At 63.8% G+C, this 40,491-nt stretch carries 31 protein-coding genes and 3 pseudogenes; 13 read left to right on the top strand and 21 right to left on the bottom strand.

Annotation, left to right across the window (positions count from 1 at the left end):
- The first annotated feature begins 496 nt into the window (after window positions 1-496).
- Window positions 497-959: pseudogene (locus tag ABEA43_RS68560) on the top strand (IS30 family transposase).
- Window positions 960-1,295: 336 nt separating this feature from the next.
- On the opposite strand, the gene ABEA43_RS64845 reads toward ABEA43_RS68560, so the two are convergent.
- The 10 genes and pseudogenes from ABEA43_RS64845 to ABEA43_RS64805 all read right to left on the bottom strand — a co-directional run bounded on the left by ABEA43_RS64845 (window position 1,296) and on the right by ABEA43_RS64805 (window position 9,672).
- Window positions 1,296-2,255, bottom strand: coding sequence for an NAD-dependent epimerase/dehydratase family protein (locus ABEA43_RS64845; RefSeq protein ID WP_345579918.1), 960 nt, complete (start codon window positions 2,253-2,255; stop codon window positions 1,296-1,298).
- A gap of 240 nt (window positions 2,256-2,495) precedes the next feature.
- Complete coding sequence (locus tag ABEA43_RS64840; protein WP_345579915.1) at window positions 2,496-3,653, bottom strand: glycosyltransferase family protein; 1,158 nt, start codon at window positions 3,651-3,653, stop codon at window positions 2,496-2,498.
- A 145-nt stretch (window positions 3,654-3,798) separates the two neighbouring features.
- Window positions 3,799-4,938 carry a radical SAM protein gene (locus tag ABEA43_RS64835; protein ID WP_345579912.1) on the bottom strand — a complete coding sequence of 380 codons (1,140 nt, stop codon included), beginning with the start codon at window positions 4,936-4,938 and terminating at the stop codon, window positions 3,799-3,801.
- Window positions 4,939-5,905: 967 nt separating this feature from the next.
- Window positions 5,906-6,088, bottom strand: a complete 183-nt coding sequence (locus ABEA43_RS64830) for a group II intron maturase-specific domain-containing protein (RefSeq protein WP_345579909.1) — start codon at window positions 6,086-6,088, stop codon at window positions 5,906-5,908.
- Window positions 6,089-6,177: 89 nt separating this feature from the next.
- A pseudogene (locus tag ABEA43_RS68555) lies at window positions 6,178-6,393 on the bottom strand (reverse transcriptase domain-containing protein); the annotation flags it as partial.
- A 155-nt stretch (window positions 6,394-6,548) separates the two neighbouring features.
- On the bottom strand, window positions 6,549-6,836 hold the full coding sequence (locus ABEA43_RS64825) for a tyrosine-type recombinase/integrase (protein ID WP_345579906.1): 288 nt from the start codon (window positions 6,834-6,836) through the stop codon (window positions 6,549-6,551).
- Window positions 6,800-7,147 (bottom strand): tyrosine-type recombinase/integrase, encoded by a 348-nt coding sequence (locus ABEA43_RS64820; RefSeq protein WP_345579903.1) that lies wholly within the window; start codon window positions 7,145-7,147, stop codon window positions 6,800-6,802. The genes ABEA43_RS64825 and ABEA43_RS64820 overlap by 37 nt, the downstream gene beginning before the upstream one ends.
- A gap of 20 nt (window positions 7,148-7,167) precedes the next feature.
- On the bottom strand, window positions 7,168-7,776 hold the full coding sequence (locus ABEA43_RS64815) for a site-specific integrase (RefSeq protein WP_345579900.1): 609 nt from the start codon (window positions 7,774-7,776) through the stop codon (window positions 7,168-7,170).
- 415 nt (window positions 7,777-8,191) lie between these two features.
- Window positions 8,192-8,497: a tyrosine-type recombinase/integrase gene (locus tag ABEA43_RS64810; RefSeq protein ID WP_345579897.1), complete on the bottom strand. Its 306-nt coding sequence runs from the start codon at window positions 8,495-8,497 to the stop codon at window positions 8,192-8,194.
- 680 nt (window positions 8,498-9,177) lie between these two features.
- On the bottom strand, window positions 9,178-9,672 hold the full coding sequence (locus tag ABEA43_RS64805) for a hypothetical protein (protein ID WP_345579894.1): 495 nt from the start codon (window positions 9,670-9,672) through the stop codon (window positions 9,178-9,180).
- Between the two features lie 29 nt (window positions 9,673-9,701).
- Here ABEA43_RS64805 and ABEA43_RS64800 point away from each other — a divergent pair, with 29 nt between their 5' ends.
- The 6 genes from ABEA43_RS64800 (at window position 9,702) to ABEA43_RS64775 (ending at window position 14,624) form a co-directional block, all read left to right on the top strand.
- On the top strand, window positions 9,702-10,835 hold the full coding sequence (locus tag ABEA43_RS64800; protein WP_345579891.1) for a RuBisCO large subunit C-terminal-like domain-containing protein: 1,134 nt from the start codon (window positions 9,702-9,704) through the stop codon (window positions 10,833-10,835).
- Window positions 10,832-11,167 (top strand): hypothetical protein, encoded by a 336-nt coding sequence (locus ABEA43_RS64795; protein ID WP_345579887.1) that lies wholly within the window; start codon window positions 10,832-10,834, stop codon window positions 11,165-11,167. The genes ABEA43_RS64800 and ABEA43_RS64795 overlap by 4 nt, the downstream gene beginning before the upstream one ends.
- Window positions 11,164-11,874 (top strand): glycosyltransferase family protein, encoded by a 711-nt coding sequence (locus ABEA43_RS64790; RefSeq protein ID WP_345579884.1) that lies wholly within the window; start codon window positions 11,164-11,166, stop codon window positions 11,872-11,874. Before ABEA43_RS64795 ends, ABEA43_RS64790 begins: the two co-directional genes overlap by 4 nt.
- The gene (locus ABEA43_RS64785) at window positions 11,864-12,781 is read left to right on the top strand and encodes a glycosyltransferase family 2 protein (RefSeq protein ID WP_345579881.1); all 918 of its coding nucleotides are present in this window, start codon (window positions 11,864-11,866) and stop codon (window positions 12,779-12,781) included. The genes ABEA43_RS64790 and ABEA43_RS64785 overlap by 11 nt, the downstream gene beginning before the upstream one ends.
- 221 nt (window positions 12,782-13,002) lie before the next feature.
- The gene (locus ABEA43_RS64780; RefSeq protein WP_345579878.1) at window positions 13,003-13,920 is read left to right on the top strand and encodes an NAD(P)-dependent oxidoreductase; all 918 of its coding nucleotides are present in this window, start codon (window positions 13,003-13,005) and stop codon (window positions 13,918-13,920) included.
- Between the two features lie 32 nt (window positions 13,921-13,952).
- Window positions 13,953-14,624 carry a nucleoside/nucleotide kinase family protein gene (locus ABEA43_RS64775; protein ID WP_345579875.1) on the top strand — a complete coding sequence of 224 codons (672 nt, stop codon included), beginning with the start codon at window positions 13,953-13,955 and terminating at the stop codon, window positions 14,622-14,624.
- 206 nt (window positions 14,625-14,830) lie between these two features.
- Here the strand turns inward: ABEA43_RS64775 and ABEA43_RS68550 are convergent.
- From ABEA43_RS68550 to ABEA43_RS64745, 7 genes and pseudogenes are all read right to left on the bottom strand, one after another.
- A pseudogene (locus ABEA43_RS68550) lies at window positions 14,831-15,040 on the bottom strand (integrase core domain-containing protein); the annotation flags it as partial.
- A 321-nt stretch (window positions 15,041-15,361) separates the two neighbouring features.
- A complete protein-coding gene (locus ABEA43_RS64770; protein WP_345579872.1) occupies window positions 15,362-16,423 on the bottom strand; it encodes an integrase core domain-containing protein in 1,062 nt (353 codons plus the stop codon).
- A gap of 291 nt (window positions 16,424-16,714) precedes the next feature.
- Window positions 16,715-17,245, bottom strand: coding sequence for a hypothetical protein (locus ABEA43_RS64765; RefSeq protein ID WP_345579869.1), 531 nt, complete (start codon window positions 17,243-17,245; stop codon window positions 16,715-16,717).
- Window positions 17,246-17,285: 40 nt separating this feature from the next.
- Window positions 17,286-19,613: a tyrosine-type recombinase/integrase gene (locus tag ABEA43_RS64760; protein ID WP_345579866.1), complete on the bottom strand. Its 2,328-nt coding sequence runs from the start codon at window positions 19,611-19,613 to the stop codon at window positions 17,286-17,288.
- Window positions 19,610-20,662: a tyrosine-type recombinase/integrase gene (locus ABEA43_RS64755; RefSeq protein WP_345579863.1), complete on the bottom strand. Its 1,053-nt coding sequence runs from the start codon at window positions 20,660-20,662 to the stop codon at window positions 19,610-19,612. The genes ABEA43_RS64760 and ABEA43_RS64755 overlap by 4 nt, the downstream gene beginning before the upstream one ends.
- A complete protein-coding gene (locus tag ABEA43_RS64750) occupies window positions 20,586-21,377 on the bottom strand; it encodes a hypothetical protein (protein WP_345579860.1) in 792 nt (263 codons plus the stop codon). The genes ABEA43_RS64755 and ABEA43_RS64750 overlap by 77 nt, the downstream gene beginning before the upstream one ends.
- On the bottom strand, window positions 21,378-22,199 hold the full coding sequence (locus tag ABEA43_RS64745) for an ISL3 family transposase (protein ID WP_345579921.1): 822 nt from the start codon (window positions 22,197-22,199) through the stop codon (window positions 21,378-21,380). It abuts the gene before it with no gap.
- 564 nt (window positions 22,200-22,763) lie between these two features.
- Between ABEA43_RS64745 and ABEA43_RS64740 the strand changes: the two genes are divergently transcribed.
- Window positions 22,764-23,345 (top strand): hypothetical protein, encoded by a 582-nt coding sequence (locus ABEA43_RS64740; protein WP_345579857.1) that lies wholly within the window; start codon window positions 22,764-22,766, stop codon window positions 23,343-23,345.
- Between the two features lie 258 nt (window positions 23,346-23,603).
- Here the strand turns inward: ABEA43_RS64740 and ABEA43_RS64735 are convergent, their stop codons facing one another.
- Complete coding sequence (locus ABEA43_RS64735; RefSeq protein WP_345579854.1) at window positions 23,604-24,068, bottom strand: helix-turn-helix domain-containing protein; 465 nt, start codon at window positions 24,066-24,068, stop codon at window positions 23,604-23,606.
- A 259-nt stretch (window positions 24,069-24,327) separates the two neighbouring features.
- Between ABEA43_RS64735 and ABEA43_RS64730 the strand changes: the two genes are divergently transcribed.
- The 3 genes from ABEA43_RS64730 (at window position 24,328) to ABEA43_RS64720 (ending at window position 33,748) form a co-directional block, all read left to right on the top strand.
- The gene (locus ABEA43_RS64730) at window positions 24,328-27,282 is read left to right on the top strand and encodes an ATP-binding protein (RefSeq protein ID WP_345579851.1); all 2,955 of its coding nucleotides are present in this window, start codon (window positions 24,328-24,330) and stop codon (window positions 27,280-27,282) included.
- A gap of 80 nt (window positions 27,283-27,362) precedes the next feature.
- Window positions 27,363-27,542: a hypothetical protein gene (locus ABEA43_RS64725; protein WP_345579848.1), complete on the top strand. Its 180-nt coding sequence runs from the start codon at window positions 27,363-27,365 to the stop codon at window positions 27,540-27,542.
- A gap of 17 nt (window positions 27,543-27,559) precedes the next feature.
- The gene (locus tag ABEA43_RS64720) at window positions 27,560-33,748 is read left to right on the top strand and encodes a S8 family serine peptidase (protein WP_345579845.1); all 6,189 of its coding nucleotides are present in this window, start codon (window positions 27,560-27,562) and stop codon (window positions 33,746-33,748) included.
- Window positions 33,749-33,874: 126 nt separating this feature from the next.
- Here ABEA43_RS64720 and ABEA43_RS64715 read toward each other — a convergent pair whose 3' ends face one another.
- Together ABEA43_RS64715 and ABEA43_RS64710 are read right to left on the bottom strand one after the other, a co-directional pair.
- A complete protein-coding gene (locus tag ABEA43_RS64715) occupies window positions 33,875-34,699 on the bottom strand; it encodes an integrase core domain-containing protein (protein WP_345579842.1) in 825 nt (274 codons plus the stop codon).
- On the bottom strand, window positions 34,699-34,974 hold the full coding sequence (locus tag ABEA43_RS64710; RefSeq protein WP_345579839.1) for a hypothetical protein: 276 nt from the start codon (window positions 34,972-34,974) through the stop codon (window positions 34,699-34,701). The genes ABEA43_RS64715 and ABEA43_RS64710 overlap by 1 nt, the downstream gene beginning before the upstream one ends.
- Before the next feature lie 692 nt (window positions 34,975-35,666).
- Between ABEA43_RS64710 and ABEA43_RS64705 the strand changes: the two genes are divergently transcribed.
- Window positions 35,667-36,836, top strand: a complete 1,170-nt coding sequence (locus ABEA43_RS64705) for a hypothetical protein (RefSeq protein WP_345579836.1) — start codon at window positions 35,667-35,669, stop codon at window positions 36,834-36,836.
- 309 nt (window positions 36,837-37,145) lie between these two features.
- The gene (locus ABEA43_RS64700; protein WP_345579833.1) at window positions 37,146-37,493 is read left to right on the top strand and encodes an integrase core domain-containing protein; all 348 of its coding nucleotides are present in this window, start codon (window positions 37,146-37,148) and stop codon (window positions 37,491-37,493) included.
- 181 nt (window positions 37,494-37,674) lie between these two features.
- Here ABEA43_RS64700 and ABEA43_RS64695 read toward each other — a convergent pair whose 3' ends face one another.
- Window positions 37,675-39,555, bottom strand: coding sequence for an alginate lyase family protein (locus ABEA43_RS64695; protein WP_345579830.1), 1,881 nt, complete (start codon window positions 39,553-39,555; stop codon window positions 37,675-37,677).
- Between the last annotated feature and the right edge of the window lie 936 nt (window positions 39,556-40,491).

The following is a 40,491-nucleotide window of genomic DNA, read 5'->3' as shown; positions in this document are numbered from 1 at the left end:
GGTTGTGATGGATCTGGTTGTGGTGATCAATCCATCTACCAGGGGTTTCTTACGTCGTCAGGCGAAGACCGGACTCGCGATCATGCTGTGACCAGCAGCCCGCCGCCAGGGGGATGAAAGAGCTTCAGTGCTCCAACCACCGGAAAGTACGGTCTGCAAGGCGACTACGTCGTAGGCGACCAGGAGAGAGCCCAATGATCAGCGCGACTCACCACTGTCCGGCCGCGCTCCGCTTGGCGGTGTGCCCCAGCGTAGGCTGGCCATGCTCGCTAGCGGTAGTTGGTTGAATCAAGGTGGGCGGTAGAGGTGTATGCCTTGGCCTGCGTGAACGGCGTCGAGAAGGGCTTGTAGCTCAGAGGGTGGGGGCGCTTGCGACCATGCTTTCCACCAGCTGTGAGCGCGATGGCGAGGGTCAGCCAGCTGCGGGCGTTGCGCAGGGTGTGGGGCCAGCACGTCACGCCATGTGATCGCTTCACAAGAAGTGGATCAGAACCGTATGTCGTGGCCGCTGTCACACCTCGAAGGCGACCTCATCATCGGAGCCAAGAACAGCCAGGTCGCCACGTTGGTCGACCGCAAATCCCGCTACCTGACCATGGTCGCGCTACCCAGCCGTCACACCACGACGGTCATCCCCGCCCTGCAGCAGGCATTCGCACGGATGGATGCTCGCCTACGCAGCACCCTGACCTGGGACCGCGGTATGGAACTCGCCGGCCACCAGCTGCTGACCGAAGCCACCGGCATCGACGTCTTCTTCGCCGCACCGCGCAGCCCATGGCAGCGAGGCACAAACGAGAAACACCAACAAACTGATCCGGCAATACCTACCGAAAGGCACCGATCTGAGCCTGTACAGCCAAGCCGACCTCGACACCCTGGCCGCCCGACTGAACAACCGCCCCCGCAAGTGCCTCGGCTACCGAACCCCGGCCCAATGTGTTGCCTTGACTCTTTAAATCTAAGGCCGGCAGACATCCCAGTCACCGCAACCCAGACCATCGGCACCACCCACACCCAGCTGGCCCCACACCCTGCGCAACGTCCGCAGCTGGCTGACCCCCGCCTTCGCGCTCACACGCTGGTGGAAAGCATGGTCGCAAACGCCCCCGCCCTCTGAATTACAAGCCCTTCTCGACGCCGTTCACGCAGGCCAAGGCATACACCTCTACCGCCCACCTTGATTCAACGGACTACCAGTTCTTGCGTACTCGGTCTTACAACATGAGAACGCTCCGGCCCTGGCGCGTCATGCCCGCATGCGCCTACCAGCCGAGAACGCATCGGCCCTGCTCTCAATCCAGGGCATACAAGGACGTTTTTGCCACATCACCCGATCTCTTGCTGCTAGATGCAAACCAGTCGATCGTTCGGCTAAGCCCGTCATCAATGCCGACCGTCGGCACCCAGTCGAGCTCTGCTGCAGCGCGGCAGATGTCAGGCCGACGCCTCTCGGGATCATCTTCAGGTCGTGGTATGAATTGCAGGGGCGAGCTGCTTCGCATGAGCTTCTTCACTGTTACAGCCAATGTTTTGACCGATATCTCAGAAGGATTTCCGAGGTTTATCGGCCCGCTTGCTGACGAATAAGCAGCTAGGCAAATGCCTTCAATAAGATCATCTACATAACAAAGCGATCGAGTTTGTCGACCGTCGCCAGCAATGGTGAGCGGAATTCCCGCACTCGCTTGAGATATGAATGCAGGAACAACCCGTCCGTCGTCCGCTCGCATGCGTGGACCGTATGTATTGAAGATGCGCACAATTATGGTGTCGGTTCCAAATTTTCTCCGATAAGCCTGGGTCAGCGCCTCGGCGTAGCGTTTTCCTTCATCATATACACTCCGAGGTCCAATGCTATTCACATTGCCAAAATATGACTCAGACTGGGGATGAATTAATGGATCACCGTAAATTTCTGATGTGGATGCCAGCAAAAAGCGCGCTCGCTTCTCGGTGGCGAGTTGGAGTGCGTTTAGCGTGCCTGCGGATCCAGCTAGCAGAGTTTCCACGGGGAGTCTCAGATAATCCTGTGGACTCGCGGGAGATGCAAGATGAAACACGATATCGATGGGACCACTAAGTGGCAAGGGCTCTACTATATCATGCCGGATAAATTCAATCCCCGGCGTTTGCCGAATTTCTGCGAGATTCTGATGGCTGCTCGTCGAAAGATTATCGATGCAGCTAACCTCATGGCCTTCCTTGGCAAGGCGCCGACAAAGATGAGTGCCAAGAAAGCCCGCCCCACCCAATACTACGATTCGCTTAGTGATGACTTCGTCGCCTTTCTATAGCGATATTCGGACCCAAGTGGAACGATCCTCCGTCCTGCCGGCATTGCAGAATAGTTGCTTAGGAAGTTGCTGCTGGGGGTAGTTAGGGAATACATGCGCTCGACGGCTTGTCCAGATAGACTAGCTCGAAGCATGCAGCTATGTAGTAAATCAAGATTTCTGAAAAGTGGTTACCATAGGCTCATAGATGGTCGACTATCACCCTCCGGCCTCAAATGTGTGCTCAGTCTTATGGTGTTGCGGACGCGCGATGGCACGGTTTATCAAGGACAGCCAGCCAGCAGCACCGAAACCCGTAACAGCAAATGGGTATAGCGCGATGCGCTGTAGGCGACGTGCGAGGTGCCCCTCACCCAGAATCGCCTCGGCTGTCACGAGTTCCGCGAGGACAATCACCGATAACACGCGAAAAAGCGTGCGAAGAGGGCCGCTCTTGCCAACAGCCGAGTACACGACCACAGGAACTGCGAATACAGCCGACAGCCATTCGGCAGACTCAGCCAAAGCTCCGAGGATCAATACTACTCGAGGGGGGCCCGGAGGTACCAGCGGGTCTCGTGCATAGGTCACGGCCCGGGCAGGACCGAGAAACCAGCGCTCCATCTGAAAGAATTGCTGAATAGTCCTGTCTGGAACGTCGGAACGGTCGAAACAGGAGATAGGCACGACTGGTTCGCCTCGTGCGGCGAGTACGAAGCTCCAATGCATATCCTCAACAGGGCGTCGAGCCGGGAGCGGGACCTGGAGGAGGAACGGCAGTCGGACGCACAGGCCGTGGCCGGTTACCTTTCCGTATGTCCAGCGCGCGAGCAATGAGCGCAGCCGCCCAGCGTCGGGACGACGCGCTAACAGCCTGGGTAGCTCCATCGACAGGACAAACCGGTTGGCACGAAGCGCCCCGGCGTCAGCAATGCGCTCATCGAACGTTTGCGGGGTCATCCGCATCTCGAAGCGGGCCGATTGGTGGAACACGTTGACCCACCGGTACTTGGCCGCTGCGGAACGAAAGGCATGTAGCGAGCCCGCTTCCGGCCGCGAGTCGACATCGTAAACAACTACGAGGCAATCGTCGGCCGGCCTTTGCTGTCGCGCCGCCACCGACGCTGCGAAGTTGACCTGGTCGCTCTTATGAGCTGCCGCATCCGAAAGGTGTATATGCACGACGTAGCCCTGTGCGGCTGCCCTCGCCGCCAAACGCACTGTATCACGCGCAGACCCGGGTTGGTTGATCGTGAACTCACGGTCGGAGGTCACAAAATAGAGCTCGGCCTGCGCCCGCGCAACGAATTCCTTAAAATAGTGGAGACTATCGTCGAAGACATCGGATTCATCTAGCAGTGGCACTATGACCACCATAGGGACCGGCGGGATCGCGGGCCTATCGATCGCTTGGCGGATATAGGCGCGGGCCCGAAGCTGATTTCCCAGAGCCACTGCGCGACGCGCTGCCTGTACTACGAGCAGTGTCACGAGTACTCGGCTTGGGATCTGCCGACCGCTGCTACCGTCTCTTCGGACTGAACTCAACGCTTACTCCAGCACGGTTTTCGATTTTCTCTGCGAATTGTGTCAGAGGCAACGGGGAGGCTAGCGCTTCGTCAATTGGGGGCGGCGGTGTCGATGGTTCTGACGCGATGACGGGCTGCTCGGCGATAAAGTGTGTCGGGTTGAAGATATCCGGACCATTGTAGGGTTGCAATTCTCCGTCCCCGAACCGATCAAGGTACTGTTCGCTTACGCCGTCACAGATGGCGCGAAGCGAGCACCCCTCACACGGCTTTGCATGTACATAACCGTGGCGAATGCGCTGTCGCTCGGAAGCCTCGAGATACCAGTCCTGGTCTGGTCGCCCGGCAAAGCCGGTGTCGTACCAGCTATTATAGTCCCACTCATGGGTGTCATATGGTAGCTGAAACTGGGTGAAGATATGCTGCTCGTAACCACGCATTGTACACAACGGCATGTAGCGTACGTTGGCTTCGACCTCACCGGCAGTGAGGATGTCGATCGCCTCTTTCAAAGCGACTGCCGCTTCTGAGTGTTGCACCTGGAAAGGCGGCGCTTCCCCTCCCCACTCGAAGTGTGGATTGAAGGTCAGGAAGTTCACTGCGCGCGCACCGGTTTGCACCGCGAGCTCAGCGACAACCGGCAGCTCAGCAAGCGTGTCGCGGACGACCGTAGTGTTGAACCGGAAAGGCACGCCAAGGCTGCGGAGATTGTCGAGCCCCTGTTGCTGCTTGGCTGAGTTATCTCGGCCGCGACGATGGATTTTGTGGAGCGTATCCCCGACAGCATGTACCGATACGAGGAAGTCATGGACGCCAGCATCGCGCAGAGCCGTGGCGAACTCTATATCAGCTAGGCGCATTCCATGCGTGACGAGCGTCGGTTTTAGGCCAATACTGGCTGAGTAGCGGACGACCTCTAGAACATCGGGGTGGTAACTGGGCTCACCCCCCATAAAGTCGACGTACTCGTTGAGATAGTAGTTGCGAAACTTCATCAACGCCAGCTTGATATCATCGAGTGGTACCCAGCGCTTAAGCGCGGAAGGCACCAGTTCGTCATAACAGAAGTTGCAGCGCATGTCGCACTTCAGGCCTAGCCAAAGTACTCCTCGCTGCGTCAGAGGAACAGTCATTGCTTGCCTCCCGGTGAAAGCGTTTCCCATTAGGAGGCAAGCATACGGCAACTATCTATGTCAATGCCCGAGCAATCCTCGACGCCCCGGGGAGGCCTATAACCTGGAGACCGAAACAGGAAGGGTCTGGTCGTGGTAGCAGTTACGCAGCAGCGCTTTGATCTGGGTAGTTACAAGTGGGGTGCGGTGCGTGCGTGCTGTGAAGGCGTCCGGTGATCCTGTCGCCCAGGTGGCGCGGAATTTGGAGGTCAGTCCGTGCACGCTGGAGTTGTGGTTCAATTGGATTGACTGAAGGATTAGCCTTGATCTTTCGTGATCAAGGATTGGTCGGCCGAGTGGTCCGGCCGAGCGTTGATTGCGGGTGGTGGTCAGCGCGCCAGCCCGGCTGTCGGAACACGACCCGCCCTGGTCGCCAACCCACTACCGGGCCAGCTTCGCTGTCCCAGGACAGTTCTGACCGCACCCGGCCGCCGCGCGAGCGGATGTCACTAGCCTCGGCGAACGTCCTGCCTCTTGAACGCTCCCAATGATCCTGATCCGGTGACTGCGGTCACCTCTCGCGAACGCCGGAACACCCCTAGCTGCCTTGGGTGCAGTCGAATCACAAACGAAACCAGGGCTACTTGTTCAAGTGTATCTTCCGGACAGTTGAACATGTGCTTCCACCGCGGTCCTCGCCGACCAAAGGGCTGATGTTTCTTTCGTCATTGAGATGGGAGCCAACTCGGCCGGCCAGGAAGTTGGTTGCTGGGCTATGGGCGCGGCGAGCCCGCGGGGTGGTGCGGAGGATTCTCACCTCCGGGCTCCTACAGAACGGAGCGTGACGATCTCTCTTCACTCCACTCGCCTCATCCAGTCCGTCAGAACTCGGTCATGTAGGCCCAGTGTGCGAACAGGGTCGGCTGCCGTTGCAGGAGCCCTGTCCACCACCGTTGGGCCTTCTTGAATGACCGCAGCCGTTTGAACTTCAATCGCGCCCAGCGCACCAAGTAGGTGTTGATGCGCTGCGGAAGACATTCAGCGCGGTCCAGTAGAACTTGCCATAGTAATTCATACAGCCGCGAAGGACCGGATCCATCCAGCGGGCCAGTTCTCCCAGATCGCTGGTGGTGCGCAGATGGATCCGCCAGGATTGCAGCTCGGCGCCCATCTTCTTGAGGGCGTCCTTGCTGATCGCGACGCCGAGAAGATCGCCGTCCTGTCCCGGGTCGGAGCTTTCCTGGCACGGAAGGTGTAGCCCAGGAACGTGAACGCCGTCTCCTCATGATCGAGACAGCGGTTACGGTCCTTGCAGTACACGATCTTCGTCTTGGCCGGGTGGAGTTCCAGCCCGACCTGTGCCATAGGCGCCTCCAGCGCGGCCAGCACTTCTCGTGCCCGCCGCTTGGTCGCGCAGTGCACCACCGCGTCGTCGGCGAACCGCTCGAACTCTACGGCCGGGAACTCGCGTTCCAGTCAGGAGTCGAACGCGTAGTGCATGAACAGGTTCGCCAGAACGGGGGGAAATCGCCGAACCCTATGCGCAGTGCTGGATTATGCGCAGTGCGGCCCGTTTGCGGCTGGTGAGGGCCGGGGGCTAGCGAGCACTGCGCATAATTTCCGGTGACGGGTCAAAGGTTTGTGAGCCAGTCGAGGAGGCTGGCGTCGTGGTTCCATTCGGGCAGGTCGCTGGTGACGATGCCCTGGTAGGCGGCTTCGAGGGCCTTGCGTTTCGCCTCGGTCGAGGCTCTGGCGTAAATCTCGGTGGTGGACAGGTCGACATGGCCGAGGATGTCGCGGATGTAGGGCAGCGGCACGCCTGCCTCGTAAAGGTGCATTGCCTTGCTGTGGCGCAGGGTGTGCGGGCTGATACTGGCTCCGGTCAGCAGCGGTGGGCCTGGTATTTGCGGATGATCCATGCGACGCCGCCGCGGCTGAGCCTGGCCCGGTGCTGGTTGAAGAACACCGGGTAGTCGTCGTGTCCGGACTCGTCGAGCCGGTGTTCTGCGAGGTAGGCGGCCAGCAGCGTGATGGTGCTGCCGTCCTGGGGAACGTGGCGGGTCTTGCGGCCCTTGCCAGTCAGCGACACCATGGCCGGGCGCTGGAGGCGGATGTCGCGGACGGCGAGGTCGGCGAGTTCCTGGACCCTGGCCCCGGTGTCGTAGAGCGTGGCGAACAGGGTCGCGTCACGCCGGCCCTGGCGGGTGGACCGATCGGGCAGGGCGAGCAAGAGCCGGGCTTGCTCGACGGTCAGGTGCCCGACGGCGGGACGGTGTCCTGCTTCTTGACGGTGATGGCGAGAATGTCCTGCCAGCAGGCCATCCGGGCCGGGTCCTCGGTCTGCATCCACGTGCAGAAGGAGCTGATCGCGGCCAGCCGCTGGTTGCGAGTCGAGACGCCGTAGGCGGTGTCGCTGATCGAACAGTGGCCCATGTAGGCCTGCAGGACCGGCAGCAGTGCGGCGGTGTCCTCGCCAGCGGCGAACCACCTCCGCAGGTTGTTGACCGCGAACGGGTGGTGCAGGTCGCGGACGCGGGGGCCGTGTCCCCGGCCGCCGTGGGAGATGCGGGCCTGCCAGAGGAACCGGCGGAAGTTCTTGTAGACGTTGCCCGTCGTCAACGGCCGGCCGTGCCGCCGGAAAAGAACCAGTCCCAGCCTGGCTGCCCGGCAACTTGCGCGCGGTAGCCAGCCATCCTTTCGCGCAGTGACCCGCAGACGGGCACCTGCCGGTCCTTGCCGCCCTTTGGCGTCGGGGATCTGCAGGATCCCGGCACCGGTGTCGACGTTGGCGGAGCGCAGCAGCCGGGCTTCGGAAGCGCGCAGGCCGCAGGCGCAGATCGTCCCGAACAGCACCGGCATGACCAGGTGCCGGAACGGGGCCTCGGAACTGTAGCGGCAGCGGTCCGTCTGGCCAACAGGGCTGCCAGTTCCCGGTCGGTGTAAATGTGCGGGACGTAACGGACTGGCCTGGGCCGCACGCCTGCGGGCAGGACGTATGCCTTGGTTCCCCGCCGGCCGAGCCACCGAGCAAGCTCCCTGACCGGCGCGGCCAAGCCCTGCAGGGTCGCCGACCTGACTCCCCGCCGACGGGCCGAGGCGATCCATGCCTCGGCCGAGGCCCGGGTGACCGTTCCCAGGCCGGGGAGCTCGACGCGGCAGAACGCCTCGAACCGGGCGAGCACCCGTTCCGTGGCGTCGTAGGCGTAGCCGACTGCGCGTTTTTCGGCGGCGAGCGCCGTGATCGCCCCGGCCAGGTTTAGGTTCGTGCTGTCGTTCACCGCGGCACCTGCTTTCCGGGCTCGTCCGGGTCCAGGGCGCACCTGGACAGCAGGCCCAGGGAAGACTTCAGGTAGACACCGGTCGAGGCCACCGACTGGTGGCCGAGAATGTCGGCGATCTGCTCGACCGGCGCACCCTCCTCCATCACGCGGGTCGCCAGCGTATGACGCAGCGAGTGCATGCCGTGGCGGCGCTTCTCGCTCAGGCGGACGTGAGCCACCCGGGCGTACTTGACCAGCATCTGGTGCAGGTGGTCCTGCTCGGAGAACGGGCCCACCGGGGCGGTGTGCCGCAGGAACACCTGTGGGCAGTCACTGGCCGGTCGTCTCGTCCCGCTCGCCGCGGCCGATCAACCCCAAGCGCCACCCGAGCTCCGAGCGGCGCTCAAGACCATCACCCGGCACGTCGACGACTACGCCGCCCAAGCCCGACTTCCCCGGGCGTCGTGAAACTTGACACAAATTTACAGAAGCCCGCGACCAAAGATCTTGGATGCTGGCCCAAACCGGCCTCGCGCACGACGCCAAAAACCCACTACCGACTCTACGAGTTCAACCTGTTGGGATTTATGTTGTATCGAATTGGCTGCCGTGGTTTACTCACATCTTGTCATGGAAGTGATCCTCTACTCCTCGCGACACCAGTGTTGTCGCCGTTGCGGCCAACTCCCATCCGATCTCAGTCCTTGAGCATGACTGCACAGCAAGGCAAGCTCCGCCTCCGAGCCGTTCATCAAAGCTGGGCGTATTGTTCAGACTTTTGACCAGCCTACTCAGCCCCGCAGGCTGGTCGGTGGAGTAATATTCGGCCCACAATTGCGTTTCGCCAAACGAGGGTTTTGGATGGGCGGCCGAGGCGCTTTCCGAATTCAATGAACCACAGATACACCTACGGCAGCAAGATGGCTGTGTTCCTGGCAAGGGAATTCTTCGAACCGAACCGCATTACGCCAGCGCAATCCATCAGACGTGCGATGCACATTCAGGGTTGAGGTGCTTCAGGCGCGCGGAATTGCGACGCAATCATATCGCGATAGACGGCTGGGTAGTCCGTGCAGACACCTGCCACTGAGTTCTGCCGCGCCAAGAAGCCCGCGATGGTTTCGTCCGCGCCAACCAGTTCAGGGCTGCAGACGATCGAACGTGTAACGGAGGGAGCACCATAATTCGTCCAGATCTCACCAGTCGAGCAGAGAGCGAACTGATCGTGTTCAAGGCAGAAGAACGGGACCTCAAGCGACGCCAACGCCGCTGCCGCCTCGATATTTTTCGCATGAGCGAGGATCGGCATAGAGCGCAGGTCATCCGGATTGCACTTCCACACAGGTCCATCGTGTCCCACCCACAACAGATCACCGACCGCCCATACATCGAGTTCCACCTCAAAGCCCAGGTCGATACAAGTGTCGACGGCTTCACGACGATTGTCACCGCTTCCAGGACCAGCAAAGTTTGCGCGATGCGCGACGATTCTCACTCGGTGGAGTCTAGCGCAGAGGTGTCTCGATGATCACTGCCCATTACGAGATCGACGCGAGCGACGTTGAGAAGGCTGCCATGGCTCTCGCCGTAGGGCAGTCAGTAGGCAATCCGGACATCCGCGCACTACGTGATTCCGACGAACTGCTCGCCCGCCACCAAGCCCGGGTCATCGATATCGAGGGCGGACGCGTCACTGTCGAGTTCCCTGGGACGAACTTCGGGGAGAGCGACGGCATCGCACACATCATGGCGGTGCTACTCGGTGGCCAAGTTGACATCGACCACATCGAGGGATGCCGCCTCGTCGACGTTGACTTCGGCGACGAAGCAGGACGGTTCAGCGGCCCAAGGTACGGCATCGAAGGCATCAGGCAGTTGACGGGTGCCATCGATCGACCGCTTATCGGCGGAATTGTGAAACCGAAACTCGGCCTATCCCCCCGCGAACTCGCGGACGTCTGTCGCGAGATGGCTGACGGCGGTGTTGACTTCATCAAGGAGGACGAGGTGCTCGGTGACCCTCCGTGGTGCCCGCTCGCCGACCGGGTACCCGCCGTTGTGACGGCACTCGATGGGATGCCGACGATCTATGCGCCGTGTGTCACGGGTGACGCGCTCGACGCGGTGAGGCGAGCCACGCTTGCATACGAGCTAGGCGCGTCGGCCATCCACGTAAACGTTTGGTCCGGCTTCGGCACGTTCCGTGCCATCCGCGAGCAGGTGGAACTTCCGCTGTTCTTTCAGAAGAGTGGTGACCGCGTCTGGACGACTGGTCACTTCGCCATGTCCGAGGTCGTGCTCTACAAGATCGTGCGCTTGATGGGATGTGATATGGCCCACGTCGGGATGTGGGGCGGCTACCTCAACGAGTCGATATCAGCCCTGGAGGTGAAGCTGGGCGTCATGCGTGGTTCATGGATCGGCCTCAACACCCTTCTGCCCAGCTTCTCGTGTGGGGCGCACCCAGGGCTGGTTCGTGATCTCGGTGAGCGTTTCGGCAACGACATCATGATTTCATCGGGTGGAGCGATCCATGGCCACCCGATGGGAACCACCGCCGGAGCTCGAGCTTTTCGCCAAGCGATCGATCCAGTCGGCACAACACCGGAACTTGACGTTGCCCTCGAACTGTGGGGTGGAATCGGGAGTCCACGATGAAGACGTTCCGTGAAGAAGACATGCTGGGCGGGTGGTTTGTCGGCGACTTCGTGCCATCGGCCTTCCGCACCGACACGGCCGAGGTATGCCTCAAGCGACATAAGAAGGACGAGCAGTGGCCGACGCACTACCACGCAGTTGCGGTGGAGATAAATCTGGTAGTCGAAGGCGAGTTGACTATCAATGAGCGAAGATTCGGGCCCGGTGATGGATTCGTGATCGAATGCGGCGAAGTTGCCGAGCCGAGGTTCCTCACCGATTGCTGCCTCGTTGTCGTAAAAGTGCCATCAGTGCCTGGGGACAAATACATTATAGACGGAGGACAGGCTTGAACATCCTGTTTCCCATGGCAGGATTCGGTATGCGCTACGCCTCAGCGGGCTATTCCCAGCCGAAACCACTCATCTCAACGGCGGGACGCCCGATGATCTCCGTCGTCCTTGACTGCTACCCGACCGAAGCAAATTTCATCTTTGTGATCCGCGAGGAACACATCGACCTCGGCCTGCAGGACGTTCTCCTTGCTGCCCGACCCGGCGCCACTGTGATCGCGACTCGCCAGCGCACTGCAGGCCCGGTCCAAACCGCGCTTCTCGCCCGCAAGTTCATCGACTCGTCGACCGAGTTACTTGTCGCCGACTGCGATTCCTACCTTGTGTGGCCATTCGAATGGATCTGGTCATGGATGCGACGTCGTGACGCCGACGGTGGAGTCACAGTCCGATACTCGTCGGACCCGGCATGTTCATACGCGGCCATCGACGCACAAGGTTGGGTGACCGAGACTCGGGAGAAAGATCCATTCACGCCCTTCTCGACGACAGGGCCGTATTGGTGGCGACGCGGATCGGATTTCGTGCGGATGGCGGAGGCGGTTGGATCTGACCAGGCGATTAATGGTGAGTACTACGTATCTCCGCTCTATAACTCGCTTATTGCCGAGGGTGGGCAGGTCCTCGCGTACTTTCTATCGGAGTTCTGGCCCCTCGGGGTGCCTGCAGACCACAACGCATTCGAGGCGGCCTTGAATGCCGTCTAAGAAAACCGATGGTGCACGCGTCACGGTTGTCATCTGCGTCCTTGATGACTGGCGCATCCTCCGAACGCTCTCATCACTCACAGAACAGACAGTCGACCCTAGTTTTTTCCGGGTCGTGGTCGTCTCGTCAGGACGCGAAGACTATGGCAGGGCAATCAAGTCCTTTCCTCTGAATGTAAAGCTTGTCACGACGGCTGCGCCGCGCCTTTCAATCAAGCGCAATCTCGGGTTGGCGGAGGTCACCACGAAATACTTCTTGACTATCGACGCGGACTGCTTTGCTCAGCCGGGATGGGTTGAGGCTATGACGACTTGCATTGCTGAAGGCCCCGATGACCTCGTCGGAGTTGGCGGGCGCGTCGCGAAGTATGCTGTCGACACCGTGACACAGAAGTACGGCATAACAGTAGACGACGGTCAGAGCACACTGGGGCGCCTGCCCGCGCTCCACCTCCCATATGTTGCCGGGGCCAATGCGGGTTTCAAGACCGCAGCTGTCCAGGCTGTTGGCGGCTACGACGAGCAGTACATTTGCGGGGAAGATGTTGACATTTGCTACAAGCTCGGGCTCCGCGGAGGAAAGCTTGCCATCGCAGAGAACGCGTGGATCTATCACGAGGATCGTCGCCGACTTGTCGACCATTACCGCCGTTTCCGTCATCTTGCTGTGGATCAAGCCTTGCTCTTTAAGAACTACCGAGGCGAGTCAGGGCGCTCGTGGTATCTCGATCCGTTCCCGTGGCGACGACTCTCCGACGGAGTGCGCTCCACGGCGGGCGGCCTTCCGCTTGCCATACGCGGCGACTGGTCCGGCGTGGCAACTGGCCTGGTGACTGCGGTGGAGGCGGCGGGCATCGTGGCTGGGCAGATCCGTGGCTCTCGCCGGCATCGTGTGGTGTATCTATGACGAGCGCTCAAGAGGCAATGTCAGCGCTTGGAGGTCGCTCCGAGCGGGTGAGCGACCTTCCTGTTCTCCGCCAGACTGCCGCAGGAGAGGGCAGCGGTTCATGCCGCCTGGTGCTTGTCGCTCATGCACTCGATACGTGCGTCCCATATGTTCGGCTACTAGCCGAACATATGGAAATTGTTCAGTTCATACCCGTACCATACAGCGCACAAGATACTGCGATGGCCCGGCTCGCCGATCTTCCTCTTACCGTTCCTGCCTCGATCGAATCTGTCGGCAGGATCGCTGTCGACGCGGCAGTGCGGGCAGCACGCACTAATGGTGCGCCTGTAGTCATTCAGGAGGTGGGTGGTTATTGCTCCGATCTGGCGTCCGAGCTTGTGCCACACGTGCGCGGCATCGTTGAGGATACCAAACAAGGTCAATGGCGCTACCAAGCACTCGAGCGGCTCCCCCTTCCAGTGTTCACCATTGCTGACAGCCCGCTAAAGGCTCTCGAAGATATTCAAGTGGGTCGAGCAATCGCGACTAGCCTTGAAGGGTTACTCAGAAGTCGTTTCTACTGCCTCCTATCCGAGCGGCGTGTGCTCGTGCTCGGCTACGGCGGCATCGGCGCGTCTCTGGCTGAACACCTTCGCCGAATAGGCGCCCGAGTCGCAATCTTTGATCTCAACGAGGTCAGGATGGCCGCTGCGGTTGTCAACGGATACCGTGTCGGTTCTCGCGAGGAGCTGCTGGCGTGGGCGGAGGTGATCGTCGGCACTTCCGGAGATCGGTCACTTGATGTCCACGACATCCAATATCTGCGCGACGGCGTCATTCTCGCTAGTGGGAGCTCAAAGCAGGTTGAGATAGACGTTGCTGGACTCCGAGATCATTCTCTTTCGACGTTGCCTACAGACGATGTTGAAACCTTTCTCATCGCCGGCCGCAGTGTGCACTTGCTGAACGAGGGAAGACCGATCAATTTCCTCGAGCAGAGCATCCTCGGAGGAGTCCTTGACTTGGTTTACTCCGAGCTATTTCTCTGTACGCGGGAATTGGCTCGTACTCCCCTTGCGGCCGGTCTCTATCGGCTGGATAAGAAACTGCAACAAGCACTTGCACGTCGATGGTTTGAGCATTATGCGAAAGACTAACCTGATAGTTTTTACGAAGGGCAGCTAGCTTCATGCCAAGCGAGACCAACTTAACGTCAAACTTCGGCGAGTCCTTGCTGCCTTTGCGGTCGGTCGTCAATTTCTTCCCGATTGCCGTCGAAGGTTCTATCGCCGCAGGGAAAACGACGTTGTGCCGGGGCATAACGTCAGCTTGGGACGGCCCCGTTGTTACGATTCCCGACTACTCGGACTGCTTCGAGCAGTCACCGCTCCCATCCGCCGACCCACAGGGGCTCGAGGAGGAAGCGCAGATAATTGATATCCTCCTCGACATCGAACGCCGCCGCTTCGCATCCCGACTTTCATTCTTCGATCCGGATGTGCTCGGCCTTATTGATCGATCGATCCTGACGATCGCGGCCCACTGCGCTGGCCTGGATGCGGTGTACGGCACGAATAGGTTCGAAGATTTGGCAATGCGGATGCTCCGTACCTCGAAAGTCGCTGTGTGGCCAACGCATGCGATCTACTTGGACTTGCCGCATCGTGAGCTGATGGGGCGGCTCGGGTCACGGGCACGGAATATCTTCACCTTCCGAGAGTTCGTCGATGGGTACCGCGGCTACTTCGAGCGGTTGAACCGAGCAGGCGGAATCGAAATCCTCTGGCTCGACGCTACAAATCCCCCGAAGGCGATTGTCCAACGAGCTCTTAATTTCGTCCCTGCACCTACCCCTGGATGAACGCCTTTACCACCGCCCGCCACCCGCGCACCTGGCCTGACGCGCCAAGGCGACGCCGCGGTTGCGCAGGTCGTTGACCACACTGCGCCCGCTTGTGAGTACTCGTGGAGGACGCCGCCGAGCCGGTCTCGTCGGCGTATGTTCAGGTCGATGATTCGCTCTGGATCCGTGATCGGATCGGGCACGGTGCGTAGGGGCGCTGCTTGGTTCAGGGCTTGATGTGCTCGGTGCTGGTTGTAGAAGTGTTCGTACTCGCGCAGGGCGTGCCGTAGGTGGTGTTCGTTCCATACGAGGCAGCGGTCGAGAAGCTCGTGGCGGCATGACTGCACCCACCGCTCCATGATCGAGTTCATTCGCGGCATCCGGATACCGGTGAGCACCGTCTTGATGCCGGCCTCGGCGAGAATCTCGTCCATGAAGGCTGGGAACTTCCCATCCCTGTCTCGGATCAGAAAGCGCGCCCGGCAGTCCGCGTCGTGCAGATCCATCACGAGATTCCTAATCGCCTGGATGACCCAGCTCGCGCTCGGGTGCGCGGTGGTGCCGAGCACACGGAGGCACCTGGTGGCGTGCTGGGACTGTACGGTCAGTGGCTCTGGCGCACTTTCGGTGGTGACGGACCGTGGTTTAGCCGAGCAGGATGCGATGGCGGAGGAGCGCGAAGCTGGCTCGCCCGTACATCTTGTACCGCTTCAATACTCGTACACGTGGTCTGATCTGGTGTTTCTTCGGTTTGGCTAGGCTGCTCGGTGGTACTCGTTGATCGCTCCGCTGAGCACCTTTCGGTGCTGAATGCGGCCTTCCAGCGGCACCACAACGTGCTTGTCTTGGTCGGGTGGGCGTTGTTGGCGGGACTGGTGCGGGCGGTGCGCGTTGTAATGCTCGGTGTACTCCTCCAGGACCGATCGAAGGTGGCGTTCGTCGTAGATCAGCATCCGGTCGGTGCATTCGGCTCGGGCGGTGCGCACCCAGCGTTCGGCGTAGCAGTTGGCTCGGGGCGTCTGTGGAGGCGTCTTCAGCACCGTGACGCCCTCGCCGGCGAAGATCTCATCGAAGACGGCGGTGAACTTGGCGTCCCGATCACGGATGAGGAACCGAAACGAGCCGGCCCTTCGCCCGTGGTTCATGAGCAGGTTGCGGGCCTGCTGGGCTGTCCACGCGCCGGTGGGGTTGGCGGTCACGCCCAGGATGTGCACGCGCCGTGTCGCCACCTCCATCACGAACAATACGTACAGGCGTCTCAAGAAGATCGTGTCGACGTGGAAGAAGTCGCAGGCGAGCAGCCCTTTCGCTTGCAGGCGTAAAAACGTCCGCCAGGAGGTGTCGAGGCTTCGGGGAGTCGGACGGGGTCGGCGTGAACGCAGGATCCGTCGCACGGTAGCTGCGCTGACCTGCAAGCCGAGCCGAACCAGTTCGCCGTGTACCCGCCGATACCCCCACGTCGGGTTCTCCTGCGCCAGGCGGAGGACCAGATCCCGGACCTCTTTGCTCGTTTCGGGACGACCAGGGTGGTGGGGATAGGTCCACGAGCGTTTGATCAAACGGCGATGCCATGCCAACAGGGTGCCCGGGGTGACCAGCCGATGCTTCCGCAGCACCGCAGGTAGGAAGCGTGCCAAGGCGGCCAGGAGCGCCCGATCGGCCCAGTCCGGCTTTGGGCGAGCGAGTTGACGCTTCAACACGGCCACCTCATGGCGGAGCACTATGATCTCGACGTCCTTGGACGCCTGGCTACGGCCCAGCAATACTAGCCAGTCAAACACCCGGATCATGATCAGATACAGCGGACGAAACGGCACAAGCCACGATCGTGCCCGTACCGCTACTGAAGGTCAAAACCGCAGATCAAGCACCCTGCGATGCGTTATGAAGCGGCACAGGCTACGAGAGCCGCACAGATTACTGCAGCTCGGGAAGCGCGAGACGGATCTCTACAGGAATTGGGCACGCTGTCAAAAACGGCTCTGGCCCTCTCTCGGTGATCTAGTCACGGAGCGTAGGAATGGTCGGTCACTTGTAGTGGAGGACGCGGATCCGAAGCAGATCGAAATTTGCCCGGCCAAACATTTGCCGCTTCAGGAATTTGGTCTTTATGTGGAATCTGTTTTGTCAAGCCGCGCCGATTGGTCGCGGTCAGTTGCGTGCCGATCCCCGAGTAGGACGACCTTGCTAACAACGGGATCGAAGCCGAGGACCGGGTGTTCTTGGCTTCCGCCTTCCGGGGTCATCAGCACCGGCTTGCCGAGTTCGCTCCCAACCGCCCGAAGGAAGTCGCAGAGCGTATCGACGCCCTCTTGACCTTGCAGTTCACGAAGGTCGACGTCGAAGTCGATCTCGGTCTCCGACATGAGCCGGAAGATCGCGAGCACGCCCGGAGCAGGCCAGACACGCAGCGAGACCGTCTCAGCCTCGGGTGGACGAGCGAGTACTTCGGCGGCGGTAGGCAGCGGCAGCACCGTGTCGCCTTGCGAGTACTGCCACTGCCATCCACGCGCTCTGACCAAGTCCAGAACGGTCTGCCAGTCCTCGACGGTGGTGTCCGGGACAAAGAGGTCCGGCAGTGCGCCCATCAAGTCGGGATCGAAGAATTCCCTGACCTCGTCCCATCGAAGGTCCGTCATGCGGTCATGCTGCCTGGTCGTGGGGCCTGCCGCAGCTCGATTACGTCGGCTTCTGGTTGACAGCGATGACCGGAAGCAGAGTCGCCTGAGCCGGAATACCAATCCGCCTCGGCGTCGCACCGGACGGCGTGGGGACGTCGGCAAGACGTTCCAGAAGCTGGTCAAGGGCGGCCTGGCCGTCGTCGACCGCGGCGCGTTCGTCGTCGGTGAGCGGGACGGCGGCGAGCATGCGCTGCAGGTTGTCCTTGGCTTCCAGTAGCAGCGCTTTGGAGGAGTCCTTCGGGGTGTAGGAGTCGCACTTGGCGCAGGCCATCCGGTGCGGGCACTGTTCAAAGAAGGTGTAGTTGCAGAATCCGTGCCCCAGGTCGTAGTACTGCCACGGCTCTCCGGCGGCCGCGGCTCCGCTCTCGACCGCGGCCCGGTCGATAAGGACCTCGATGGTGCGGACGTTGCGTTGGAAGTAGCCCGCGTCGTCGTAGGCCTTTGTCAGCGTGGTCGGGGTGATCTTGGCGTAGAACTGGGTGGACTGCGGGGAGCGGCGGCCAAGCCAGGCCTGCAGCTCGAACAGGGTCATGGGTTCTTTGGCGTTGTAGAGCTGTGAGGCGATGGTGGAGCGGGCCCGGTGGCTGGTGATGTTGCCACGGACGTCTGCTGTCGGGACGCCTGCTTTGCGGCAGAGCAGCGGGATGATGGTGCTGTTGATGTAGGTCGATGGGACGCGGCGGGCGCGGAAGGCGAACAGGAAGTCCGCGTGCTCGCCGGTGCGGCTGTCGACCATCGTGGGCTGGGCCGGTCGGATAGCCTGCCAGGCCTCGATGGCCTCGCCCATGAGTGGGTCGATCGGTTTGGTGAACGCGGTCCCGGTTTTGTGGGTGGGCACGTCGAGCAGACAGACCGCGTCTTGGGCGAGCACGTCGGTGGCGTCACCACGAATGGTCTGCCCGTCGTGCTGCCAGCGGATGCAGCCCACCCGCAGGCGGGCGATCTCATCGCTGCGCTGGCCGCTGAACAGCCAGGTCAGTGTCACCGCGCGGACCAGTTGGAGAGGGTAGAAGAGGCTGGCCTGGGTGACGGGCAGGTCGTCGGCGGTGAGGTTGAGGCCGGCCCAAAGGAGCTTGGCCCAGATGTCGTCGGCGATCACGCGCGGGTTGGGGCCGAGCAGCGCGGCGATGCTGCGTGGGGTGGCCAGGGCTCGTTGCGGGTCGAACCGGCGGGGCAGCCATTCCCACTCCTGGCAGTCTCGGAAGAACGTCCTGACCGCGGCGAGTTGGCTGGCCTTGCTCGAGGCCTCCAGCGGTTTGCCCATCCGTTCCTTGAGGCCGACGGTGCGTTCGGCGAAGTCCCCGACGTTCATCCGATCCAGGGCGGCGGCCAGTGCCGCGCAGGTCTGCCGGGTCCAGGCGGCTGGATCGGTGGCCTGGGGCTGCTCCGCGGCAGCCCACCTGCCGATCTTGAGCAGGATCGAGCGGGTTCCGTTCCTGGTGTTGGGGGTCAACGTCGAGGTGGCGTGCCAGCGTTCGACCCACTGCGTCCAGACCTGTGGTGCTCCGCCGGCCTTCGCGGTGGCGCCGCCGGTGGTCAGGACGGGCGGCCGGCAGAATCCGAGGTCGGCGACCGCGCGTTGAACGGCGTGCAGGGTGTTGAGACGTGCTCCGTTGCCGAAGAGCCGTTCGGTCCGGACGCGGTCGAACAGATCGGTGGCCAGATCTTCGAGGTGCGGGCTGCGGTTGAGCAGGAACAGCTGGCAGATCACCATCGGAAGGAGCTTGTCGTCGTCCTGGCCGAGCCGGTAGCCCCATCCGGCCAGCACAGCCCTGACCTTCTTGATCTCTTCGTCCACGCGGGTCCGTCCGAAGATCCGCCAGGCCAGCGGGAGACGTTGGAAGCTGCCCAGTCGATGGAACTCGTTGAACCCGCCGAGCAGGTAGGCGTGGTTGGCCACGTAGGAGCGGACCGCGTCATCAGCCCAGGCGGGTGCCGACTGCCGGAACCCGGTCTGGTCGGCGCCGAGTACGTTCACCCATTCGGCGGCCGTCCAGCCCCAAAACGCCCGTCTGGTCTGCGCGCAGCGCAACAGGAGTAGCGCTGTCGCATCGGCCATGGCGCGGCGGCGATGGCTGGTCGGCGGAGCGTCCAGGCTCCCGTCAGCCAACTCCAAGGGGCGCAGCAGCCATCTGATCGCCGCCCAGCCCAGCGCCTGAGGATCGTGTCGCTTCAACCGCCGCAGGTTCTCCAGGCCGAGTTCGCTGATCGCGGTGACCTCGGCCTCGCGGAGGACAACATCGGCGTCGTGGAGATCCGCAGGGATCGGCCAGGACCAGCGTCCTTCAGCGAGTTCGCTGGCGGCCGTGGTCAGTGCCGCCGTCACCGCGCCGCCTGCGCGGTGGTGCCGGTGAGCATCTGGACCCTCCAGGCGTGGATGTGGTCCATCCCACTGGCCAGCTTCCGCGCCAGGTCACGACCCGACAGATGGATGTAAGCCAAGGTCGACTCGGTCGACCTGTGGCCGGCGAACGTCGCGATCGCGTGCAGCTCCCAGCCCATACGCGCCAGGTCCGTCAAGCACAGATGCCGTGTCGTATGCGTGGAGAACTGCGGCACTCCGGCCTCCAGAGCGAGCCCGCGAACGACCTTCGACCAGGTCCACAAGCTCAGCGGCTGGGCGTGGTTGCGACGCGACTCCGACAGGAACAACGGACCGCGTGCCCGGCTGATCGTGGCCCGGTGCACCAGGTAGGAGGTCATGAGCGCCCCGGTCGCCGTCGAGTACGGCACCACCCGTTCCAGCCGGTTCTTCGTCGTCTCGGCCCGGACCCGCAACGTCCGATGCGCCGGATCCAGATCGTCGGTCCGCAGCGAGCACAGTTCCTCCCGACGCAGCGCTGCGTCATAGGCCAGCGCCAGCATCAGCCGGTTCCGGATGCCCTCGCCACGAGCTACTTGCAGAACCCGCATCCACTGCTGCTCGTCCGGGATCCACGGCAACTTCGACAATCGCGGTACCAACCCGCGCTGCTGACCGCCGAAGCGTCGGCCGGGCGTGTACTTCCCGCGCCCGACCGGGTTGCTCTCCCGCAGGCCTTCCTCGATCAGGAAGTCGTAGAACAGCCTGACCGGCACCAGCCGCTGCTGGATCGTCGCGTTCGCCAACCCGGTCCCGGAGTCCAGGGACACCACGTTCGCTCCGTGCCGGTTCGGCCGGGTCGCCAGCTCCCGCACGAACACCGCGACGTTCGCCTTGTTCGCGGTGACCGGGTCGACGCCGTCCCGCTCGCACACCTCCAGGTACTCCGTGATCCCACGCGCGTAGGCATCAATCGTCCGAGGCGCCCGACCCAGATCAACCCAGATGCCCAGCCACTCGGCCGCCTTGTCGTACCTCCCCAGGACGGGCCACTTCTCCTCCAACACCAACATGCCCAACACTGCCCCTCAAGTACGTGACGAGAACCGAAAAGGACATGATCACCCTCACGGTCTGATTCCACGTAACTTGTATGGTGTGGACGCCTTCCATGGGGCCATTGCTGTAGGGCAGGGTCAGCCCGGCTTGCACCGCGGCGTGATCGCGGCGGAGCCCGGTGGCGAAGGCCGCCAGATGGGGGTGGCCTTCCGCATCGGCGGTGACCGCGGTGATCCAGGCGTCCAGCAGATGCCCGTCGCGGTTGGTCATCATCGTGGCGAAGGTGCGGACGTGTCCGGCTGCGCTATTCAGCTCGGGGCAGCGGGCCAGGAGTTCGGCCATGTGAATCCGGTTGTCGGCGTCCAGATGGTCGGGGTGGGACATGATCCAGCCGGTGACGCGGCGGGGTTTGGGTGGCGGGCAGGGTTCTTGCTGTACTTCCTGGTACCCGCGTAGCGGCTTGAGCCAGCCCTGGACGGCGCGTCGGCTGCCGGTGAAGCCTTGGGCGTTGATCTCGGCGTGGAGCTGGATGGCGTTCGTGCAGCCTTCGTTCCAGCGCAGGGTGAGATAGGGCTTGAACTGATCCAGCTTGCTGGAGCGGCTCAGGGTCGGGGCCAGGAGTTCATCCACGCTGGTGGCGTTGGCGAACTTTCGGGCAGTACGGAAGGCCAGGCCAAGCTGACGGCTGATCGCATTCAGGGACGCGCCGCTGTTCTTCAGCGCTTGCACCTAGGCGTAGCGCTCCTGCATTCGCGTCACTATCGGCCGTTGGTTGCCGTAGGAGTCCAATACCTTGGGCCGCTCGACGGGTTCAGCCTCGCGGCTGGTCTTCTCCTTGATCGCGGTGCCTGGTTCCAGGGCTGCCTGCAGACAGGATCGGTGGGTGCGGATCGTCTTGTCCAGCGCGTCGGCGAGGTTCTGCCACAAATGGAAACGATCGGCGACCTGGATCGCCTCGGGGGCGCCCTGCCGGGCGCCGTCGGCATAGGAGCCGGCCCTATCTCGACAGATCACCTCGACCCCGGGATGGCCTTTCAGCCAGGCAGCCAAGTCTTCAGCGGTCCGGCCGTCCAGCAGATCAACAGGGCGATGGGTATCCATGTCCACCAGGACGGTGCCGTAGGAGTTTCCGCGCCTCTTGGCGAAGTCGTCGACGCCCAGCACCGTGACCTGCCCCACCTCCGGGTCGGGCAACGCCCGGAGCATCCGCAGCAGCGTGGAGCGGCCGACCGGCGCACCGGCCAGGACGGCCAGACGGGCACCGGCTCGCCCGGCCAGTGCGATCGCGATCGCGGTGAGCAGAGTGCGCAACGCGGTGCTGCGACGGGCATGCCGCCGGGTCAGCCCATCAACCTGCTCAGCGAAGATCTCCCGCTCGCAGGTGAACTCGCTGCAGAAGAAACGGCGTACCTCCAGCTCGACCTTGACTGGCCGTCCACACGCGGCCAGATCCCACACAATCCGTCGGTACCGGCTGTGCACTCGGGCCGAAGGCATCCCACACTCCGGACACGAGGTCTCGGACACCACCGTGCGCGCCGCGACCAGCACGCTGTCACCAAGGTCCTCAACAGCCAGGACCTGCACATCCTTGAGAGAAGGGCAGAACAAACGGAGGCAGCAGGCATCCTCACCTGCCGGCGTATGCAGCACAATTGACCCCACGGCCGCTCGTTGATGATCAGGTTCTCGACAAACCAGATCGTTGACGAGCGGCTGCTTCTCTGTGGGATCCGTTGCAAGATCGCGATCAACGACAATGCGAGCCCAGCACCCCGCCAAACTCACTCTGGGTCACTGATCATCGAGAGTGAGTCAGAGCCTCAAAAACTCAGCGAAACAAGATATCTACTGTCACCGGAGGAATAAACAAGAAGACAGGGCAAACAGCTTACGGATGCGCCACAAGAGGTAAATGCGCAGAAGACGACGTAGTAGAAAAACTCGGAGGGAACCCAAAGGACGTCCTCTTCAGTGACGCCATCCGCCCACGGAACGGGGAACAGCAGCCGATTTGCCTGAGATGTCAAACTAAGTACAATTCTAGACAGTTCCCGGGTGGGACCAAGTTCGAGCCATAGAGCAGGCCCCTACTGACGAAAGTTCGATGAAAGCATGCCCGACTGGACGCTCGACGACACGCAATGGAGGCCCGAATGGTTTTCCTTGCCTGCCTATGCTGAGAAGATCCCCGCGTTCCTGCGTATTCTTCGCGAAGCAGACGATATCAACTCGATAGAGATGGCTCGAGCTTCTCTCGAGCATGCCGTTGCACTAAGCCATGGACTCCATGAAGGGGCCTATCACGTTATCCCTTTTCTGATCGAGCTACTTCGCTTCCGGGAGTCCCACGCGAAAGCTGAGATCTACAATCTTCTAGTGGAGATAGCATGCTCGGAGCCGCTTGATGAGGCTGACACGATTGTCGGCGATGACGGTCGCACGCCTGTCGCTCTAAGCACCGCCTGCCGCGATCGACTAATGCAGGTGCTTCCCGTCGCATGGCATGATCTCGCCAACGACGACGATGAGGAGGTCGTTTTTCAAGCAATGGATTTCATTGGGGCTGTCGATCCCGACAAACGTCGATTCGTTCACTATCTACGCAATTCGGCTGCCTCATTTGGTGATAAATGTCGTCGTAACGCTGAAGACTGGCTCGCAGAGTACGACAGCACAGATCATTTCCCTCCATGAGCAGCTACACAGGTTAAATGCTGACGATGGCCCGACGCGATGCGCGGGCCATCGTCGTGGTGGTGGGTTGGGGTGCCCCGCTCGGTGACGGGTTCGCTCAATCTCGATGGCCGGCACGCCGAGTGCCTCCCAGCGCCTTCCATTTTCGAGGCCCGCTCCTCGAACACGTTGCGGCTCGTTTCGACGACCACCGGAGATCAGGCGCGCAGCCGGGCGCATCGCTACGGGGCCCGCTCCTGCCGGGAGCAGAAGCACACTTCACCCAGGCGGGAGCTGGTCCGTCCACTCGACGTCGATCGTCCACATGCCGTCCGGGTCATGGGCCATTTCGCCTGTGAGCGGCGCCGGACCCAAGCGCGCTCGTTTCAGAACCCGGCGGATCGTTGCACCACTGACTCGGTGGCCCAGATGCTGTAGTTCGCCACGGATACGCTCGTAGCCCCAGCGAGGGTTCTCCCGCGCCAGCTGCTCGATCAACGCCACAATCGCCGGGTCGGTTACAGGCCGTCCCATTCTCCGGTTCGGGTGGGTCCAGTGGCGTGCGATCAGACGCCGGTGCCAGCGCAGCAACGTTCCTGGCGTCACCGGTCGGTGAGCGCGCAGCACCGCCGGCAGTCCCCTAACCAGTGCGGACAGCACCGCTCGATCCGCCCATGACAGCCTCGGACGGGACACTTGACGGCGCAGTACTGCGACCTCGTGCCGCAGGACGAGGATCTCCATGTTCTTGGAGGCGTCGCTACGGGGGCAGCAGCGTCAGCCAGCCCACGATGCGGCGGAAGAACATGTAGAAGAAACGGAGCGTCACGAGCCTCGGGCATGCCCGACCCAGGCCACTGCTCCGACCAGGAAACCGAGAGCAACCCGCAGCTCACGACCGTGAACGGAGTATTGACACCCTTCAGGTCGAGTTCTCGGCACCCACAGGACCCCGGGCGCGCGGTTAGTTGCGTCCGAGCATCGAAAGACGAGATCATCACGCATGCTCGACCCCTTGCCCGAGGACGATGGGACTTCACCGACGGTTTCTACGCCGCATTTCGTGGGTCGTGATCGGGAGATGGCGGCGCTTCGGGTCGCCTTGGCCCGGCCACCGGCGATCGTGCTGGTAGAGGGCGAGGCGGGGATCGGGAAGAGCCGGCTGCTGCGAGAGTGGTTGGCCGCGCCAGACCAGCGCACTGCCTTGGTCTCGGTGTGCCCACCGCTTCGCGAGTCGCTGACGTTGGGGCCGATCGTCGACGCGTTCCGTGGGATCGACCGCCCGGTGTCGCGATTGCGGCTCACCGAGCTTGCGGGTGCGTTACGGCCCCTGTTCCCTGAATGGTCCTCGGACCTGCCGCCCGCATTGCAGCCTTTGAACGATGCGAAGGCGGCACGGCATCGTCTGTTCCGCGCCCTGGACGAGTTGCTGCGGGCTCTGCGTGTCGACGTTCTCGTGCTCGAGGACGCTCACTGGGCCGACGAGGTGACCTTGGAGTTCCTGCTGTTCGTCGCCTCCCGGCAGCACTCGGACGGGCCAAGCCTCGTGATCTCCTATCGGCCGGAGGAGGTGGACGCCGGATCGCTGTTGCTGCGGCTGACGTCCCGGTTGCCTGCCGGCGTGACCCAGCTGAGGATCGCCCTGGCGCCGATGCGACCCAACGACACGGCGGCGCTGGTGTCCTCGATGCTGGACGGCAACCCGATATCGCAGGAGTTCACGACGTTCATGCACGAGCGGACCGGTGGGGTTCCTCTGGTGCTGGAGGAGTCGGTTCGCCTCATGTGCGACCGTGCCGACCTCGTCTTCCGCGACGGACAGTGGGTCCGGCTGAAGCTGCGCAAGCTACAGGTGCCGCCAACGGTGCGCGACTCCACCCGGGAGCGGGTGGGCCGTCTGTCGCCGACGGCGCAGCAGGTGTTGCGAGCCGCGGCCACGTTGGCTGAGCGGTCATCGGTGGCCACGATCGCGATGACCGCCGGTCTGTCACCAGCTGCGTGCCGAGGCGCCATCGCGGAGGCGGCCGACGTCGGCGTCCTGGACGGAGACGACCGCGGCCAGTGGCGATTCCGGCATGTGCTGGCCGCCACGGCTGTCTACGAAGCGATCCCGTTGACCGACCGCAGACACTTCCACCTGCTGGCCGGCCGGGCCTTGGAGGACATCCATCCGCCGCCTGTCGCACGCCTTGCCCACCACTTCCGTGAGGCGGGCGAGACACGGTCCTGGGCGCGGTACGCCGAGCAGGGCGCCGAGCTGGCCATGGCCTCGGGTGACCACACCAAGGCGGTCGACTTGCTGGTCGATCTGGTTTCGTGGTCCGAGCTGCCGCCGGCGGATCGGGCACGAGTCGCGCGCATCGCCGCAGTAGCCGCACTGGGCCGTCGCGAACCGGTCGACGAGGTCTACCATCGCGTGATCCGTACCTTGCGCTCGGTGCTGGAGACCCCCGGTCTCTCCGCCCGCCAGCAGGCCGAGATCCGTAACCCCTTGGGTCGGCTCCTGATCATCGGGGGTGAGGCACAGGCCGCGCTCAGCGAGCTCGAGCAAGCGGTGACCAACCTCGACCATGACCCGGTCGAGGCAGCCCGGGCAATGACCTATTTAGGATGGGCCTACGCGGGACCGTGGCCGGCGTCGACCCATCGGCGTTGGCTGGATCGCGCCGCTGAGCTCACCGCCGAAGTCGATTCTCCCGCAGAGCGGCTGAACCTGGCCGGCAACCGAGCCGCTGCGTTGCTCATGCTCGGCGAAGAGGAGGCCTGGGACGTCGTCGCTGACCTGCCCATCGACGGCGCGGCCTCGGCGGAGCGTCTCGACGTGGCCCGCATCCACGCGAATGTCGGGACCGGCGCACTGATCTGGGGCCGGTACGCCGACGCGGAAAAACACCTCGCCGTGGCCATGCGCCTTGCCGAGGCCGAGCAGGCGTCCCGGCTGCAACACAACGTCCGGCTCGAACAGACCAACCTGGCGTGGTTCACCGGCCGGTGGGAGGGTCTCGCGGAGAGAAGCGCGGCGCTCGCCGATGCTGACCGAGACCGGCCGGCGCACTACCTCGGCAGCATTCGCCTCGCGGCCCGGCTGGCGGCCGCAGCCGGACGGCGGCGCGCCGCGGGGGAGCAGTTCCGGCTGGTCCTTGAGGAGTCTGCCCGTCTAGGCGCAGCCGACGACACGATGGAGGCCGCCGCTGCGCTGGCCAGACTGTGGCTGACGGACGGAAACAGCGGCCGGGCGCTGCAGATCACGAACGAGCCGATGGACACAGTCCAGAGAAAAGGCATCTGGGTCTGGGCGACGGACCTCGTCCCCGCCCGGATCGAGGCGCACCTCGTCGCGGGCGACCTGAAGGCCGCGACACGCCTGGGCGACCAGTTCGCCAGAGGACTGCGTGGCCGTACGGCGCCTGCGCCTCGCGCCGCCCTCACCGTATGCCGTGCTCTGCTGGCCGCCGCAGCCGGAGACCACGCCCGCGCGGCGAGGGCGTACGACCGGGCGGCGCGCGCCTGGAACGCGTTGCCGCGCCCCTACGACGCCATGCTCGCCCGCGAGCGTCAAGCCGAGGCGCTTATGGCGCAAGGCCAGATCGAACAGGGCCGGGAGCTGCTGGCCGCACAGTACGAGCAACTGTTCAGGCTCGGAGCCCGCGGCGATGCGGACCGTGTCGCACAGCGGCTTCGCGAACACGGCGCCGAGGTTCCGCGATTGTGGCGCGGCGGTCGACGGGGGTACGGCGACCGGCTCTCACCTCGTGAGCTCGACGTGGTCCGACTGGTCGTCGCCGGCAAGACGAACCGGGAGATCAGCCGGATTCTGGCCAAGTCACCGGCCACGGTGGATCAACAGCTGCGTGCGGCGATGCGCAAGTTGAAGGTGAGTTCCCGAACCGCCCTCGCGGTCAAGGCAGTAGAGGCCGGAGTGTTCGCAGAAGAGGATTCCCTCGGCGACCCGTCGTGAAAATTGACGTATCCGCCGGATAGCGAAGGTCGCTCGTCACCCCGAGCATGACTCCATGATCCATGGCCCTAGGGCAGTGCATGCCTGAGCGACCTATCGCGCGTGACGACTCCCTCATCGAGCACCAGCAACCACTTGAGCTGTCGCGCGAGCCGTGCGTCAGCACCCCTGACGCCCCTGACGCCCCTGACGCCCCTGACGCCCGGGATGCCGGCGATGACGGCGATGACGAGAGCCACGACCCCTACCAACCCCTGTAGGCCGGAGGACCCCCCACGTGAGACTGAAAGCCCTCGTCGCTTCGCTGGCCGTAGCGGTCGGCCTGAGCATGATCCCGCCATTACCGGCGTCGGCCGCTGAGCCGGATCCCGGTGCGGCCGCCAACAAGATCGCGTCGGATCTGAAGGACCGCTTCCGTACGGAGCCGGTCTCCGACTTCTGGATCACGTTCGACACCAAGGCCGACCTCGCGCCGGCGAAGAAGATCGCCGACTGGACCACTCGCGGTCAGTTCGTCTACGACGCACTGAAGGCCTCGGCCAAGACCGCCGCGGCGTCCGTCTCCGCCGAACTCGACGCGGCGGGCGTGAAGTACACGTCCTACCCGCTCGTCAACGCCGTGCTCGTCAAGGGCGGCACGCAGAAGCTCGCGCTCGACGTCGCCTCGGTCGGGCAGGTCGCCGAGATCCATGCGTCGCCACAGGTCGCGCTGGTCGAGCCCGTGGACGAGAAGACGCCGGCCGACCAGGCCGTCCGCCCCGCCGCCCCCACGGCCGCCGCCGAGGATGGCACCGTCTCGTGGGGTCTGGACGCCATTCACGCCCCCCAGGCCTGGGCCATGGGGGCCACCGGTGCGGGCATCACCGTGTCCAACCTCGACTCGGGCGTTCAATTCGACCACCCCGCCCTGATGCAGCAGTACCGCGGCAGGAAGCCCGACGGCACCGTCGACCACAACTACAACTGGATGGCCACCCGGGGTACGTGCACCGGCGCACCGTGCGACGACAACGGACACGGCACGCACACCATGGGCACCATGGTCGGCGACGACGGCACCAACCACGTTGGCGTCGCCCCGGACGCGCAGTGGATCGCGACAAACGGCTGCTGCGACAGCACCGGCGTCGAGTCGTTGCTCCAGTCCGGCTGGTGGTTGCTCGCCCCGACCGACGTCCACGGGAACAACCCCGACCCGTCCAAGCGCCCCCACGTCATCAACAACTCGTGGGGCCAAAACGCCGAGCACAACTTCGACGACTTCTTCCAGGCCATCGACGAGGCATGGAGCGCCGCGGGCATTTTCAGCGTCTGGTCATCGGGCAACACCACGCCGTACGCGGCGTGCGACACCGTCTCCTCGCCCGGCTCCGCCGGGAGTGCCTACTTGGTCGGCGCCTACGCGTCGGACGGCACGCTCGCGTCATTCTCCCGCAAGGGCGAGGGTGAAGATGGCCGGATCAAGCCCGAGATCTCCGCTCCGGGCGTCGCCGTCCGTTCGTCTTACCCGAACGACAGTTACACCGCGATGTCCGGCACATCGATGGCGGCTCCCCACGTCGCCGGCGCCGTCGCCGGCCTGTGGAGCTACGACCCGACCCTCATCGGGCAGGTCGAGGAGACCCGCCGCCTGCTGGCCGAGTCGGCCGCCGACGTCGACGACACCGAGTGCGGCGGCACCGCCGGCTTCAACAACAAGTACGGCGAAGGCCGGCTCGACCTCGTCCGCCTGCTCGAGCTCGCACCCCGGCAGGGCGGCACCCTCACCGGTGTCGTCACCGCCAACGGCGCCCCGGTCCCCGCCGTCGACGTGACGATCAGCGGACCGTTCAGCCGGTCCGTCGGGACCGACAAGGACGGCCGGTTCACGATAAATCTCCCGGTCGGCGACTACCAGATCAGCACCAAGGTCTTCGGGTACCTGACCGCGACCGCGAGCGCCACGGTCGCCCTCGGCCAGAACACCTCGGTTGAGGTTCCCCTCACCGCCGCCGCGCGCCACGACATCAGCGGCAGGGTCATCGACGACAAGAAGCAGCCCGTCCCGAACGCCGACGTCTCCGTCAAGGACACGCCGCTGGACGCCGTGCGCACGGACGCCAACGGCGCGTTCACGATCGCCGGTGTGCCGGAGGGCCAGTACGGGCTCGCCGTCACGCCCAACGCCTGCTTCTCGCCGACGTCTGTCCCGCTGACCGTCGGTGCCGAGAACAAGTCTCTGGAGATCCCGATCGGGCTCGTCGTCGACAAGGGCGGCTACAGCTGCTCCCTCTCTGAGGGGGAGTACCAGCGCGGCACCGACCCGGTCGCGTTCAAGAGCGGCGTGTGGGCGACGGTGAACCTGCCGTTCCCGATCGCGCTCTACAACGGCAGCCACGACACCCTCGGAGTCAGCCTGCGCGGCGTGATCTCCCCGGACACCTCCACCGGACCCGGCACCGGCGGTGCGGGCATCTTCCCGTTCTACGTCCCCTCCCCCGTTCAGTTCGCTCCCGGCGGGGGAGTCTTCACGACGGCCACCAAGGTCGACGGCGAGGACGCGTTCGTCATCGAGTTCCGCGACGCCAAGATCTGGGCCTACCCGATCCGGTCTGAGTACACGGAGCCGGTCAGCTTCTCGGCCACGCTCACCCGCTCGGGCAGGGTGATCTTCGGGTACGGCGACGGCATCGGGACCGACGACCCGGTGACCGGCGGCGCCCGCACCATCACCGGCATCCAGGGCTGGGCCGGTGTGGACGGCATCCGGTTCTCCGACAACGTCCCGGTGCTCCACGACGGGATGATCGTCACCTACGATCTCCCGGACTGGGGCTACCTCGACGCGACCATCGCCGACAAGAACGACGGGCTGCCGGTGTCCGGGGCCAAGGTCTCGCTCACCGGCAAGAACGGCCTCGTCGAGAGCGTCACGACCAACGGGACGGGCGTCGTGCATCGCCAGCTGCCGGTCGCCGGCTACACGATGACCGTCGAGGCGCCGAACTACGTGACGCAGTCGTACGACTTCGCCCTCGACAAGCTCTACGCGAAGGCGACGATCGACGCGCGCCTCACCACGGGCACCGCCGGCCTGAAGGCGAGCGGCCTCGACGCCGTGATGGGAACCGACCAGAACGGTGTGGGCTCGCTGACGCTGACCAACAACGGTTCCGCCCCGCTCACGTACGACCTGGGCGAGGCCGCGCGCCACCACGAGCTCGACGCCGCCGGCGCCACCACGCGCACCGGGACGGGGGCGGACAGCACGATCGACCTCACCGCGTGGAAGGCCGGTGCGAGCGGCATGAAGCCGTCGAACGTCGACGGCAAGGCTGCGACGGCGAGCGCCGCGGAAGCACAGGCGGCCGGCAAGGTCGGCACGACCTCCGGCGGCGACGTCATCACCCGCATCGAGATCCCCGGCACGATCGCGGAGAAGGAACCCTCCGGCATCGGGTACGACGGCGACGTCTGGGTCCACGACTACAACGCGCGGACCAACACCGCCTACGCCGTGACGGGCAAGCCGACCGGCAAGGTCTTCGACGCCTCGTGGAACCCCAAGTACCGGGCGTTCGACATGACGCTCGACACCAAGACCGGTGACATGTGCCAGATGGAGGACAGCCCGGCCAGCTACATCCACTGCTTCGACCGGGAGACCGGAAAGGAAACCCGGCAGGTCAAGGGTGACTGGTCCACGCTGCAGCTGACCGGACTCGCCTACAACCCCACCGAGGACGTGTTCTACGTCGGCGGCCGGGCGAACGGCCTGATCGGAACCGTCGCCGGGACGTCGCACGGTAACGCGGGTGCGCTGCTGTCCTTCTGCGCCCCGCCGCTGCCCGAGGTGATGGGCCTGGCCTACAACCAGGCCTCCGACACCATCTGGTACACCGACCTCACCTCGAACAGGCCCACCCGCCTGCTGCAGGTCGACCCCGACGACTGCTCGCTCGTCAACGCGTGGTGGTTCCCGGGCCAGAAGGTGGGCCAGGGTGGCGGCCTGGAGACCGACTCGACCGGGGCGCTGTGGGCGGCGGACCAGATCGCCGATGACGTCGTGCTGGTCGACGTCGAGGACGACCTGCTCACCGACCTGCCCTGGCTGTCGCTCTCCTCGACCGGCGGCACCCTCGCCGCGGGCGAGTCGACGACGGTCAAGGTCTCGATCTCCTCGAAGGACGCCGACCCGGGCACTCTCGGCGCGAACATCGTCGTGTTGTCTGACTCCGGACGGCAGCCCAAGACCTACGTCCCAGTGACGCTCACGACCACGAAGTACCAGGTCGGCGTCAATGCCGGTGGCCCCTCAGTCACCGACGCCTCCGGCTACACCTGGTCCAGCGACCAGGCGGCCGGTAAGGGGGCATGGGGCTACGCCGGGAAGGGCAAGACGATCTCCACGAGGGCCGCGATCAAGGGCACCGAGGACGACGCCCTGTTCCAGTCGCAGCGCACCACGCCGGACAAGGACCTGGTCTACACCTTCCCCGACGCGCCGAAGGGCACCTACGCCATCGACCTCGGGTTCGCCGAGATCGAGCAGGTGAAGCAGGGCAAGCGGGTGTTCGACGTCCTCGTCGACGACGAGCTGACGCAGTACGCCTACGACGTCGTGAAAGCCGTCGGCCCGAACGCCGCCGACTGGCACACCGCCGTCGTGCAGCACGGCGGCGGTCCGCTGACCTTGGAGCTGCGGGGCAGCAAGGGCCTGCGGGCTCCGAGCATCGCGGCGCTGCGCGTGACGCTCGATCCGCGCGGAGACAAGGCGGAGCCGGAGCCTCAGCCCGAGGAGCCGGAGCCGGGCCCCGTGCCGGTTGCCCCCGCCGGTCGCTCGTACTCGATGAAGGTGACCGACGGGCTCTACCGCCAGGGTACGGAGGAGTCCGGGTGGCACGGCGATGACGTCTGCGGCGTGCTGTGGTTCGACTCCAGCTTCCTGTTCCCGTTCTACGACACGGCCTGGGACGGCGTGTGTGTGACGACGAACGGCGCGCTGATCTTCGACCGGGCCAGCGCCGTGGGGAACAACACGGCGCTGCCGTCGCCATACGCGTTCGACGCGATCTTTCCGCTCTGGGACGACCTGGTCGTCGATGACCAGGCGGGCATCTACTTCGGCACCACCGAGGTGGACGGCCTGGCCGCTGAGGTCATCGAGTGGCGCAACGTCGTCTTCGACAGCGACAGGGCGGCCCGGGTGAGCTTTTCGGTCACTCTGGTCGCGGACGGCCGCATCCAGATCGGGTACGGCGACGGCATCGGCGGCGACAACCCCGTCACCCGCGGGTCGTCGGCGACGGTCGGCCTGGAGAGCCTGAAGCGCAACCCCGCGAGCCAGTACTCCTTCAACCAGCCCATCCTGACGGCCGGTCTGGGGCTGGAGTACACCCTCCCGGCTGCGGGCACGATCGAGGGCACTGTCACCGACGCGAACGACGGCAAGCCGATCGCGGGCGCGATCGTCACGCTCAGGGGGCCGAGCGGTGACCGGGTTATCACCGCCGACAAGAAGGGCCGGTGGAAGGCCCAGGCGCTGGTCGGCGAGAATACCGTGCAGGTCTGGGCGCCGAACTATGTCACGGCCAGTCACCCCGTGACCATCGCCAAGAAGGATCAGGCCGAGGTGGTTGACGCGGCGTTGACCACGGGCCGCACAACCGTCACGGGAGGTGACCTCGACTGGCTCCTCAGCCCGGACCAGAAGGCGACCGTCGACGTGATCGTGACCAATACCGGCTCCGCCCCGCTCGAGGTGCGGCTCAGCGAGCAGAAACGCACCAGCGACGGCGGGCACGAGGCCGCCGACCTTCCGTGGCTGACCCTCACGGGCGCGGCCACGGCCGGCACGGTCAAGCTCGCGGTCGGCGAGTCCACCACGGTCACGGCAACGGCCGACAACGCCGCCGTCGAGCCCGGCGTGCTCGTCGGGGATGTGCTCGTGGCGTCGAACGCCGGCAAGGGCGAAGCCCAGCTCAGGCCGGTCCGCCTGGCGACCTCGGCCTACTGGAAGGGCGTCGACGTGGGCGGGTCCGGGCACGTCGGTGCCGACGGCTTCGTCTGGTCGCCCGACCAGAAACTCGGCTCGCGGCCGTGGGGCTACGTCGGCGGCAGCGCGCGTGTCACCAAGGCCGACATCGGCGGCACGGAGGACGACGACCTGTTCCGCACCCAGCGGACCGGCGAGACGTTCGCCTACGTGTTCAAGAACGCGCCCGCCGGGACGTACCGAATCGGCCTCGACTTTGCGGAGATCGAGAAGGTCAAGGTCGGCAAGCGTGCCTTCGATGTTCTGGTCGACGGCAAAGCCGTGCTCCACGACCACGACGTGCAGGCGAGGGTGGGCGCGCTGACCGCAGACGTGAACACGGTCACCGTCAAGCACGCCGGTGGCGATCTGAAGGTCGAGTTTCTCCGCGAGATCGGCGAGCGCGACCCGATCCTCAACGCCCTGAAGGTTCAGCAGGACCCGCGCCTATGAGATAGCCAACCAATCCGCCAGCAGTGGTCAGAGCCTCCTCGGAAAGGATCGCCGTGGAGGCTCTGACCACGCCTACCGAGTTTGCGACTCCCGACCTGCGCTCGCCGAAAACTCCATCCATGCAGTTCAAGCCGCATATGAGTACTCGTGGAGGACGCCGCTGAGCCGGTCTCGTCGGTGTATGTTCAGGTCGGTGATTCGCTTTGGATTCGTGATCGGATCGAGGACGGTACGCAGCGGCGCTGCTTGGTTCAGGGCCTGATGGGCTCGGTGCTGGTTGTAGAAGTGTTCGTACTCGCGTAGGGCGTGTCGCAGGTGGCGTTCGTTCCATACGAGGCAGCGGTCGAGAAGCTCGTGGCGGCACGATTGCACCCACCGTTCCATGATCGAGTTCATCCGCGGCATCCGGATACCGGTGAGCACCGTCTTGATGCCGGCCTCGGCGAGGATCTCGTCCATCAGGGCGGGGAACTTCCCGTCCCGATCGCGGATCAGATGGCGCGCCCGGCAGCCGGCATCGTTCAGATCCATCACCAGGTTCCTGATCGCCTGGGTGACCCAGTCGGCGCTCGGGTGCGCGGTGGTGCCGAGCACCTGGACGCGCCTGGTGGTGTGCTCGATGACGGCCAGGATGTACTGGCGCTGTCCGTTCAGGGTGATGGTCTCGATGAAATCGGCGGCCAGCAGGGCGTCGGTTTGGGAGGGCAGGAAGTCGGCCCAGGTGGTGGACGCCCGTTCGGGTGCCGGATCGAGCCCCTCCTGCTTGAGGATCTCCCATGCCGTGGACGGTCCCACCTTGATGCCGAGCGTGGCGAGCTCACCATGCACCCGCCGGTAACCCCAGCCGGGGTTCTCCCGAACCAGGCGCAGAATGAGAGCGCGGATAGAGCGAACCGTGGGCGGGCGCCCAGGCCGCTTTGGTCGGCAGGTACGGGCGTGACGCTGTTTCATCAGATCGCGGTGCCAGCGTAGGACGGTGTCCGGCCGGACGAGGAGCCGCAGCCGGCGCAGAACCTCGCGCGGCAGCGAGGTAGGAGCGCGGCGAGAAAGGCTCGGTCTTCGGGTGCGAATCTCACTTTGGTGTCAGCGTCGAGTTGGCGTTCAAGGACGGTGATCTGGTGACGCAGGACGAGAATCTCCACGTCCTTGTCCCGATCGCCCATGGGGAGCAACCGCAGCGCGGTGAAAGCATTCGTGACGGTCAGGTACGCCAGGCGAAGGAGCACAGCGGATCATCCTGCCTTACGCGTTTCTGTCTCCGGGTGAACGGAACTCGCGTACGGCACACGAAGCCCTCTCAGAGCCATGACCTGGGCGGATGTGATTATCGGCAGGCGCAATGCTCTGGCGCCGAACGATCCTGGCGCGACTGCGTCAACGACTATGGGGCGAACGACACCCGACAGTGCGGTGGTACCCGGGATCACTTCTATGGATGTATGAAGAAGCTCGGAAAAAACGGGGACAACTGGGACGGCAAACGATTCGAAGTGCGCGAACTACGCGGAACTCGGGTATCGATGTGACGCGTCCAACTTCCTACAGCCGGATGACTGCAGGACAACTCTGAAGGGATATATGTTACTATATCAGCTCGAAAGATCTGCAGAATTACAAGAACGAAGGTTACAAGACGCCGAACGCGGTCGATGCCAGCCTCACAATGTGTGCAGAAATATGGGGAATCCCGGAGCTGGCTGGGTCCTGCGCTGTGATGCAAGGGCTCTCAAAGATGTTCGAAGGTGCCGGCGCGGACAAGATCAAGGAAAATGTGAGCGCACTCGGAATTCTTATACATAGAAAGGGTTACCACAGCCCTCTTACTCAGCCACCATACGAAACTCCGGATCTGTTCACGTATCTGCCGCTTTAGTTTCGCTGCTAGCGCTAATCGAGACTGCTGCCTCGGTTGGGAGGCATGGAGATGACTCTCTCTGAAGACCTGTGGCGGAACGCCATGTCGGACTGGCAGGGAAGGATCGCTTCGATCCTTGTTGTTGCTCTGCCGATGGCTATATTCAGCGCCATACTCACCGGGCAGGCGACCACGCATGTCTCTCCACGCGAGGGTATTGCTTGGGACATGGGCGCTGCGGACATGCGCATATTTGACTCCGAGTCGACGATGCCGGCCGAGCAGGACAGCAATGGTTATGAGCTCTACCCGCTGAGAGACCGCTCCGAGACGCGAAATCCCTACACTCGTGCAGAGATCGAGGCCGTGTTGCCCGAAGGTGGCAGGGCAATACCTTTCAGTGTCGATAATGGACCCTGGCCGGGATGGCCCGGGGTAGTCGCGGAGCTGGATCTGAGAGATCCGATAACGCGCGGCATGTATCCGCTGGTACGCGGAAGATACCCGCAGGCCAAAGGCGAGCTCCTGGTCACCGAGGGTAAATATGACGCCGTTCATGCGGCGCTGGCCAACTTTAAGCCCGGGAGCAGATTCGCTGAAACGGTGAAGATAGTCGGGGTCGCCGTCGACATCCGGCGCGACCGGATTCCCCCCACTGTCTCCTTCCCCGGAACGGGGTTAGTGGAAAATGGAGGACTCTGGCGGGAGTGGTTGGTGGACACACCTGGGCTCATTGGCTGGGAGCAGGTCAACGAGCTGAACAAGAAGGGGCTCTACGTCAGATCGCGGTCAGTCATCGATGGCCCTTCACTGCCGGATCAGCGATCTGACAGCTTGGACAGGGAATACCATGTGACGGAGCCGGATTTCTCGAACACTCTCATCTGGTGCGTGGTGGTCTGTCTGGCGCTGGTGTACCCATGTCTGGTTTTTCTCGTGCATCGCCGCATACGAGGCCGGCGGAAGCGCCTGGCAATCAGCCTGATACTGGCAATCCCTGTGAGCATCGGATTCGGGCTCATGTGCGCAGCTTGGCTGACGCCACACATCGCTGAATCGGCCACAGGTCCGTACGAGGTTCCCGTGGAGCCGATTCTGGCCGTAGCCGCTGTCGGCTTAGGCGTCATCGCGTTCGCCCTCCCCAGGGCGCTCTACTTCCACGCGGCAACCCGCAGTACCGGATGCCGGTCGTCACCAGTCGCCATCGATGACCCCGATGACACGCGCCGATGACCCGTAGACCGCATCCGCTGGCCAGAGATGGTGGTGTCGCAGCGAGCAGCATGTGCCGGATGAACTCGGCACGGACGACTCGGTCCAGGGACGGCTTGCCGTTGGCCGCGACCGACTGCTGATAGGAGAGATCGAGGGGCTCGCCGGTCTCGTACGTGTCCCGGAGCCGTTCTTCCGCTGAGGATACGTACTGTATAACGACGAAGTATGGAGGGGAGAGGCGGAGCCGTCGCAGGCCGTTTCGCCACATTTGCGGGTCGCGAGACGAGCTGAAACTGGACACAGCGGGCGGCTGTTCGTGCTCGGTGCGTGCTCGTACGCCCCGTCACACGCCGTCATGACTTGACAAACCGGACTGAGGATCGCATCCGCGTGGTGCTCACCGCACCACGGACTCCTCGGATGAACGCGATCATAGAGCGGTGGGTCGGCAGCGTACGCCGCGAGCTCCTCGACCTGATCCTCATCATGAACGAACGTCGCCTGCGCAGGGTCCTCGCCGAGTACGAGACCCACTTCAATAGGCATCGTCCGCACCGGGCCTTGAAGCAGGCCAGCCCTCTGCGGGCGCTACCCGATCCGGTCGACGCGGACATCGAGGTCTCCCAACGAGACTGCCTCGGCGGCCTCCTCCATGAATATGCCCAGGTCGCATGAGGAGACACAATATTCGGCACCCACACGCCGCAGGAGTAGACGACGTTGGGCACGTAGCCTTCGCGTTCGCCGTCGTCGGGGTGAGGAGCTCAGTGAACACGACTACGGAATCGACATCGAGGGCCACGCTGGAGGATCTCGGAAGGTACCCGGGGTCCTCCAGCGGCTGTCGGTTGTTCGGTCAGCTGACGGTGGCGGGTTGGGCGGACAGAAGGGTTTGGGTCCAGCCTTCGGTGCCGACGGCGCTCTGGCTGCTGAGGTCGTCGCCTTGGCCGTCGTAGGGGTTCTGGTCAGCGTAGCGGAGGAGGGAGCCGTCGCTCCGGTGGCCGTAGTACACGCCCCCGCCGGGCGACAGGAGATGGTCAAAGACCTGCCAGGTGGCGTCGCGAAGCTGGTACCTCTTCCAGGAGCCGGGGCCGTTGATCTGGTACGAGATCAGCTTGCCGTCAGCCGTTGTGCCGAGAATCCAGCCGGGGCCGGTTGCGGTCAGGGTCTTGAGGGTGAAGCCGTCGCCGATGAGGGTGCCGCCGCTGATGTTGTCGATCGTCGGCTTGAGCGCATTGACGGTGTAGCGGCGCAGGGCCCCGCCGGCGATGCCGAACAGGTAGCCGTTGCCGTCGTAGGCGAGGAGGTCGTGGGTGAAGCCGCTGCCGAGATAGACAGGCTTCTCGAAGATGAGGCTGTCACGATTGGTCTGTATATCGACCCGGTAGAGCCGGCCCTCCGGCCCCTTCTCGGTGACCAGGACGGTATTGAAGTCCAGCGTCGCCATCGCTTGGGGAGTGAAACCCAGGGTGGTCGTGGACACGAAAGCGCCACGCGTGCGCTGTCCGGTAGCGGCATCGATGGCGGTGTAGGTCAACTTCCCGTCCGGCAGCGCCCCGTAAACCGAGACGCTTTCCACGGAGGAGCGGGCGGGGTTCTGCGCATGGGTGAGGGTCTCCCAGCCCAGGAAGTGCGACGCCCCGGCGGGCCGTTTCTGCTCGACCCACTGCTTGGCGTACGGCATGTCGTAGCCGAGTCCGTGGTGCAGGGCGTTGTAGCCGACCTCGAAGTGGTCCCCCAGATCGCGCTTGAGCTTCCCACCGCAGAGCCACGACGGAACCGTCCCGCCCAGTTGCAGTTTGGCGTGGAAGTCCATCGCGTACCGCAGCCGATGCTTGGCCTTGGCGTACAGGTCAAGGCCTTGGATGCGGGCGGTCTCGGCGACGTGGGAGATGGCCGCGATACCCCATCCGGTGTGCCAGAAATCGCGGCAGGTCTCCTGGGTCAGGCCGTCCACGAACGTGGTCTGCCCCTTCCAGTAGTCGATGATCTCGGCCTTGGTGTTGTACGTGCTGCCCGGCGGCGCCTTGGGCAGCGCGCCGTCCGTCTTCAGGTAGATGTAGGCAGGCAGCCTTCCGCGCCAGGTCTCGACAGCCTCATTGAAAGATTTACGATCATCAAGGTTTACGGCGATGCCGATGGCGGCATCCGTCATGATCAGTTCCCAGTTGCCGTTGCTGTCCGGCCGCCCTTTGAGCAGGGTCGGGAGGTACACGGTGCGCAGTTTTCCGGCGAAGCGGGCGGCCTGGCTCCAACTGCCGTAGGTGTGCTTGATGAGCTCGGCGGCGCGGGAGAAGTTGGCCCCCGCCCAGCCAGTCTGCAGCGGTGCGTTGTCCCCGGTGTGCTTGGTGATCACAGCTGACCAGGCGTCCATGATCTGGATCGACTTCTTCGCGTAGCGGTCGTCCTTGGTGAGGTACCACTGCAGGGCGTGCGTGTAGGCCGCCATGGCGTCCTTGCGCTCGTCGGAACATCCGTTGTCGGGAATGGAATTCCCGCCGCAGTTCACGTCGGCGCGGGGCTTGGCCGTGTAGGACAGCGAGGCGTAGGAGCTGCTTTGCAGTTTACTCCAGGCGGCTCGCCACGGCTCCTTGTCCAAGTTGGCTCTGACGAAGTCGAGCTGAGCCCGGCTGACCAGGACCCCAGGATGATTGAACACAGCAGCCTGCGCGGGTTGCGGGACAGCTAACGCGGCGGCCACGAGCATTGCGGCAGCAACAGGACGAGCGAGACGCACGGGATTCCTTCCCAAAGGGGCTGGATAGAGAACGGCGTAGCTGGGGCTTACGGGTGGTCGGAGTCAGATGGCCTTGGAGGTGACGAAGGCGTTCGGGTGGGGCTTTCCAGCGGGTGGCCGGCGTTCGCGGCCCCTGACTCCCGGGCCAAGCTCATGAGCGCCTTGACCATGGCATCCCGGCGCTGGCGCGCGGCGCGTCGGAACGGCGCATGGAGCAGGTGCACCACGCCGATCCGCAACCACGGCCTGCCGCCAGAACGGCTCGATGGCCTGGGGCAGCCCCTTCGGGCCATCGCAGACCACCGAGCGCCCAGGACGCGACGCGGCGCGCGATCTCACGCATGCTTGTAATCACTTTCTCCCTGTGACGGCGGCACCTGATCAACGGCGGAAGCGGCAGCCCTGCGGAGCGCTAAGGCCGACCGTGCCGATTACAGGAGCGCGCCGACCCCGGTTGTTCCTCACCTTGCTCGTGCGCCTCTGCGGATGCGGAGCGATGGTAGTTCAGCCTGGTATGTCGCCGGTATGTCGTCGCTTTCGCGCAGCGCGTGGAGTTCGCCGCGCTGCAAACGGCCGTCGCTCGAGCCCGATCCCCGAGGATGGGTTCATGCCGACTGGTCGGCGGGCTTCTGGTGGTCAACGAATGGTCGTAGATCGGCTGAGCCGGTCGTGAGAATTTCCTGGCACCGACTATGGACGATCTCCACAATGGACTGGGGTGCGGTGGTCGGCGAGCCCGCGCGGAAAGGCGGCTGAGGATCGTACTCGATCAGCAACTGGATGGCCTGCGCTACCGTGTCTGAAGTTGCCCCAAGGCCAGGTAGTTAAGGTTTCTGGGCTGCTGGCAAGAGCGCCGAGGGGGTCGGCCCGGCGGTGTAGATGCCTGGCCCGATTTTGCAGATGAGCCGACCGTGGGCCCAGCGTGACAGCTGCCGA

It is taken from the genome of Nonomuraea rosea (assembly GCF_039539705.1).
In the GTDB taxonomy this organism is placed as follows: domain Bacteria; phylum Actinomycetota; class Actinomycetes; order Streptosporangiales; family Streptosporangiaceae; genus Nonomuraea; species Nonomuraea rosea.
The sequence above is the reverse complement of the archived record's forward strand: the minus strand, read 5'-3'. Positions and strand labels throughout refer to the sequence as shown.

Excerpts from the sequence above, each read along its gene's own strand:
- ABEA43_RS64840 (WP_345579915.1), bottom strand. The coding sequence starts at position 3,653 with ATGGTGGTCATAGTGCCACTGCTAGATGAATCCGATGTCTTCGACGAT.
- ABEA43_RS64835 (WP_345579912.1), bottom strand. The coding sequence starts at position 4,938 with ATGACTGTTCCTCTGACGCAGCGAGGAGTACTTTGGCTAGGCCTGAAG.
- ABEA43_RS64830 (WP_345579909.1), bottom strand. The coding sequence starts at position 6,088 with ATGGGCGCCGAGCTGCAATCCTGGCGGATCCATCTGCGCACCACCAGC.
- ABEA43_RS64825 (WP_345579906.1), bottom strand. The coding sequence starts at position 6,836 with ATGGATCATCCGCAAATACCAGGCCCACCGCTGCTGACCGGAGCCAGT.
- ABEA43_RS64815 (WP_345579900.1), bottom strand. The coding sequence starts at position 7,776 with ATGCCGGTGCTGTTCGGGACGATCTGCGCCTGCGGCCTGCGCGCTTCC.
- ABEA43_RS64800 (WP_345579891.1), top strand. The coding sequence starts at position 9,702 with ATGATCACTGCCCATTACGAGATCGACGCGAGCGACGTTGAGAAGGCT.
- ABEA43_RS64795 (WP_345579887.1), top strand. The coding sequence starts at position 10,832 with ATGAAGACGTTCCGTGAAGAAGACATGCTGGGCGGGTGGTTTGTCGGC.
- ABEA43_RS64785 (WP_345579881.1), top strand. The coding sequence starts at position 11,864 with ATGCCGTCTAAGAAAACCGATGGTGCACGCGTCACGGTTGTCATCTGC.
- ABEA43_RS64780 (WP_345579878.1), top strand. The coding sequence starts at position 13,003 with ATGGCCCGGCTCGCCGATCTTCCTCTTACCGTTCCTGCCTCGATCGAA.
- ABEA43_RS64775 (WP_345579875.1), top strand. The coding sequence starts at position 13,953 with ATGCCAAGCGAGACCAACTTAACGTCAAACTTCGGCGAGTCCTTGCTG.
- ABEA43_RS64765 (WP_345579869.1), bottom strand. The coding sequence starts at position 17,245 with ATGACGGACCTTCGATGGGACGAGGTCAGGGAATTCTTCGATCCCGAC.
- ABEA43_RS64755 (WP_345579863.1), bottom strand. The coding sequence starts at position 20,662 with ATGTTGGTGTTGGAGGAGAAGTGGCCCGTCCTGGGGAGGTACGACAAG.
- ABEA43_RS64740 (WP_345579857.1), top strand. The coding sequence starts at position 22,764 with ATGCCCGACTGGACGCTCGACGACACGCAATGGAGGCCCGAATGGTTT.
- ABEA43_RS64735 (WP_345579854.1), bottom strand. The coding sequence starts at position 24,068 with ATGGAGATCCTCGTCCTGCGGCACGAGGTCGCAGTACTGCGCCGTCAA.
- ABEA43_RS64730 (WP_345579851.1), top strand. The coding sequence starts at position 24,328 with ATGCTCGACCCCTTGCCCGAGGACGATGGGACTTCACCGACGGTTTCT.
- ABEA43_RS64725 (WP_345579848.1), top strand. The coding sequence starts at position 27,363 with ATGCCTGAGCGACCTATCGCGCGTGACGACTCCCTCATCGAGCACCAG.
- ABEA43_RS64715 (WP_345579842.1), bottom strand. The coding sequence starts at position 34,699 with ATGAAACAGCGTCACGCCCGTACCTGCCGACCAAAGCGGCCTGGGCGC.
- ABEA43_RS64705 (WP_345579836.1), top strand. The coding sequence starts at position 35,667 with ATGGAGATGACTCTCTCTGAAGACCTGTGGCGGAACGCCATGTCGGAC.